Consider the following 57671-nt stretch of genomic DNA (forward strand, 5'->3'; position numbering starts at 1 on the left):
AGGAGATCCCGCCGAGCAGGCCCCTCGGCACCACCTTCACCACGCCCATCAGCACCTTGTACCGCGGGTCCGGGATCGACACGGCCTTGCCGCGCGCCAGGTCCCGCAGCGCCTCCGCGACCAGCTTGTCCGCGTCCAGCCACATCCAGCCCGGGATGTTGTCCGTGCCCATCCCGGCCCGGTCGTGGAACTCCGTCCGCACGAACCCCGGGCACAGCGCCATCAGCCGCACCCCGCTGCCGGCCAGATCCTTCGCGGCCCCCTGCGTGAACTGCACGACCCACGCCTTGGACGCCCCGTACGTCCCGCGCGGCACGAAGGCCGCGACCGACGCCACGTTCACCACACCGCCGCGCCCGCGCTCGCGCATCGCCTCCGTCGCCGCGGACGTCAGCCGCAGCACCGCCTCGCAGTGCACCTTGAGCATCCTCAGCTCGTCGGCCATGGCGACGTCGAGGTAGCGGCCCTTGTTGCCGAAGCCCGCGTTGTTCACCAGCAGGTCGACGGGGTTCCTGCGGTCGCCGAGCCGGGCCGCCACCGCCTCGATGCCCTCGTCCGTGGCGAGGTCGGCGGTCAGCACCTCCGCCTCGATGGCGTGCCGGTCGTGCAACTCGGTCGCCTGCTCCCGCAGTCGCTTGGTGTCCCGGGCGACGAGGACGAGGTCGTGCCCGTCCGCCGCCAGCCGCCGCGCGAACGCGGCACCGATGCCCGCGGTCGAACCCGTAATCAGAGCCGTTGTCATGGCGCAAGGGTAGTGACCCGGACCGACACCGCCCGGCCTCTGCACCGCGCCTCCAGAAGGTGAAGGCGCCGTGCGCGCGCCCGGGGTGACAACGGCTCAGCGGCCCCGGTCAGTCACCCCGTTCGACCGTGTACGCACGCGCTGCCGCCAGGGTCTCCGAGTGCAGCGCCTCGCCCGCCGCCAGCAGGCGGGGCAGCAGCTCCCGGTGCGTGGTGACGGCCTGGAACTGCATCCGCGCCGTCACCTCGTGATCCGGCAGGTGGACGATCTCCACCGGATCGCCCGCGCGGATCTCGCCCGGCACGATCACCCGCAGGTACGCGCCCGTCGCGGCCTTCCGCGTGAACCGCTTGATCCAGCCCCGCTCACCCACATGGCCCTGGAAGGTCATGCAGGGAATCCGCCCCGCGGTCACCTCCAGCACCACCTCGGAACCGATCCGCCAGCGCTCGCCGATCCGCGCGCCGGAGACGTCCAGGCCGGTGGTGGTGAGGTTCTCCCCGAACGCGCCGTTCGGCAGAGCGCGCCCCAGCTCGCCCTCCCAGTCGTCGAGATCCTCCCGCGCGACGGCGTACACCGCCTGGTCGTTCCCGCCGTGGTGGCGCAGGTTGCACACCGCGTCCCCGGCCAGGCCGCTGCCCGCGGTGCCCTTCGGTCCGGGCGCCGCGACCCGCACGGGTCCGTCGACCGGCTGCTTGTCGATCCCCGTGACGCCGTCGGGGTGATTCGAGTACGGCACGCTCTTGGGGCGTCCCACGTTCACAGACAGAAGCCTCATGGACGCACGGTAGGAGACCCGGGTCAAAGTGTCGACGCGTTTTCCGGCGCCGGGCCCAAGCCTCCCTTATACGCCCGGTATCCTCGGAGGATGATCGAGGCCCGTCATCTGCGCGTCCTGCGCGCCGTCGCCGCCAGCGGTTCCTTCTCGGCGGCCGGACGCGAGCTGGGCTGCACCCAGCCGGCCGTCAGCCAGCAGATGAAGGCCCTGGAAGCCTCCGTCGGCACCCCCCTGCTCGTCCGCAGCGGCCGCGAGATGCGCCTGACGCAGGCGGGCGAGGCCCTCGTGCGGCACGCGGCCGGCATCCTCGCCGGACTCACCGCCGCTGAGGAGGAGGTCGCCGCCATCGCCGGACTGCGCGCCGGCCGGGTCCGCCTCGTCTCCTTCCCCAGCGGCAGCTCCACCCTCGTCCCCACCGCCCTGGCCGCCCTGCGCGCCGCTCACCCCGGCACGCGGGTCTCCCTGGAGGAGGCCGAGCCCCCCGAGTCCGTCGACACCCTGCGGGCCGGCGACTGCGACGTGGCGCTCGCCTTCCGCTACGAGGGCGCGCCGGGCGCCGAGGAATGGGCCGACCTGGTCGTCCGCCCCCTGCTGACCGACCGCCTGGTGGCTCTCCTGCCCGAACGGCACCGCCTCGCGCGCGCGGAGTCCCTCGCCATCGGCGAACTCGCCCGGGAACCCTGGATCGCTGGCTGCCCGCGCTGTCGCGGCCAACTGGTGGAGGTGTGCCAGGACGCGGGCTTCACCCCCCGCATCGACTTCGCGACCGACGACTACCCGGCGGTCGCCGGCCTGGTCGGCGCGGGCCTCGGCGTCGCCGTCCTGCCCCAGCTCGCGATCGAGTCCGTACGGCCGCGCGGGGCGCGCGCGGTGACGCTGGAGCCGGCGGTGCGCCGGGAGATCGTCGCGCTCACGCTGCCCGACCTGGCCCAGGTCCCGGCCGTGGCGGCGACGCTGGAACACCTGGAGCGGGCGGCGGCGCGGTAGCGCGGCAGCCTCGCGGCGGAAAAGACGCGGTGGGCGCGCGACGGAGAAGACACGACGGGCGCGCCGACGGAGAAGACGCGACAAGGCGCGCCGGACAGAGAAAACGCGAAAACGCGGCGGGGCGCGCCCACAGAAAAAGAGGGGCACACGCGCGTCCCCCTCCCGCGACGAAGCGCTCTTGGTGACGCTCCGTGCGGCGATCCACTGTGCAGAAACGTTCCTTCAGTCGTTCGAAGCGGTGTCCCCGCCACTCGACGCCGACACCAGGCGGTGGCGCGCTCGCCCCATGAGTTCCTCGCGCTCGTCCTCGGTCAACCCGCCCCACACGCCGTACGGCTCTCTCACCGCCAGCGCGTGCGCCGCGCACTGCGCGCGGACCGGGCACCTCATGCAGACCTCCTTGGCCGAGTTCTCGCGAGCGCTCCGCGCCGCCCCGCGCTCGCCCTCCGGATGGAAGAAGAGCGAACTGTCCACCCCGCGGCAGGCAGCCAGCAGCTGCCAGTCCCACAGGTCCGCGTTCGGTCCGGGAAGGCGGGAGAAATCTGCCATAGCGTGACCCCTTGTAGCCGTTCTGAGCGGATACGGTGCCCACGACCGTACAACTACGATCTAAGGAGATGAAAATATGACCCATTGCGAATCTAGCCTCAGACACCAGTAAATGGGAAGAAATGGGGCTAAACGGGGCACCGGTTGTGATGAAAGCTTGAGGGTCCGCGCGGCTGCCTCCACCGTGTCCGCGCCCTCACGTAGAGTGCCGAAGAGTGCACGCAGCCCCGTAACTCTTTCGAGTGACCGTCGTTGAGAGTGCGGAGGCGGTTGAGAACACAAACGCTCGGGCAGGCGTCCGAGACGGTCGACCGCACAGGTGACGATACGTACCAGCCTGGAGGCACAAGGTGACGCGCATCAGCTGCGGAGGGCGGCCATGACATCCGTCCTCGTCTGCGACGACTCCCCGCTTGCCCGAGAGGCGCTCCGCCGCGCGGTCGCGACCGTACCCGGCGTCGAGCGCGTGACGACGGCGGCCAACGGCGAGGAAGTCCTCCGCCGCTGGGGCGCCGACCGCTCGGACCTCATCCTGATGGACGTGCGCATGCCCGGACTGGGCGGTGTCGAGACCGTCCGGCGGCTGCTGTCCGCCGACCCCGGCGCGCGCATCATCATGCTCACCGTGGCCGAGGACCTCGACGGCGTCGCCCTCGCGGTCGCCGCCGGAGCGCGCGGCTACCTGCACAAGGACGCCTCCCGCGCCGAGCTGCGCGCGACCGTCACCCAGGCCCTCGCCGACCCCACCTGGCGGCTCGCCCCGCGCCGGCTGCGGTCCGCCGAGATGGGCGCCGCCCCGACGCTCACCGCGCGTGAGATCCAGGTCCTGGAGGGCATGAGCCACGGCCGCTCCAACGCCGAGATCGGCCGCGAGCTTTTCCTCTCCGAGGACACCGTCAAGACCCACGCCCGCCGCCTGTTCAAGAAACTCGGCGCATCGGACCGCGCGCACGCGGTGGCGCTCGGGTTCCGGTGGGGGCTCGTCCGCTGAACCCGCCGTCGTACGGGCCGAGGGCGCACCGGACGGACCGGTGGACTCGGCGGCTCGCCGCGGGGGACGCGCCCGTACCGATCGGCGGATCGGCCGGTGCGCACCCCGGCGGGGCAAGCCGTCGGCGCGGACCCGGATCGACGGAGTCGCCGGTACGCGCCCGAGGGATTGCGGGTCCGGACCGACCCGAGCACCCACCGTCACGGGCCGCGGAGCAACGTCCCACGGACCGGCCCTCCACGTGAACGGCGGAGTCCGCCGGGCTCCGGCTCCGAAACCGGCTCGGGCACCGGCCCTGTGATCGTCGGCCGACGAGGTGCTCTCGCGCGTGAGCGATCGGCGTCCGAGCTCGAGTGGCGGCTCACCGGACGAACGGGGGGTTCCCTGTCCGCCCGTGGGCGAGCGGACATGCTCACCGCCGCCCGAGGGCGGGCGAGCGCACGTGCTCGTCCCCACCCGAGGGCGAGCCGGGAATTCTCAGCCCGGCCCGACGACCACGGCCGTCCGGTCCCACCCGGCAGGGCGCGCCGGAAACCCGCGGCCCCCGCGACGCGGCGGGGCGGCGGGCCCGGGCGTCCGCCGGGCACACCCAAGGCGCTCCTGCGGAGCGAGCCGACCTCAGCGAAGGGGAGCGGGGCATGAGTGGACCTCCCTGCTCGCGTGGGGTCGTGCCTGCGGGAAACCCCCGTCCGCCGGCCGGTCGACGGGGGCTGCACAGGGTCACGGCGGATGCGCGCTGCTCGTTTCGCCGCGGATGCCGCATCCTTGAGGTGTGGAGTTCCTCGGGGACGAGTCGGTCGAGCGGGAGGGGAGGGCGCAGGGGATGAGTTCCGGCGCACCTGCTCATAACGCTTCGGTGCACAACGACGGGCACGGTGCCGCGGCTGCTCCGGCCGCAGGGCACCATGGACCGATGCGCGATGACGAGCCGGCCCACGCCCAGGGGGCGATCGGCGGACTCGTGCACCGCGCCGTGGACGGCGACGAACAGGCGACCCACGACCTGCTCGCCCATGTCCACCCCCTGGCGCTGCGCTACTGCCGCACCCGGCTGTCCCGCCTCCCGGGCGACGCGCGCCACTTCGTCGAGGACCTCGCCCAGGAGGTCTGCGTGGCGGTCCTGCTGGCCCTGCCGCGCTACAAGGACACGGGGCGGCCCTTCGAGGCCTTCGTCTTCGCCATCGCCGCCCACAAGGTCGCCGACCTCCAACGTGCGGCGATGCGCCACCCCGGCTCGACGGCGGTCCCGTCCGACGAGATGCCGGAACGCCCCGACGACTCCCTCGGCCCGGAGGAGCGGGCCCTGCTCAGCAGTGACGCCGCATGGGCGAAGAAACTGCTGGCCAACCTGCCCGAGAACCAGCGGGAGCTGCTCCTGCTGCGCATCGCGGTGGGCCTGACGGCGGAGGAGACGGGCCAGATGTTGGGAATGTCACCCGGAGCCGTCCGGGTGGCCCAGCACCGCGCCCTGAGCAGACTGCGGGCTCTCGCCGAGCAGTAGTCCCTTCGGTGAACAGGCCCCCCGTCGTTCCCGTACGAACATACGAAGCCCGGAGCCACGTCGGACCGTGGAATTCGGGCGGTGCGCTTCCCGTTAGCATGGGCATCCGCACCGATCAAGGCCATTTGGGGAAGGTGTCATGACTGCCAACGTCGACGGAGTGCCCGACAAATTCGCGACCCTCGGGCTGACCTACGACGACGTGCTGCTGCTGCCGGGCGCATCCGAGGTGCTCCCCAACGCGGTCGACACCTCGTCCCGCATCTCCCGCAATGTCCGGGTCAACATCCCGCTGCTCTCGGCGGCGATGGACAAGGTGACCGAGTCCCGCATGGCGATCGCGATGGCCCGCCAGGGCGGCGTCGGCGTGCTGCACCGCAACCTCTCCATCGAGGACCAGGTCAACCAGGTCGACCTGGTCAAGCGGTCCGAGTCCGGCATGGTCACCGACCCGATCACGGTGCACCCCGAGGCGACGCTGGCCGAGGCCGACGCCCTGTGCGCCAAGTTCCGCATCAGCGGCGTCCCGGTCACCGACCCGGCCGGCAAGCTGCTCGGCATCGTCACCAACCGCGACATGGCCTTCGAGACGGACCGCACGCGCCAGGTGCGCGAGGTCATGACGCCGATGCCGCTGGTCACCGGCAAGGTCGGCATCTCCGGCACCGACGCCATGGAGCTGCTGCGCCGCCACAAGATCGAGAAGCTTCCGCTGGTCGACGACGCGGGCGTCCTCAAGGGCCTCATCACGGTCAAGGACTTCGTGAAGGCCGAGCAGTACCCGAGGGCCGCCAAGGACGCCGAGGGCCGTCTGCTCGTCGGAGCCGCCGTCGGCGCAAGCCCCGAGGCCCTCGAGCGCGCCCAGGCCCTCACCGAGGCCGGCGTGGACTTCCTGGTCGTCGACACTTCGCACGGCCACAACAGCAACGCCCTGAGCTGGATGTCGAAGATCAAGTCGAGCGTCGGCATCGACGTGATCGGCGGCAACGTCGCCACGCGCGACGGCGCCCAGGCCCTGATCGACGCCGGTGTCGACGGCATCAAGGTCGGTGTCGGCCCCGGCTCGATCTGCACGACCCGCGTCGTCGCCGGCATCGGCGTCCCGCAGGTCACCGCCATCTACGAGGCCTCCCTCGCGGCCCGCCCGGCCGGCATCCCGCTGATCGGCGACGGCGGCCTGCAGTACTCCGGCGACATCGGCAAGGCGCTGGCCGCCGGCGCCGACACGGTCATGCTGGGCAGCCTCCTCGCCGGCTGCGAGGAGTCCCCGGGCGAACTGCAGTTCATCAACGGCAAGCAGTTCAAGTCGTACCGCGGCATGGGCTCGCTGGGCGCCATGCAGTCCCGCGGCCAGGGCAGGTCGTACTCGAAGGACCGCTACTTCCAGGCCGAGGTGGCCGCCGACGACAAGCTCGTGCCCGAGGGCATCGAGGGCCAGGTGCCCTACCGCGGCCCGCTGGCCAACGTGCTGCACCAGCTGGTCGGCGGTCTGCGCCAGACCATGGGCTACGTGGGCGCCGCCACCATCGAGGAGATGGAGTCCAAGGGCCGCTTCGTCCGGATCACCTCGGCGGGCCTGAAGGAGAGCCACCCGCACGACATCCAGATGACCGTCGAAGCGCCGAACTACAGCAGCAAGTAGACGCGCGAGCAGGCGCCGGACCGGCGCCGGGCTCGTCGAGGGCGGCCCCGGACGATCCGGGGCCGCCCTCGTCGTACCCGTCGGCGATACTGGAAGACGCTGCAACGCATCAGGGAAAGGCCACAGACGTGACTGAGATCGAGATCGGGCGCGGCAAGCGCGGCCGCCGGGCGTACGCCTTCGACGACATCGCCGTCGTCCCCAGCCGCCGTACGCGGGACCCGAAGGAGGTCTCGATCGCCTGGCAGATCGACGCCTACCGGTTCGAGCTGCCCTTCCTGGCCGCTCCCATGGACTCGGTCGTCTCCCCGGCCACGGCGATCCGCATCGGCGAGCTGGGCGGCCTCGGCGTGCTCAACCTCGAAGGCCTGTGGACCCGGTACGAGGACCCGCAGTCGCTGCTCGACGAGATCGCCAAGCTCCCCGCGGAGAAGGCCACCCGCCGCCTGCAGGAGATCTACGCGGCGCCCATCAAGGAGGAACTGATCGGCCGGCGCATCAAGGAGGTGCGCGACTCGGGTGTGGTCACCGCGGCGGCGCTCTCCCCGCAGCGCACGGCCCAGTTCTCCAAGGCCGTCGTCGACGCGGGCGTGGACATCTTCGTCATCCGCGGTACGACGGTGTCGGCGGAACACGTGTCGGGCTCGCACGAACCGCTGAACCTGAAGCAGTTCATCTACGAGCTGGACGTCCCGGTGATCGTCGGCGGCTGCGCCACCTACACCGCCGCCCTGCACCTGATGCGCACCGGCGCGGCGGGCGTCCTGGTCGGCTTCGGCGGCGGCGCCGCGCACACCACGCGCAGCGTGCTCGGCATCCAGGTCCCCATGGCCACGGCCGTGGCCGATGTCGCGGCGGCCCGCCGTGACTACATGGACGAGTCCGGCGGCCGGTACGTGCACGTCATCGCGGACGGCGGTGTCGGCTGGTCCGGCGACCTGCCCAAGGCGATCGCCTGCGGCGCCGACGCCGTGATGATGGGTTCCCCGCTCGCCCGCGCGACCGACGCGCCGGGCCGCGGCCACCACTGGGGCATGGAGGCGGTCAACGAGGAGCTGCCGCGCGGCAAGAAGGTCGACCTCGGCACGGTCGGCACGCTCGAGGAGGTCCTCGCCGGCCCCTCGCACACCCCGGACGGCTCGATGAACTTCTTCGGCGCCCTGCGCCGCGCCATGGCCACCACCGGCTACAGCGAGCTGAAGGAGTTCCAGCGCGTCGAGGTGACGGTGGCGGACTCGGTCCACCGGCGCTGACCCCACAGCCCGGCAGGAAACAGGAAGGGGCCGGTCACCTCACGCGCGTGAGGCGACCGGCCCCTTCGGCGTGTCCGGGTGGCCGTACCCACGGCGTTCGGCGGGGGGCGGATGCGGCGGGCAGGCCGTGGTGCGGGGGGCGGATGCCTGGGCAGACCGTGTCCTGCGGGGGCGGGGGCGGGGGCGGGGGCGGGGGCGAGGGGCGGGCCTGGCCTCGTTCACAACCGGTGGGCGGCCCCCGTGGGTGTGGCCCCCCGCGTGTCCAACAGCAGTTGCGCCTTCACCGACAGGCCCTGCAGGTCGTACGTGCGGTGCTGCTGGAGGAGGATCGTCAGGTCGGCGTCGGCGGCGGCCTCGTAGAGGGAGTCGGCGCGGGGGACCGGGCGGTCGAGGACGTTCCAGGACGGGACGTGGGGATCGTGGTAGCTGACGGCGGCGCCGAGTTCCATGAGCCGGATCGCGATCTCGTGCGCGGGGGTGTTCTGCTGGTCGGCGAGATCGGGCTTGTAGGTGACGCCGAGGAGCAGGACGCGCGCGCCGCGGGCGGACTTGCCGTGCTCGTTGAGGAGGGCGGCGGCGCGCTGGACGACATAGCGCGGCATGCGGTTGTTGACCTGCTGGGCGATCTCCACCATGCGCAGGGGGCTGCCGGGGTGGCCGGCCCGGTCGAGGGGGACGGAGTGGCCGCCGACACCAGGACCGGGGCGGAACGCCTGGAACCCGAACGGTTTGGTCTCGGCGCAGCGGATGACGTCCCACAGGTCGACGCCCAGGTCGTGGCAGAAGACGGCCATCTCGTTGACGAGCGCGATGTTGACGTGCCGGAAGTTGGTCTCCAGAAGCTGCACGGTCTCCGCCTCCCGCAGGCCACGCGCGCGTACCACCTTGTCGGTGAGTCGGCCGTAGAAGGCGGCGGCCGACTCGGTGCAGGCGGGGGTGAGGCCGCCGATGACCTTGGGGGTGGTCGTCGGGGTGAAGTCGCGTCGGCCGGGCTCGACGCGGCTGGGCGAGTACGCGAGGTGGAAGTCGCGGCCCGCGCGCAGGCCGGAGACCTCTTCCAGGAGCGGGCGCAGGAACTCCTCGGTCGTCCCGGGGTAGACGGGCGACTCCAAAATCACGGTGGTGTGCGGGCGCAGATGACCGGCGAGGGTGCGGGCGGCCGCCTCCACCTGGCTGAGGTCCAGTCCGCCGTCCGCGTCGCGCGGGGTAGGGGCGCAGATGACGGCGGTGCGCACCCGGCCCAGTGCGGCGGGGTCGGTGGCGGGACGGAAGCCCCCTGCGAGCATCCGACGCAGTTCCGCGGGGCTCAGGGTGCCCGCCTCGGGGCCGGTGCGGTAGCCGAGCGTGACGATGCCGGCGGTCACGGCGGCCTGGGCCAGGGGCACTCCGAGCGGGCCGAGTCCGATGACGGCGAGATCTGCGGGCATGGCGTGGGCCGTCCTTCCCAGTAACCGAAGCGGGACAGGTGCGCAAGCCCGGTGGACAGGATGGGCGAGCGCAATGTCAGACTAGGAGTAAATATGACCGATATGCGGGATTGATCGGCTGTGTTGGGGGGCCTTCTCGTGCCGCCCCGCTCGTCAGCGGGGCGGATCCGGATGTTCCGTGAGAGTTGTCCACAGGCTGGGGGTGAGTGGTGGCTGGAGTCGGGCAACACGGTCAGAATCTGGGCATGGGGGATGCGGAGACGAACCGGGCCTCGCCCTGAAGGGTGCGGCCGGCGCGACCGAACAGCGGGAGGCAGCGGTGAGGACAGCGACACTGGGGCCGGCGCAGCGAGCCGAGTCACTGGCGGCCATGGCCGATCGCGAGCTGGACGTGCTGGTCGTGGGAGGCGGTGTGGTCGGCGCGGGCACGGCCCTCGACGCCGCCACGCGCGGCCTGTCCACGGGACTGGTCGAGGCCCGTGACTGGGCGTCGGGCACGTCGAGCAGGTCCAGCAAGCTGATCCACGGCGGCCTGCGGTACCTGGAGATGCTCGACTTCGCCCTCGTCCGCGAGGCGTTGAAGGAGCGCGGCCTGCTGCTGGAGCGGCTTGCTCCACATCTGGTGAAGCCGGTGCCGTTTCTCTACCCGCTCCAGCGCCAGGGCTGGGAGCGCCTGTACGCCGGATCGGGCGTCGCGCTGTACGACGCGATGTCCATGGCCCGCGGTCACGGCCGGGGCCTGCCCGTCCACCGCCACCTGAGCCGCCGTCACGCCCTGCGCATAGCCCCGGCCCTGAAGAAGGACGCGCTGGTCGGCGCGTTGCAGTACTACGACGCCCAGATGGACGACGCGCGCTTCGTCGCCACGCTGGTGCGCACGGCGGTGGCCTACGGCGCCAGGGCGGCCAACCGCGCGCGCGTGACGGGCTTCCTGCGCGAGGGCGAACGGGTCGTGGGCGCGCGCGTTCAGGACGTCGAGGCGGGCGGCGAGTACGAGATCCGCGCCCGGCAGATCGTCAACGCCACGGGCGTGTGGACCGACGACACGCAGGCGATGGTGGGGGAGCGGGGACAGTTCCACGTCCGCGCCTCCAAGGGCATCCACCTCGTCGTACCGAAGGACCGCATCCACTCCTCGACCGGCCTGATCCTGCGCACGGAGAAGTCCGTGCTGTTCGTCATCCCCTGGGGCCGGCACTGGATCGTCGGCACCACCGACACCGGCTGGGACCTCGACAAGGCCCACCCGGCCGCCTCCAGCGCTGACATCGACTATCTGCTGGACCACGTGAACTCCGTCCTCGCGGTGCCGCTCACCCGGGACGACGTCCAGGGCGTGTACGCCGGTCTGCGGCCGCTGCTGGCGGGCGAGTCGGACGCCACGAGCAAGCTGTCGCGCGAACACACCGTCGCCCACCCCGTGCCGGGGCTCGTCGTGGTGGCGGGCGGCAAGTACACGACCTACCGGGTGATGGCCAAGGACGCGGTCGACGAGGCCGTGCACGGCCTCGACCTGCGGGTGGCCGAGTGCGTCACCGAGGACGTGCCGCTGCTGGGTGCGGAGGGCTACCGGGCGCTGTGGAACGCGCGGGCGCGCACAGCCGCCCGCACCGGGCTGCACGTCGTGCGGGTCGAGCACCTGCTGAACCGGTACGGCTCGCTGGCGGAGGAGGTCCTCGACCTCATCGCCGGCGATCCCTCGCTGGGTGAACCGCTGCACGCAGCCGACGACTACCTGCGCGCCGAGATCGTCTACGCCGCCTCGCACGAGGGCGCGCGCCACCTCGACGACGTCCTGACCCGGCGAACCCGGATCTCCATCGAGACCTTCGACCGGGGCACGCGCAGCGCCCGTGAGGCGGCCGAGCTGATGGCGCCGGTCCTCGGCTGGGACAAGGACCAGATCGAACGCGAGGTCCAGCACTACGAGAAGCGGGTGGAGGCCGAGCGGGAGTCCCAGCGCCAGCCGGACGACCTGACGGCGGACGCGGCGCGGTTGGGAGCACCGGACATCGTCCCGCTGTGAGGACACCGGGCTGACGGCCGGCGAGCGCCCGGGCTGCGGCGGGGGCGGGACCGCCGACAGCGGTCGGGTTACCGGCAGAAGCGTCGGGCTGCCGGCCGAGGCCGGGTCGTCGGCGGTGGTGTCGGGCGGTGGGCAGGGGTCGGGTTGTCGGCAGAAGCGTCGGGCTGCGGACGATGGCTGAGCTGTGGCGGAGGCCGGGCTGCGGACCGAGACGGGGCTGCTGCGGCAAAGGCTCGGTCACGGCAGAGTCCGGACGCCCGGCGGGCGGTCTCGGCGGGCGTCCTGAAGGGCCGTCGGAGGGCGGCCCCGGCGGGCGGTCGGGCGGTCGGGCGGTTCACTCGAACGGGTGTAGGGCGCCGGGATCTCCGTTCGGGGGCGGCTCGTTCCAAGAAGTGCGAGGGCAGAACTCGGCCGCGAGCAGGACCGGTTCCAGGCGGGGGTCTGCGATCGCGGTCGTGTTCACGCGGAAGGTGAGGACATGTCGGCCGTCGACGGTGGCTGCGGTGCGCACGTAGCTGCCGGAGATCCGGCCGTTGTGTCCCCACACGGTCACTCCGCAGGTCAGCCGTACCGGGAACAGCCCCATGCCGTACGAGCCGTGTGCGGTGCGGGTGTCGAGCATCTCGCGCAGCCGGCGCGGGGGCAGCAGCTCTCCGCCCAGGAGCGCCGAAGTGAAGCGGTCCAGGTCGGCGAGCGTGGTCACCAGCTCGCCCGCGGCCCCGGCCACCCGCGGGTCGAGTGAGGTGACGTCGGTTCCGTCGGTGGCGTAGGCACGGCCGTGCGGGGAGGGCAGAGAAGTGCGGGATCCCGGGAAGGAGGTGCCGGTCAGACCCAGCGGAGCGATGATGCGCCGCTCGGCCTCGGCGGCGTAGGAGCGGCCGGTGACCTGTTCGACGACCAGGCCGAGCAGGACGTAGTTGGTGTTGGAGTAGGCGAAGCGGCCGCGGTCGGCCGGAGGGTGGGTGAGTGCGATACGGACCGCCTGAAGCGGTGTCACGGGGACGGACGCCCCGGTGTCCCGGGTGTAGTCGTACAGGCCGCTGGTGTGGGTCAGCAGGGAACGCAGGGTCAGCGCGCGCCCGTCGTTCCCGGCCCCGCGCACCAGGCCGGGCAGGTGTCGCTCCACCGGGTCCGACAGTGACAGCCGCCGCTCGGCCGCCAGTTGCAGCACGACGGTAGCCAGGAAGGTCTTGGTGATGCTGCCGGCCCGGAAGTGGTCGGCCCGGGAGACGTCCCGGCCGGCCTGGGCGTAGCGGTCGTCGCCCGTCCCGTCGCGGGCGAGCAGGGCCGCGGCGGGGGCCTTGCCCCGGGTGAGGAGCAGGGGCAGGAGCGACTCCGCCGAGGGGGACGGGGTCGCCCGGGAGCCCGCCGCGGTCAGGCCGAGCAGGACCAGCGCCACGGGGAGGGCCCACAGGCGCCGAAGCGGTGCCATCGCCGGTCCTCCCTTCCTGTCCCGCCCATCATGCAGGGCACCGGCGCGGGCGGTTCGCCGGGTACCGGCCTGCCGGAAGGGTCCGTTCCGCTCTCTGGTCGGGAGCGTACGGCACCTTTCGGCCGGTGCTTGCTGCGCTTTCTGGCCGAAATGCGCCGGTCCGCGGGTGGCTTGAGGGGCACCCTGGGCGTCGGGCACTTGTCGGGTGAGGGACAATGAAGGCTCTGTCAGGGCGGGTTGCATGAGGGGACGCATGTCGGAGGCGGAGCGGGCGGGGACATCCCGTCAGGACAAGAGCGCACGTCTCCTCGCCGGGCGGTACCGGCTGGGAGACGTACTCGGCCGCGGCGGCATGGGGACGGTGTGGCGCGCGGAGGACGAGACCCTCGGGCGGACGGTCGCCGTCAAGGAGCTGCGGTTCCCGTCGAACATCGACGAGGAGGAGAAGCGCCGGCTGATCACGCGGACGCTGCGCGAGGCCAAAGCCATTGCCCGGATCCGCAACAACAGTGCGGTGACGGTCTTCGACGTGGTCGACGAGGACGACCGGCCGTGGATCGTGATGGAGCTCGTCGAGGGCAAGTCGCTCGCCGAGGTCATCCGTGAGGACGGCGTGCTCGAGCCGCGGCGCGCGGCGGAGGTCGGGCTCGCGATCCTGGACGTGCTGCGTTCGGCCCACCGCGAGGGCATCCTGCACCGTGACGTGAAGCCGTCCAACGTGCTGATCGCCGAGGACGGCCGGGTCGTGCTCACCGACTTCGGCATCGCCCAGGTCGAGGGCGACCCGTCCATCACCTCCACCGGCATGCTCGTCGGCGCGCCCTCCTACATCTCCCCGGAGCGGGCCCGCGGGCACAAGCCGGGACCGGCGGCCGACCTGTGGTCGCTCGGCGGTCTGCTGTACGCGGCGGTCGAGGGCACGCCCCCGTACGACAAGGGCTCCGCGATCGCGACACTCACCGCGGTGATGACCGAACCGCTGGAGGAGCCGAAGAACGCGGGTCCGCTGAAGGACGTCATCTACGGCCTGCTCACCAAGGACCCCGCGCGGCGGCTCGACGACGCCGGTGCGCGGGCCATGCTCAACGCGGTCATCCACGCGCCCGACCCGAAGGACGCCGAGCCGGCGGACGCCACCAAGCTCGTGCCGCTGCCGTTGCAGCCGGACGGCGGCGACGGCAGGGGGAGTTCGTCGGGCGGCGAGGCGGCCGAGAAGCTGCGCGGTGCGCTGCGGTCTGTGCGCAAGGCGGCCGGGGCGGCGACCTCGGCGGCCGCGTCCCGCGCCAGGTCGGCGAACGGCACGGCCGCCTCGGGCGCCGTGGGCACGGACGAGGCCAGGAGGAGCGGCGGGCCGGACAGCGGCGCCGGGGCGACCACCGCCGCGAACCCCGCGCCGCCCGCGGCTCCGGCCCGGGTGAAGCCCTCCGCACCGACGGCGGCTCCGGCGCGGTCCACGACCAAGGCGGCCTCCGCGCCTGTCGCGGTGTCCGGTTCAGCGGCCGCCGCGCACGGCAGCCGGCCCCAGGGAGCCCAGGGAGCCCAGGGAGCCCAGGGAGCGTACGGCGCCGGTGGCGGGACGAGCGGCGGGACCGGGGGCCGGAGTTCCGGGTGGCCCGTGATGACGCCGCCGGACCTGCCGCCGCGGCCCGTGCCCCGGGCGCCGCTCACCGATGTGGTGCCCAAGCGGACGCTGGTGATCATCGCCGTGGTGGTGGTGCTCGCGGTGCTCGGCACCGTGCTCGCCATCGTGCTCAGCGGTGGCGACGGCAAGGCGGACGGCGCCCAGGGGGGCGGTGCCCGGACGGTCGCCGGCGGCAGCGCGAGCTCCGGCACCAAGGAGGACCAGGCCGGCGGCACCCGCACCGACGGGTCGGCGTCCTCCCGGTCCGCCGAGGCCGGCTCGGCCGCCGGCGGCACCCCCGCGGGCGGCACCACCCCGAGCGGCAGCACCGGCTCCGACGTCTCCGCCACCGAGAAGACCCGGGCGGCGATCACCCACTCCGGCAAGCAGGGGTACTCGATCGGGCTGCCCACCGGTTGGAAGTACACGTCCTCGGACTCCGCGGGGGACCGGTTCACCGGGCCCGACGGGCAGAAGCTGCTCGTCGCCTGGACGACCACGCCCAAGGACGACCCGGTCGCGGACTGGGAGAACCAGGAGCGCTCCATGAAGCGCTCGAAGTACGAGAGGATCCGCATTGAGAAGGTGGACTACCGCGGCTGGAACACCGCCGACTGGGAGTTCACCTACGTCGACGGCGGCACCGCGTACCGCACCATCGACCGCGGGTTCGTCGTCGACGACCACCAGGGGTACGCGCTGATGTACACGGCGAAGTCCGCCGCGTGGGACGGCGACCTGCGCGGGAGCACCTGGCGGACGCTGACGGAGACGTTCACGCCGAAGAAGTAGCGCGAGGCGGTCCGCCGACTTCGGCGCGTGAGATCTGGCATCACCCTTTGCAGGTTGCCCACGGCACGTATCGTGAGTGCCTGCGGACCGTACGCATCCAGCAGTCCGGCTGGATTCGGCCGGCCGCGGCTGGGAACGAGCCGCAGGACGAACGGAATTGACCGACCGGGCGGCCGGGGGAGGCAACGTGGACGACTACGCGGGCCGGGTACTCGCCGACCGCTACCGGCTGCCGCTGCCGCCCGCCGACGAGTACGAACTCACCGAGACCCGGGCCTTCGACACCTACAGCGGACAGGAAGTCCTGGTCCGTCAGGTGCCGTTGCCGGAGATCGTCGAGGCCGAGGTGCTCGACGCGGAGGGACTGCCGGAGGGGTTCACCGCGCGGGAGCGCACGACCTGGGACCCGACGGGTCGCGCGGGCGCGGGGACCGGCCCACGGCGGCCGGGAGATCCGGTCGTACGGCGGGCGGTGGAGGCGGCGCAGGCCACCGCGGGCATCCCCGACCATCCACGGCTCGACCAGGTCTTCGACGTGTTCGCCGAGGGCGGCTCCCTGTGGATAGTGAGTGAGTGGGTGGCCGCGCGGCCGCTGGCGGCGCTGCTCGCCGAAAAGCCCCTGACGCCGTACCGGGCGGCGGAGGTCGCCTCCGACGTGCTCATGGCGCTCCGGGTGCTGCACGCCCACGGCTGGGTGCACCGCAACATCACCGCACGCACCGTCCTGGTCTGCGACGACGGCCGGGTCATGCTGACCGGGCTGGCCGTAGGGGCGGCGGAGGAGGCGCTGTGCGGATACGACCCGAGGCCGGTGGACGACGCCGAGGACGGCGCAGGACCCGGGCCGGCGGGCCACGGCACGTTCGGCGGTCCGGGGGGAGCCGGCCTTCCGGCCGCCCCCGGCGGGACCGCCGGGGGCGTCGACCCCGAAGCCGCGCGGCGGGCGGCGATCGAGGCGCGCGCGACGGGCAGGCTGCCCGCGGCCGGTGCCGAGCCGGCGCCCCGCGGCGGCACGGCCTCGGGCGCGGTGCCGCGCAGGGCCGTGGAGACCGGCGACGACATTCGTGCCGCCCGGGCCGGGGCGATCGCCGCCTACCGGGCGGGCGCGCGGGCGGCCGCCCGGGTGCAGGAGACGCAGGGAAGCGGTCGGGCGGCGCTGCCGGGAGCCCGTACCCCGGCCGACGGCGACACCGGGGCCGACGGCGCGTCGTCGCCGTACGCGCTCGGGAGCGGGCGGGACCGGGGGACGGGCGGCGGGGGCCGAGGCGCCCCGGGACAGACCGTTCCGGGACAGGTCGCCGACCCCTACGGCGTGCGGCCCGTGGAGCAGGCTCCCGTGCCCGCGCAGGGCGGTGCGCCGGGTGCCGGTTGGGACGAGCCGGAGGCGGCCGGGTCGGGGGCGCGGCGCGGGCCGGCCACGGCGCTGGCCGCCGAGCGGGCACGACAGGCGCGGATGGCCGTCGTCGGACCCGTCACCGAGCGGTGGGCTCCGGAACAGGCCGGGCCCGTGCACGAGAACTGGCAGCTGGCCGCGCCCATCGGGCCCGCGACCGACCTGTGGGCGCTGGGCGCGCTGCTCTTCCGTGCCGTCCAGGGGCACGCCCCGTACCCGGAGGAGTCGACGGCCGAGCTGGTGCAGCTGGTGTGCGCCGAGCCGCCGGCCTTCGCCGAGGAGTGCGGGCCGCTGCGTCCGGTCGTGGAGTCGCTGCTGCGCCAGGACCCCACCGAGCGTCTGGGCTTCGAGGAACTGCGCGGCTGGCTGCGGTCGCTGGTGCGGTCGGCGCCCGAACCCGAGGCGGGCGCCCATGTCGTCGCCGCGCCACCCGTCGACCCGCGTCGGCTGCCGATCGTGCGCCGCAAGGGCGAGCTGGTGCGCAGACGGCGTGCGGGGCTGCCGGCGACCAGCGGGCGGCACAAGCGGGCCCGGCGGGAACCCGCCCGTTCGCCCCGCAGCCTGGGCCGCGTCCTGCTCGTGTTCGTCCTGCTGGCGATGGCCGCGGCGATCGCCTACGCGGTGCTGTTCATGCCCAAGGCCGACGAGGAGGGCACCGGCGGCGCGGGCGCGTCCGGGCAGACCGGGGCCGTCGGCCAGGTCGAGCAGACACCGCGGGCGAGCAGCGAGCCCCGGCCCGACGACCAGGGCTCGCCGATCCCCGACGCCACCGGCAACAGCGCCTCCACCTCGGCCGGATCCGGGGCGACCGGCCCGCAGTCCGGCTCCGGGGCCGTAGCCGACGGCTTCACCCTGCGCACGGACGCGGAGGGCTTCCAGGTCGCCGTCGCCAACGGATGGGGGCGCACCCCGAAGAACGGACGCGGCCAGGTCGTCTACGCGCACGGCGGCTTCGAACTGGTCCTCGTGCCAGGGCGCGACACCGCGGCGCGGCACGGCAGCGACCCGATGGCCTACCAGCGGGAGAAGGAGAGCGAACTCCAGCCGTACCGCGACTCCAGCTGGGCCACCGCCTCGGGTCTGCGCACGATCCAGGTGGGGGGACGGACCATGGCCGAGGGGCAGTTCACCTGGACGACCGACGACGGACGCGAGCTGTTCGTCCGCAACCTCGCGCTGCTTCTCGACGGGCGCTACCACGTCGTCCAGGTACGCGGGCCGGAGGCCGAGCGGGACGAGGTGACACGACTGTTCGAGCAGGCATCGGCCAGTTACCGGTACACCGGCTGAGGGGGCGCGGCCGTTCGCGTACACCGGCCGAGGGGCGCCCGGCTGAGCCGCGGGGCCGGAGCCGAACGGCCCACCGCACGCCGTGGTCCCGTGTTCGGTTGCTCGTACGCCCCAGAAGCGACAACCGTCACAGTGCGGTTTCCTTGGGACCCCGCTGGTTCCCCGGACGCGCACCGGTCCTTACGCTGACCCTGTCAAGAGCATTGCGGGGCAACGTGAATCAGATGCAGGGCCTGCTCATATCGGGCCGCTACCGGCTCGCCGACGCCATCGGCAGCGGCGGCATGGGCCGTGTGTGGCGTGCGCACGACGAGCTGCTGCACCGAGCCGTGGCCATCAAGGAGCTGACCGCCGCGCTCTACGTGTCGGAGAGCGACCAGGCGATCCTTCTGGCACGCACCCGGGCGGAGGCCCGGGCCGCCGCGCGGATCAACCACTCCGCCGTGGTCACCGTGCACGACGTGTTCGAACACGACGGCCGCCCCTGGATCGTCATGGAACTCGTCGAGGGCCGCTCGCTGGCCGACGCCGTCAAGGAGGAAGGCCGCGTCGAGCCCACCGAGGCGGCCCGGATCGGCCTGTGGGTGCTGCGGGCCCTGCGCGCCGCGCACACGGCGGGCGTGCTGCACCGCGACGTCAAACCCGGCAACGTCCTGCTCGGCCACGACGGCCGGGTCCTGCTCACCGACTTCGGCATCGCCCAGATCGAGGGCGACACGACCATCACCCGCACCGGTGAGGTCGTCGGCTCCGTCGACTACCTCGCCCCCGAGCGGGTCCGCGGCCACGACCCCGGCCCCTCCTGCGACCTGTGGGCGCTCGGCGCCACCCTGTACACGGCGGTGGAGGGCCGCTCGCCGTTCCGCCGCACCTCGCCGCTGTCCACGATGCAGGCGGTCGTCGAGGAGGAGGCCGCCCCAGCGCGCCACGCCGGTCCGCTGGAGCCCGTCATCACCGCACTGCTGCGCAAGGATCCGGCCGCCCGGCCCGGCACCGCCGAGGCCGAACAGATGCTCGCCGAGGCGGCCGAGGGGCGTCGGCCGAGCGAGGCGCAGGTGTACGTGCCGACGCAGTACAAGGGCCCCGGACGCGACACCCCGGGCGGTGCGACGGGCACGGCCCGGACGGTGACCGGCACGCGGAGCAGCGCGACGCACGCCGTGTCCGACACGCGGCGCGCCCACGACCTCGCGCCCGGCACCGCTGCGCCCCCGCGCGGGGACGCGACCGCCGCGACCGCCGTCGGGCCGGCCCGGTCCGGTGAACCCCCGCGCAGCAGACGGTCGCGGCTGCGCCCCCGCCGGCTGCGCACCTTCGCGCTCGCGCTCGCCGTCGCCGCGCTGCTCGGTGGCGGTACGGCGGTGGTGGTGCAGAAGGCCGGTGAGGGTGCCTCCGCCACGCCGGACCCCGTGGCGACCCCCACCGGCAAACACGCCGAGGAGGGCACCGTCCCCGAGTCCTGGACCCCGGTCACGGACCCGCTGGGCTTCTCGCTGTCCCTGCCCGAGGGCTGGACGCGGCAGGTGTACCAGGACGACGGCGACCTGAAGCAGATCGACTACACCCCGGACGGCGGCAAGCACTTCGTCCGCATCGCCGTCGACGCCTCACCGGACTTCGACGATCCGTACGCCCACCAGCTCGACCTGGAGCAGCAGCTCAAGCGGTTGGTCGACTACGAGCGGGTCGCCCTGGAGCGGAACGTCTACCGCGACCGCGCGGGCGCCCAGTGGGAGTACACCTGGACCGCGCTCGCCAAGGACATCGACTTCCCCGGCCCGCGCCGCGCGATCGAGGAGACGTACGTCGCCCGGAGCGGCACCGAGTACGCGATCTACATGTCCGCGCCCGCCGCGGACTGGGCGACCGCCGCCCGGCAGTTCAAGGCCGTACTGCAGAGCTGGCGGGAACCGGACGGCTCGTCCTGAGAGCGCCCTCCCCCCGGTCGGTTACTTGGCCGGTCGGCGCCCCGGAGGCGTCGGGTCCGGTGGGGCATGATGGGCCCCATGGGGACCGAGGGGGACCACGTCCGGGTCATCGCGGACCGCTACCGGCTGGAGGCCAGGCTCGGGCGCGGCGGCATGGGGGTCGTGTGGCGGGCCACCGACCAGCTGCTCGGACGGCGTGTCGCGGTGAAGGAGCTGGCCTGTGACGACTCCCTCTCCGCCGAGGAGGCCCGCGGCCGCCGCGACCGGACCCTGCGCGAGGCCCGCGCGGTCGCCCAGCTCAGCCACCCGCACATCATCGTCGTGCACGACGTCGTCGAGGACGGCGAACGCCCGTGCATCGTCATGGAGCTGATCGACGGCGGCTCGCTCGCCGACCGGATCGCCGAACGCGGCCCGCTCGACGCGCGCGAGGCGGCCCGGATCGGCGCGGACCTGCTCAGCGCCCTGAGCGCCGCGCACGCGGCCGGCGTGCTGCACCGGGACATCAAGCCCGCGAACGTCCTGATCGAGTCCGCCACCGGACGGGTGGTGCTCACGGACTTCGGGATCGCCCAGGTCGCGGGCGCCACCACGCTCACCGAGACCGGCTCGTTCGTCGGCTCGCCCGAGTACACCGCGCCCGAGCGGATGTCGGGGGAGCGCACCGGGCCGGCGTCCGACCTGTGGTCGCTGGGCGCGCTGCTGTGCACGGCGCTGAGCGGCGAGTCGCCGTTCCGGCGCGACTCGCTCGGCGGCATCCTGCACGCCGTCGTCTTCGCCGAGATCCGCACACCCGACCAGGCCGCGCCGCTCCTGCCCGTCGTCCGGGGGCTGTTGGAGCGCGATCCGGACCGACGGCTGGACGCGGTGGAGGCGGAGCGGATGCTGCGGGCCTTCCACGACACCGGACGCACGCTCACGGTGCCGGGGGCGCAGGGCGCGCGCGGCCGGTGGCCGGGCAGGGGCGGGTACACGCCCACGCGGGCGGATCTGCCCCGGCGCCTCCTGTCGCCGTCGCCGTCACCCCTTTCCGCCCCCTCGCCGTCCACGGAGGACCAGCCGGGCCGGGAGCGCCGCGTGCGGGGTGTGCTGGTGGCCGCGGTGCTGGTCGCCGCGATGGCCGGCGCGGGCGTGTCGGCCGCGGCGCTGCTGGCCGACCGGGACGGCGACCGGGTCGGCAAGGGGGGCGACACGGCCGCGAGTTCGGCGCCGGGGGGCACGGCCGGCGCCTCGCCGACGGCCGTGCCCCCCACCTCCCGGGAGCGGCCCACCGCCCCCTCCGGGTACCGCGTCGCCGACGACCCGGCCGGGTTCTCGCTCGCCGTGCCGGACGGCTTCACCCGCCTCCCGCAGGGCGAGCGGATCTTCTACCTGTCGCCGGGCGGGACGTTCCGGCTCGGCGTCAAGGTCTCCGCGCCACCACCGGGCGGCCCGCTCGGCGCGCTGGAACGCGCTGCCGCCGACGGCCCGGCCACCAACCCCGGCTACCGCGACGGACGGGTCACCGAGACCACCCGCGACGGACGCCCCGCCGCGCTCTGGGAGTTCACCTGGGACGGCTTCGACGCGGCCGAGGGTCCCCGGCACACCTACGACCTGTGCTGGGAGGAGGGCGGCCGGATGTACGACGTGTGGGTGTCGGCGCCGGTGGGGAAGGTGCGGGAGGCCCGGGAGTACTTCGACGTCGCGGTCGACACGCTCGTACCGACGTGACGGCGCCGCCGTGAACTCCGCATAAAAGGTAGATAGGGAACGGCCTCGGTCACGGGTCTGTGACCGGTACGCCCCGCCGGTGGATCCCGCTCGGCGTGGCGCGATATGGATGGATCCATGAGCAACAACGGGGGAGCCCGACACGAGGGCGACGAGACGACCAGTTTCGTTCTGCGACCGCCGGACCAGGCCGCGGCCGTGCCGAACCACGCGGCGGCGCCGCACCTGCCCGCGGGGGGCCCGCAGGCTCCACCGGCCGGCCACGCTCCCCATCCGGCCGCACCGGCAGCCGGGGCCGCCCCGCACCCCCACAACCCCTACGTGGTCCCCGCGCAGGCCGCCTCCGCCGCGTCGCCGCACCCGGCCGGACCTGCCGTCTCCGCCGCGTCGCCGCACCCGGCCGGACCTGCCGTCTCCGCCGCGTCGCCGCACCCGGCCGGACCTGCCGTCTCCGCCGGACCGGCCGCGTCGGCGGATCCCGGGGCCGGGCGTCTCGTCGCCGGCCGCTACCGGCTGCTCGCCAAGCTCGGGCACGGCGGGATGGGCACGGTGTGGCGCGCCCAGGACGAGATGGTCGACCGCGAGGTGGCCGTCAAGGAGCCCCGCGTCCCCGACCACCTTCCCGAGCGGGAACGGGCCAACGCCTACGAGCGCATGCGGCGCGAGGCGCGGGCGGCGGCGCGGCTGGACCACCCGGCCGTCGTGAACGTCCACGACGTCGCGATCGTCGACGGCCGGCCGTGGATCGTGATGGAGCTGGTTCACGGGCGTTCGCTCGGCAGCGCCCTCCAGGAGGGCACGCTGAGCGCGCGCGAGGCCGCCCGGATCGGCCTGGAGGTGCTCGGCGCGCTGGAGGCCGCGCACGCGGCGGGCATCCTGCACCGGGACGTGAAGCCGGACAACGTGCTGCTCGGCCGGCACGACCGGGTCGTCCTCACCGACTTCGGCATCGCCCAGATCGAGGGCGAGACGAACCTGACCGACACCGGCGGGTTCGTCGGCTCGCCCGAGTACATCGCCCCCGAGCGGGTGCTGGGCCAGCGCCCCGGCCCGGCCTCCGACCTGTGGTCCCTCGGAGTCGTCCTGTACGCGGCGACGGAGGGCGTGTCGCCGTTCCGCCGCAGCAACACGCCGGCCACCCTCCAGTCCGTCCTCAACGCCGCGCCCGCCCCGCCGGCCGCAGCGCGCGGTCCGCTCGCCGAGGCCGTCAACGGACTGTTGGAGAAGGACCCGGCGCGCCGCCCGCAGGCCGCCCGCGTCCGCGCCCTGCTGGAGCAGGCCGCGAACCCGCCGCAGCCGCAGCCCACCCAGGTGGTGACCGCGGCGGCCGTCGGCCGCGGCGCCACCCCGGCCGCGGACACCGCGCTCGGCGGCTGGGGTCTGCGGATCACGGCGGGACGCGGCGGCTTCGGCCTCAAGGTCGGCAGCAAGGCGTTCTGGACCGCGCTCGGCGCGTCGGTCGCCGCCGCGGCGGTGGCGTCCTGGCTGGTGGTCACTGACCCGTTCGCCGGTGCGCTGCCCGGCGGCTGGGCGACGCACCACGTGAAGGACGTCACGGCGACGCTGGCGGTCCCCCAGGGCTATGTGCCCGGCGGTCCCGACCGCAAGTCGGACGACGACCACTGGGTGAGCTACACCGACCCGAGCGGGGCCCTGTCCATCGTGCTGACGGTGGACCGCAAGGCCGAGGACACCGGCAACGAGATCAAGGGCTCGGCGGCCGCCGAGATGTACGCCGACAACGACGAGTTCAAGGAACGCGGCAACTACGACCTCGACATGCCGGAGGGGCCGCGCACCGCACCCGACGACAACGCGACCTTCCACGGCCGCAAGGCCGCCGGGAACACCGTCGGGTACACCACCGACGACTCCCAGAACCCCCGGCCGCGCGAACTGAGGATCTTCTACTACAAGTCCTCCGCGGGTGACATGTACAAGCTCACCATCGGGTACCCGGCCAAGGGCGACTTCACGGAACGCGGCCGTGAGGTGGCGCGGACGGCCATCGCCCACCTGGAGCTCGACAAGCTCTAGACACGGGGCGTCCGGACCGCGTCGACAAGCGGGTGCCCCGCAGGGTAGTGATGGGGCATGAGCAACGGCGGGGACGCGGGAGGCGACAAGGGCCGCATGGTCGGCGGGCGTTACCGGCTGCTCGAACGGATCGGCTCCGGTGGCATGGGCACGGTGTGGCGGGCCCGGGACGAACTGGTGGGCCGTGAGGTCGCCGTCAAGCAGCCCCGGTTGCCGGGCGACCCGGAGGACGAGATCCACCGGCGGGCCGCCCACCGCCTCTATCGGGAGGCACGGGCCGCCGCCCGGGTGGACCATCCGTCGGCGGTCTCCATCCATGACGTCGTCGTCGAGGAGGATGAGGCCACCGGACCGGACGGACTCCCCTGGATCGTCATGGAGTTGGTCCGCGGCGAGTCCCTCCACGAGGTCCTGCGCCGTGGCCCGCTCGATCCCGCCGAGGCGGCCCGCATCGGCCACGCCGTCCTGGGGGCCCTGCGCGCCGCGCACGCCGTCGGCATCGTCCACCGCGACGTCAAGCCCGCCAACGTCCTGCTCGGTCCGCACGACCGCGTCGTCCTCACCGACTTCGGCATCGCGCACGTCCAGGGCGAGGAGTCCCTCACCGCCAGCGGCGAGTTCGTCGGCTCGCTGGAGTTCATCGCCCCCGAGCGGATGTCCGGCCGCATCGCCGGCCCGCCTTCCGACCTGTGGTCCCTCGGCGTGCTGCTGTACGCCGCCGTCGAGGGCTGGTCCCCCTTCCGCCGGACGACGCTGGAGTCCACGCTCGCCGCGATCCTCGCCGCCGATCCGCCCGAGCCGAAACAGGCCGGCCCCCTCGGGCTGCTCCTCGTACGGCTGTTGGTGCGCGACCCCGACCTGCGGCCCGGCCCGGCGGAGGTGGCCGCCGCACTGGAGACGGTGATGCGGGACCGGCCGGTCCCGACGGGCACCGAGGCGGACGACGAGGACGCGGTCCACCCCCAGGACGTACGCCGGCTGCGGGAGTTCGGGGACGACGTGGGGACGGTCCGCCTGGGCGACGCCGACACCGGGAAGCCCGGCTCGGGCACCCCGGCCGACACGCCGAGGACATCGTCGCCCGACCTCGGGGACGTCCCGATCGCCGACTCCGGGGACGTCCCGATCGCCGGAGCCGGGGACACCCTGGTCTCCGGCTCCGGGGTCACCCCGATCTCCGGCTCCGGGGTCACCCCGATCTCCGGCTCCGGGTCGGCGCCCAGGTCCGGCTCAGGGGACACCCCGGTCGCCCGCTCCGCATCGGCACCGGTCCCGGCCCCCGGGGACGCGTCGATCGCGGCCTCCGGGGACACGTCGATCCCGGCACCCGGGGACACGCCGATCGCGGGCTCCGGGGGCGCGTCGATCCCGGCACCCGGGGACGCGCCGATCGCGGGCTCCGGGGACACGTCGATCCCGGCACCCGGGGACACGCCGATCGCGGCCTCCGGGGACACGTCGATCCCTCGCTCCGGGGCAGCACCCATGCCCGAGTCCGGGCAGGCGGCGACCCCCGGCTCCGTGGACACACCCGTATCCGCCTCCCAGGACACCCCGACCCCCGCCCCCGGGCACACACCCCCCTCCACCTCCGGGGGCGCCCCGCCCTCCACCCCCACCCCAGCGCCGATCCACGCCCCCCGCGCGGTGCCGTCCCCCGCCGGCACATCGTCACCCGGCCCCGAAACCGTCCCCACCCCTCACCCGCCCCGGCCTCCTCGTCGTCGTCCCCTCCACCGCCGTCCGCTCCCCCTGGCGCTCCTCGCCGCCCTGCTCAGCGGTGCCGGCGCCTGGCTGGGGGCGTCCGCATGGCCGGGGACCGACAGCGGAGCGCGAGGGCTGAGCGCCACGTCCGACGAGGCCCCCCGGGCCGGCGCACAGAGCCGGAGCGCCACGCCCCGCCCCACCGCCACGCCCGCCACCTCCTGGGTGTCGCACCCCGAGCCGGAGATGGACGCCGTCCTCGCCCTCCCCGCCAACTACCAGGAGTTCGCCCGGCAGGGCAGCGCGAGCGAGCAGCCCCGGCTGGTGGTCTACTCGGCCGGATCCGTCGACGTACGCCTCACCCAGTGGGACCGGGCGCCCGCCTCCCCGCTGGGCCGGGCGGCACAGGCGCACGACACCTGGGACGGTTACGACGGCGACGCGCGCACCCAGACCACCCGCACCACGTTCGACGGTCACGAGGCCGCCCTCGCCGACACCACCTACGGCGTTGCCGGCTCGCCGACCCGCGTCATGGAACTGTTCGTCCTCACCGACGACAGCCGCATGTACGAACTGCGTGTCGACATGCCCAAGGGGACACCGGACGAGAAACGGGGCACGGCGGTCTTCAAGGCGGCCCGCGACCGCCTGCGGATCGGCACCTCGTCGGACGTCACCGCACACGCCTCGACAAGTCCCTGATCAGCACGTTCTCCGCCAGTGAACACTGGCGGGATGTGCGCGGTCGGCGAATCCCCGTTACCGGCGGGTACCCAAAGCCGTTCCGCACGTCATACCCTGCGCGTCATGACGGACTCGCAGGCCCCGGAGAAGACCGGTACCAACCCCCTCGCCCCCGCCCCGGCCGGTGCGCGCACCGCCGCCGACGTGGTCACCCCCCAGCTCGTCGCCCAGCTCACCAAGGGCGTGGTCGGTTCCGGGCGCACCGCCAACCACACGCCGTTCTCCGGCGAGAAGCTGGCCGACCTCCCCGAGTCCACCCCGGAGGACGTGGAGAAGGCGTTCGTAGCGGCCCGTGCCGCCCAGGCCGTCTGGGCACAGACCCCGGTACGGCAGCGGGCGGCCGTCCTGCTCCGCTTCCACGACCTGATCCTGGAGCGTCAGGCCGAGGTCCTCGACCTGATCCAGCTGGAGACCGGCAAGGCCCGTCTGCACGCCCACGAGGAGGTCCAGGCCGTCGCCGTGGCCGCCCGCCACTACGGCCGCAAGGCCCCCGCCTACCTGCGGCCCAAGCGCCACGCGGGTGCCGTACCGACCCTCACCAAGGTCACCGAACTGCGCCACCCGCGTGGAGTCGTCGGGCAGATCGCCCCCTGGAACTACCCGCTGGAGCTGTCGGTCGGCGACGCGCTCCCCGCCTTCGTCGCGGGCAACGCGGTCGTGATGAAGCCCGACACGGAGACCTGCCTCACCGCCCTGTGGGCGCGCGACCTGCTCGTCGAGGCCGGTCTGCCCGCCGAGGTCTTCCAGGTCGTCATCGGCGAGGGCCCGGTCGTCGGCCCCGAGGTCGTCCGGCACGCCGACTACGTCTCCTTCACCGGCTCCACCCGCACCGGCCGCGAGGTCGCCCAGGGCGCCGCCGCCCGTCTGGTGGGCGTCTCCCTGGAACTCGGCGGCAAGAACGCCATGCTGGTCCTCGACGACGCCGACATCGAGAAGGCGGCCGAGGGCGCGGTCCGCGCCTGCTTCTCCTCCGCCGGCCAGCTCTGCATCTCCATCGAGCGGCTGTACGTCCACGAGTCGATCGCGGACGCCTTCCTGGAGCGCTTCGCCGCCCGCACCCGGGCCATGCGCCTGGGCACCTCCCTGGCCTACGGCGCCGACATGGGCTCCCTCGTCGGCGAACGCCAGCTGGAGACGGTCACCCGGCACGTGGAGGAGGCCGTGGCGAAGGGCGCGACGGTGGTGACCGGCGGGGTGGCCCGCCCGGACATCGGCCCGTACTTCTTCGAACCGACCATCCTGGACGGCGTCACCGAGCCCATGGCGGTGTGCGCCGAGGAGACCTTCGGCCCGGTCGTGTCGATCTACCGCTTCGCGTCCGACGACGAGGCGGTCGAGCAGGCCAACGCCACCCCGTACGGGCTGAACTCGTCGGTCTGGACGAAGGACGGCCGCCGCGGCCGCGAGGTCGCCTCCCGCCTGCGCACCGGCACGGTCAACGTCAACGAGGGCTACGCCCCCGCCTACGGCAGCGTCCAGTCCCCCATGGGCGGCATGAAGGACTCCGGTCTCGGCCGCCGTCACGGCTCCGAGGGCATCCTCAAGTACACCGAGGCCCAGACGATCGCCCAACAGCGCCTGCTCCCGATGGCCCCGTCCCTGGGCATGGACGACGAGAAGTACGCGGCCTTCATGAGCACCAGCCTGAAGCTGATGAAGGCGTTCCGGTTCAAGTAGGCCCCGAGGGGCGCGGGGCCGTGTCGAGGCGCGGCTCCGCCGCGTGAAAGCGACCGACCACAGACGACCCGCACGCGACACTCGACGAGGAGAACCCGTGCCCCAGGACACCTACGACTACGACGTCATCGTCGTCGGATCGGGCTTCGGCGGCTCGGTGACCGCCCTGCGCCTGACCGAGAAGGGCTACTCGGTAGGCGTCCTGGAGGCCGGCCGCCGCTTCACCCGCGCCACCCTCCCCAAGAACTCCTGGGACCTGAAGAACTACCTCTGGGCCCCGACACTGGGCATGTACGGCATCCAGCGCATCCACCTGCTGGGCAACGTGATGGTCCTCGCCGGCGCGGGCGTCGGCGGCGGTTCCCTCAACTACGCCAACACCCTCTACGTCCCGCCGAAGGCCTTCTTCGACGACCCGCAGTGGCGGGACATCACCGACTGGCAGGAGGAGCTGAAGCCGTACTACGACCAGGCACGGCGCATGCTCGGCGTACGGCTCAACCCGACCATGACCCCCTCCGACGTCCATCTGAAGGCGGCGGCGCAACGGATGGGCGTGGGCGACACCTTCCACATGGCGCCGGTCGGGGTCTTCTTCGGCGACGGCCAGGACGCCGACGGCACGACGAAGGCACGGCCGGGGGAGGAGGTGCCCGACCCCTACTTCGGCGGCGCGGGACCGTCCCGCAGGGCCTGCGCCGAGTGCGGCGAGTGCATGACCGGCTGCCGCCACGGCGCGAAGAACACCCTGAACGAGAACTACCTCCACCTCGCCGAGAAGGCGGGCGCGGTCGTCCACCCCCTGACGACGGTCGTGTCGGTCACGGACGACTCCCGTGGCGGGTACGCCGTCGCCACCCTCCCCACCGACCAGCGACGCAAGGGCAGGGGGCGGACCTTCACGGCGTGCCGGGTCGTCCTGGCCGCCGGCACCTACGGCACCCAGACCCTGCTGCACCGCATGAAGGCCAACGGCCAGCTGCCCCATCTCTCCGCGAGGCTGGGCGAGCTGACCCGCACCAACTCGGAGGCGCTGGTCGGCGCGCAGACCGACGACCGCCGCTACCGCAGGGCGACCGGGCAGCCGAAGGTCGACTTCACCCGCGGGGTCGCCATCACCTCCTCCATCCACCCGGACGCGAACACCCACGTCGAACCGGTCCGCTACGGCCGGGGATCCAACTCGATGGGCGGCCTGTCGATCCTCCAGGTGCCGTACGCGAACGGCTCGTCCCGGGTGGGCGCCTGGCTGGCGAACGCCGCCCGCCACCCCCTCCTGGTCCTGCGCTCGCTCTCCAACCGCCGCTGGTCGGAGCGGACCATCATCGGCCTGGTGATGCAGTCACTGGACAACTCGCTGACGACGTACCTGAAGCCGGCGGGTGTCGGCAAGGGACTGCTGACGGCGCGGCAGGGCCACGGCAGTCCCAACCCCAAGCAGATCAGGGCGGCCTCCGAGGCCGCGTCCGCGATCGCGGCGGACATCAACGGCTTCGCCGGCTCCAACGTCGGTGAGCTGATGGGCACCCCGCTCACCGCCCACTTCCTCGGCGGCTGCCCGATCGGGGACTCCCGCGAGACCGGCGTCATCGACCCCTACCACCGGCTGTACGGCCACCCCGGCATCTCGGTCGTGGACGGGGCCGCGGTCTCGGCGAACCTGGGCGTGAACCCGTCCCTGACGATCACCGCCCAGGCCGAGCGCGCGATGTCGTACTGGCCGAACAAGGGCGAGGAGGACCCGCGCCCCGCGCAGGGCACGGCCTACGAGCGGCTGAAGCCGGTGGAACCGAAGGCGCCGGCGGTCCCGGAGGAGGCGTTCGCGGCACTGCGCCTGCCGTTCCTGGGCATGCCGGCGGTGCCGCCGAAGCCGTAGGAATCAAGAGCTGCGAACAGAAAGGGAGCCCGGCTCGCGCCGCCCGGCGCAGATCGGCCTCCCTTTTTTGTTCGGAGCCCCGAGCGGACAGACGAAAGGGACCTGCGCCCCCCTCCGAGCGCAGGTCCCCTCCGGATGTGTCCGAGCCCTTCAAGGCCCGGGCGTCAGGCTTACGCCTCGACGACCTTGCGGCGACGCACCGCGAACACCGCGCCCGCACCGGCGACGACCGCGACACCGCCGACGAGCCCGATCACGGGCAGCGTGGAGCTGGAGCCGGTCTCGGCGAGGCTGCCGGTGACCTGCGGGGTGTTGCCGGGCTTGCCGTCGGCGACCGGAGCCTTGCCGCCTTCCTGCGGCTTGGTGCCGGAGGTGTCGGTGCCGCTGGCGACGATCTTGTACTCGTAGGAGACGAAGCCGAATCCCTGGCACTGCTTGTCGTTGTCGTCGTAGATCGTCGCGCCCAGCGTGAAGCCGGCGCCCACCGGGGCAGACTTCTTCACGTCGAGGCGGAGCGGGATCTCGACCTCGTAGTCGGGCTTCAGCTCGTCGGTGTACCCGACGAAGCCGGTCGCGTAGCCCCACTCGTCCACGTTCTCCCAGACCTTGTCGTCCGGGTTCCAGGCCTGGAGCTGGACCTGCTTGCTCTTGAAGATGTCCTCGCCGAACTCGTCCGAGGAGGCCCCGACCAGGAAGTCCAGGTTCGTGAGCGTGGAGTCGGAGTTGTTGAGCACGCTCAGCGTGAACTTGTGCCATCCGCTGCCGGCCGCGATCTTGCCCGGCAGGCCGTCGATGTTGACCTCGACCGTGGCGTCCGCGCAGAACGACGGCTCAGGCTCCGGCTTGTCCGTCTCGGACTGGGAGGGGCTCGGGCTCGTGGACTGCGAGGGGGAACCGCTGCCCGAGGGGGACGGGCTGGTCGAGTCGGACGCGGAGGCGCTCGGGGACGAGGAGGTGCTCGACGACTGCGACGCGGAGCCCGAGGGGCTCGGGGAGCCCTGGCCCGTCGAGGGCGAGGCGCTCGCGGACGGGGACGCGGAGTCGGACGCGAACGCGGCCGGCGCGGCGACGAGCGCGAGCGGCGCCAGGGCGGCCGTCGCGGCGGCCGCTGCCATGGCACGGCGAAGCTTCATGGAAGACCTCAAGGAGTCCAGTGTGGAGGGCTCCGCGTGTGGGGCGCGGGTGTGGCCCTTGTTTCGAGAGGTTTGATCGTCGAACTCCGTGAAGGGTTGTACGACCACTCACACATTTCTCATGTGGGCTGGATCACGCCCCTGCCGGGGGGTCGCGCCCCTCGGCGGGCATGCCGGCCGAGCCGGGGACCCGCGCCGGGCTGCGGTCGCAGTGCACTCGGGCTGCGCGCAGGCCGTGGTCGCGATGCACTCGGCTGCGCTCGGGCCGGCGTCGGTCTGCGGGCGGTCTGCGGTGGGGCTGCCGTCGGTCTGCGGTCGGTCTGCGGCGGGGCTGCGTCGGTCTGCGGTCGGTCCGACGGTCGGGCTCGCGCCGCGGGGAACGGCGAAGGGCCCCGCGGGACGGAAACCGCGGGGCCCTTCTTTCGTCAGCACCGGCGTCAGGGCAGCGCCGGTGCCTGGGAGCGGCGCCGGGGGGTTGCGCCGCTGGTCTGGTCTGCCGCCGAACTCGGGTGCACTCCGGGTCGGCGCCCTGGCGCACACGGGGCGTGCGACAGGTCTGGACCTTTGGCGGTCGAGCAGGACACCGCACCGTGAAACGGGGCCCGGAAAGCGAGTCGGGGCTGTTCGGGGGCTTTCTAGGCATCGTGCTGGATGAACGCGGTGCTCGCAACCGTTTGACCCAGCCCTTGTGCATTTTTGCCATTTCCGCCGGTCGGCCCCGGGCGTCCCCGGGACCGACCGTTCTCTTGGGTGACCGGACTGCTGTCCCCTGCCGTCCGGTCACTTCCCTGGAGCGAGGTCCCACGACGCACAGCACGATCCGTACGCCTCATCGCTCCAGCGAGCCACGCGTGGTTCTTCCGGGCCCACCCCTGGCTGGAGCGGACACCGGGACCAACGAAGCGGTCCGGGGCCGGTCACGCGCCGTCCGGGTGAGAGGGATCCCGAACTCAGATGCGACCCCGGCACAGTTCGAGCAGCGTCATCGCGAGGGACGTACCGGGCTTGCCGAGCGCCTCGCTGTAGTGGCCGAGGACCTCCATCTCCCGGGAGAGGCTGACGCGTCGCCCCCCGGAGGCGATCCGGGCGTCCTGGATCACGGCGGAGACGGCCATGCGTTCCTGGATCAGGCCGATGATCCGGTCGTCCAGCGCGTCGATGCGGTCGCGGGCGCCGGTGATCACGTCGGCGGCCTCGGCAGTCCGGGCGCCGGTCACGTCGAGTGAGGTGGAGGTGGCGGTGGTGGTCATGGGGGCTCCTGTGAGGCGGGAGCGCCCCGGAACGGCGGGACCCGGGAAGAACGACAGGCGCCCCGGGCCTTGTCGGCCCGGGGCGCCTGGGAAGTCGCTTGGCGGTCAGCTCAAGCAGCACGACCATGGCAGCCGGCGGGCCGGGTGCCATAGGTAAAGACGAAGGTCGTGTGCGCGAGCATGGGGTGAGTATAACCACGGACCGTTTCGGCCCCGGGCCCGTCTCCACGCCCACCTCGGTAGAATTGGCCAGCACAGAGACCCCGCCCGAACCGCCGGAAGGCCCCCGTGTCATCAGCGACTCCCGCTGCCGCCGCCCCCGACACCGTCCTGGTCGTCGACTTCGGCGCGCAGTACGCCCAGCTCATCGCCCGTCGAGTCCGCGAGGCCCGGGTCTACAGCGAGATCGTCCCGAGCACCATGCCGGTCGCGGAGATGCTCGCCAGGAACCCGGCGGCGATCATCCTCTCCGGCGGCCCCTCGTCCGTCTACGAGGAGGGCGCCCCCCGCCTCGACCGCGCGATCTTCGAATCCGGCGTTCCCGTCTTCGGCATGTGCTACGGCTTCCAGCTGATGGCGCAGACCCTCGGCGGCACCGTCGACAACACCGGCGCCCGTGAGTACGGCCGTACCGACCTGCACGTCTCGCGTTCGTCCTCCACCCTCTTCGAGGGCACCCCGGCCGAGCAGGCGGTGTGGATGTCGCACGGCGACGCCTGTTCCGCCGCCCCCGAGGGCTTCACCGTCTCGGCGTCCACCGACGTCGTCCCGGTCGCCGCCTTCGAGAACGACGAGAAGAAGCTCTACGGCGTCCAGTACCACCCCGAGGTCATGCACTCCACGCACGGCCAGCAGGTGCTGGAGCACTTCCTGTACCGCGGCGCCGGCCTGAAGCCGAACTGGACGACGGGCAACGTCATCGAGGAGCAGGTCGCCGCCATCCGCGAGCGGGTCGGCGACAAGCGCGCCATCTGCGGTCTGTCCGGCGGTGTCGACTCCGCCGTGGCCGCCGCGCTGGTCCAGAAGGCCATCGGATCGCAGCTGACCTGCGTCTACGTCGACCACGGCCTGATGCGCAAGGGCGAGACCGAGCAGGTCGAGAAGGACTTCGTCGCCGCGACCGGCGTCCAGCTGAAGGTCGTCGACGCGGAGGAGCGCTTCCTCACCGCCCTCAAGGGGGTCTCCGACCCCGAGGAGAAGCGGAAGATCATCGGCCGCGAGTTCATCCGGGTCTTCGAGCAGGCCCAGGCGGAGATCATCGCCGACGAGGGCCCGGAGGTCGCCTTCCTGGTCCAGGGCACCCTCTACCCGGACGTCGTCGAGTCCGGTGGCGGCACCGGCACCGCGAACATCAAGTCGCACCACAACGTCGGCGGCCTCCCCGAGGACCTGGAGTTCCAGCTCGTCGAGCCGCTGCGCAAGCTGTTCAAGGACGAGGTCCGCATGGTCGGCCAGGAGCTCGGCCTGCCGGAGGAGATCGTCCAGCGCCAGCCGTTCCCCGGCCCCGGCCTGGGCATCCGGATCGTCGGCGAGGTCACCAGGGAGCGCCTGGACCTGCTGCGCGAGGCCGACGCCATCGCCCGCGAGGAGCTGACGGCGGCCGGTCTCGACCGCGACATCTGGCAGTGCCCGGTGGTCCTGCTCGCGGACGTCCGCAGCGTCGGCGTCCAGGGCGACGGCCGCACCTACGGCCACCCGGTCGTCCTGCGCCCGGTCTCCTCCGAGGACGCCATGACCGCCGACTGGTCGCGCCTGCCGTACGACGTCCTCGCGAGGATCTCGACGCGCATCACGAACGAGGTGCGGGACGTCAACCGCGTCGTCCTCGACGTGACCTCGAAGCCGCCGGGCACCATCGAATGGGAGTGAGCCCCGCGTAGGGCTCAGGTCCGCCGGAGGGTCCGCACCGGCTCTCCGGGCTTCCAGACCTGGACGACCAGATTGTCGTCCTCGACGGAGGTCCGCACGACCTCCGTCAACGCGGTGCGGAAGAGGTGGAACGGCTGCGGCGGTTCCACCTCTTTCACATACCCGGCCTTCGCCGCCTCCTCGTCCGTCACCTCGACCGCCCGGCCGCTGATCCGGACGTCCCCGCCGCCCATCCCGGTTCCCTCGCCGAGGTTGGCCTGGAGCGAGAAACGCGGGTCGCGCAGCAGGTCGAGGGCCTTGAGCGAGCCCGGCATCATGCCGAGCCACAGCTCACCGTCGAGGAAACGGACCTCGATCCCGCTGGTGCGGGGCGAACCGTCCCTGCGCAGGGTCGCCAGGACGTGATGGGTGTAGGCGCCGAAACGGTCCTCGACCGTCCGCGCCAGCTCCGGCTCCGCCGCGACGAAGGCCGCCCAGCCGACGGTTCCCGTGGTCGCAGCCGCCCGGCTCGCCGGCTCGCCGACGGTCTCCGTGGCCGCAGCCGCCCGGGTCGCCGGCTCGCCCGCCGTCTGATGCGCTGTCGTGTCACGTGCTGTCATAAGGCGAGTGTCCCGCCGATACCCGACACCTTCTGTCGGATATTCGAGGCTGTCTCACACGCCGTACGGCACCGGCCGGACGAACCGCTCCCGGCCCGTCGTCTCGTCCCGCAGGGGCGTGCAGCCCGCCGCCGTGAGCCACGCCGCGAGCTTCGCGCGCCGGGCCGCATTGGCACGCAGCGCACCGAGCATGCCCAGCGGCATCAGCACCGCGAGCGGAAGCAGGACGGCGTACTCGCCGGTCAGCACGGCCAACAGCAGGAACAGCCCCGCCGCGCCCCAGCCGACGGTGAGGAGCTGCCCGCGGTCGGCGGCCGCGCCGAGGGCGTCGTGCCGGATGAGCGTCGTGACCAGGTCGACGTCCGCCCGCGCCTCGGGGACCGGGGTGAGCGAACCCAGGTACATGCCGGGCACCGGACGGCCGGGGCCCGGGTCGGGGAAGGCCGCCGAGTTCGCCGCCGCCCGCTGCCGGGCCGCCGGGCTCGGGTCGCGCACCAGGTGGACATGGACGATCCGCTGCTTCCCGACCAGGCGCACGCTCTCATAACGGAAGCCGTAACACTCCGCGACGTACGCCAGCGCGCCGAAGGTCTCCCACTCCGCGAAAGGATGGATCAGCTCGATCGCATTGCGTGTCGCGACCTGGCGCATGAGGGAGTCGAGGTGGCGATCGGCGAGGCTCAAGACGTGCTCCACAGGTGACGGAAATCGTCATCTTTGCATAACGGCTCTGCCCTTTTTCCCTGGCCGACGGTAACTTCCGCCCAGTGAAGCAACCCAGTGCTGGAGGACCGATGCACGGGCCCACGCCGCCCGCCCCGCTGCCCACCGACCGGTTGCGGTTCGCCATGCCGCCGATGCACGAGTCCGTCGAGGACGAGCGCCGGCACCGCAAGGAACGCCTGGCGGCCGCGGTGCGGATCTTCGGACGGCTCGGCTTCGAGGACGGCGTCTCGGGGCACATCACCGCGCGCGACCCCGAGTACACCGACTGCTTCTGGGTCAACCCGTTCGGGATGCCCTTCAAGCACGTCACGGTGAGCGACCTCGTGCTGGCCAACTCCGACGGACAGGTCGTCGAGGGCCGCTACCACGTCAACCAGGCCGCCTTCACCGTGCACGCCCAGGTCCATGCCGCCCGGCCCGACGTCGTCGCCGTCGCCCACTGCCACTCGGTGCACGGCCGCGCCCTCGCCGCCCTCGGCGAACTGCTCGACCCGATCACCCAGGAGAGCTGCGCCTTCTACGAGGACCACGCCCTCTACGACGCCTACACAGGGGTCGCCGTCGACGCCGAGGAGGGCCGGCGCATCGCGTCCGCGCTCGGCTCCCGCAAGGCGCTGGTCCTGCGCAACCACGGACTGCTGACCGTCGGGGACTCGGTGGACGCGGCTGCCTGGTGGTTCCTCTCGATGGAACGCTCCAGCCAGGTCCAGCTCACCGCACGCGCCGCCGGCCGCCCGGTGCTGATCGACCACCGGGCGGCGGTCGCGACCCGCGAGCAGCTCGGCGGCGACCTGGTGGCCTGGATCAACTACCAGCCGCTGTGGCAGGACATCAGCCGCAGCGAGCCGGATCTGCTGACCTAGGGCCGCTCCCTCGAGAGGGATTCCCGTGGCCGGGTCAACGCGGTGGTCTTCGATTCACCCGCGCTGACCACACCTGCCGACGACCGGGGGTGTGCCGTAGGGCACAATTCGTCCACGTCGCAGGGGAGTTGTTCGCAGGGCGGTGGCCTGGTTCCCGAAGGTCCGCCGCCCGTTCGGAATGTGGAGAAGGCGGGCGTCGGACGTGGCGGTGCAGGAAGCCAGACAGGGAGCGGAACCCGGTGCGCACGAGGGCGGCTGCACCTGTGGGGACTGTCCGCACGGAGCGCGGGAGGGACATCGGCGCGCGGTCGCCGCGTTCCTGACCCTGCGCGACGGGTTCGCCGCCGGTCAGGGCCTGCCGGCCGCCGTCGCCCACTCGGCCTCCGCCTCCCGTCAGTGGGTCTCGGAAGAACTCACCCAGTCCGCGGAACTCGTCGCCGACCGCGGTCGCGCCGAGGGCGAGGCCTGGCTCGCCCGCCTCTGGCTGCGGACCGCGTGCACCGTGTGGGCGGCGGTCGTCGTCCTGCTCGTCGTGCAGTCCCTGACCGCGATCGGCGCCGGCTGGAGCAACGCCCGCAGCGCCGGACTGCTCGCCGCACTCGTCGTCGCCGGCGCGCTGACGGCCGCCTCCTGGTTCCACCGGGCCCGCGGTGGCGCGCTGGCCCCGGTCGTCGGCGAGGACAACCGCCTTTCCACCTCGCGGGCGGTCGCCGCCGCCTGGGTGCTGTTCGTGGCGTACGCGGTGCTGGTCCTCGTCGGACGGCTGGCCGCCGCCTCCGGCCCCGCCGAACGCGACGCCCTGATCGCCGGGCTCGACCTGGTCCGCGGGGCCGGTGTGGTGACCGTCCTCGCCGTGGTCTGCGCGATCGCCGTCCTCGTGCGCCGGGTCGTCGGCCTGCGGGTGCTGTCCCAGCGGCTCCAGAAGGTCCGCGCCCACCGGCCCCGCGCCGCCGACCTGCTCACCGACGATGCCGGCCGCGGCGCCTTCGCCGACATCCAGTACGTCGTGATCAGCGCCGTCGCCCTGGCCTTCGCCGCCGTACGCCTCGCCCGCCGCCCCGACCAACTGCCCGACCTGCCCTGGGGGCTGGCCGTGGTGGTGCTGGTGTCGGCCGCGACCTACCTCGCCGGCAAGTACGCCGAGGGCGGCCGCCCCGTGATCCTCTCCGTCGTCCGCTCCCGGGAGGCCGGTGACCTTGACGCACCGATCCGCACCGGCGACGACATCGAGATCCGCGGCGCCGGATTCGTCCCGCCCGGCGCGCAGGGCGCCGACCGCCTCTCCCGCATGGTCGTCCGCATCGGCACCGTCCACGTCCACGTGCCGCTCGTCCCGGTCACCGGTGGCTTCAGCAACCCCACCGACGCGGTCCTGACGGTCCCGGTCCCGGCCGAGGTGGAGCCCGGGCGCGTCGAGGTACAGGTCGTCACGGCGGCAGGAGTGGAGACCAACCGCTGCACGATCGACGTCACCGACTGAGCCCCCACCCACCCGGAGCGGGGGAGAGGGTGAGGGAGTCAGTCGGGGACCCGGTCCGGGATGGGAATCGGAACCTGGGGCGCGGGCGAGGTCGAGGTCGGATTCGGGGCCGGAGCCGGGGAGGGCGTGAGGGCGAGGGTGGGGGTGAGGGTGGGGAAAACGTCGGACGAACCATTGAGCGCACCTGCCCTTTCCTACGTATGGTCTTGTGAGGGGTCCACCACGTCGGCGAGAGGCGGCTACGGGCGATGGCTCACGGCATGCGAACGGACACGCACCCCCCTTATCTCGACGGCGGCCACGACTGGCGGGACAGCGCCACCCGGTACGCCCTCCTTCCCCTCCGCCTCTTCCTCGGCGTCACCTTCGTCTACGCCGGCCTCGACAAGCTGACCGACGGCTCCTTCCTCCAGAACAGCGGCGCCGGTTCGATCGGCGACACCATGCGTGCCGTCCGGGACACCTCCGCGATCCCCGCCCTGGTCGACCTGGCCCTGAAGAACCCGACCGGCTTCGGCTACGCGATGGCCTTCGGGGAACTCGCCGTCGGCATCGGCGCCCTCCTCGGTCTCCTCACCCGCGTCGCCGCGCTCGGAGGCGCGCTGATCTCGCTCAGCCTGTGGCTGACGGTCAGCTGGGCCTCGGACCCCTACTACTACGGCAACGACCTCCCGTACCTCATGGCCTGGCTCCCCCTCGTCCTCGCCGGCGCCCCCGCCTTCTCCCTGGACGCGGCCTGGCGTACCAGGAGGCGGCGGCGAGTCGGAGCCTTCCGGTAGGCCGGTTCCGCGTCCTGGCGGACGGGGCTGGATCCTGACGGACGCGGCTGCGTCCTGGAGCAGGCGCTCGTGCGCCCAGGCCCCGAACGCCGGTGAGCGTGCCAGCCGCTCTCGGAGCCACGGGCCACCCGCGCCCGGAGCTGCCCGAAGCCCTGGTGGGATGGGCCTTGTCCGGTGGGTGGGGCCGCAGGTTTCGGGGAGTGTGCCAGGTGCTCGTGCAGTCCGGGCCCTGTGGCCGGAGCTGCCCTCAGCCCTGGTGGGATGGGCCCTGTCCGGTGGGTGGGGCCGCAGGCTCTGGGAAGCGTGCCCGGCGCTCCTGTAGTCCGGGCCTCGCGGTCGGCAACCGCCCGAGTCCAAGGGGATGTACCGCCCGCCCGGCGGGGTGGGCGGGCGGTACATCCCCCCGCTCGGCGGGCGGGCGCGCCGCCGGGCGGGCCCCGTCTACGAGCCTGCCCCCGTCCCCGGTTCCGCCGGAGTGCCCCGGCGGAAGCCCTGGCGTCTGCGGACGGCGTGGGTCGCGACTCCGGTGGCGCCGGCCAGGGACAGGCCGCCCACCACGAGCGGGATGATCACGAACCACGGCGTGTCCCAGAGGCCGCCCGCGTCACCCGCGTAGAGGACGCCCGCCAGCGTGAAGACCATGCCGGCAACCAGCCGTCCCGGCCGGAACTCATGACGCAGCACGGGCCACCTCCGCCTGTCCGGCGCCGACCTGGAGGTGGAGGTTTATCGTCCCGGCGTCCTTGCCGCCCGACACCGGCGACAGGGTCAGCTCCTTGTGCTTGCCCGGTTCCACGTCCACGTCCTTCTGGTCATCGCCCGGCAACTGGATGTCACCGAGGCCCACGTCGATCTGTACTTTCACGGTCACGTCCGGCGGCACGACCACCCGTAGCCGGCCGACCCCCACCTCGGCGTCGGTGCGCACCGTCTGCCCCTTGGCCAGCTCCAGCCGGGACAGGTCCAATGTGGCCTCCCCTGTGCCGAGGTCGTAGGCCGACCGGACGTCCGCCACCGCCGTGGGCTGCCAGGTCGTGTCCGTCCATCTCGTGCCGATGTCCTTCGGCAGGGTGGCCGATCCGGCCAGCAGCCCCGCCGTGACGACGGCCAGGAAGATCGACCCCGCCCCGGTACGGCCCAGGAACGAGCTGACCGCGATGCCGAGGCCCAGCACGGCGAGTGCGATGGCCAGGCCGATCTGGAGGCTCGTGCCCAGCGGCTCCCGCTCCCAGGTGAGCCGGGTGGCGAGGCCGCCCGCGACCATCGCGAACAGGAAGAACCAGCCGCCGATCCAGCGGGGGCCGCGCGGGCCGGAGGACCGGCCGCGCGCCGCCCGTATGTCCAGGCGAGGACCGAGGTGACCGGTGAGTCTGACGTCGAAGACGGAAGAGGCGTCCGGAGTGCGGGGATCGCTCGGACCCCACAGGTAGCCGGTGCCTCCGTCGTGCGTGCCGTCCTTCACGATCGGCTCCCGCCACCAGGACGGGTAGGCGGTGGCGACGGGCGGTGCCTTCGCCTCCGGCGGGGCGTCGGCCACCGCCTGGGCGGCGAGCGGATCGGTGTCGGCGGCGCCCACCCGGTGCCTCGACCAGTAGCCGGCGCCGGCGAGGAGGAGGGAGAGGACGACCGCGAAGGCCAGCACCCCGCCGTTGTTCAGCATCGACAGGAACACTCCGCAGCCGACCAGCGCGAACAGCACGGCCGTGAGGGCCTGCCCGTCCACTCTCCCGGTGAGCAGCTTGCGCACCTCGTTCTCGCCGTCCTCGGCGTAGGGGACGAAGAGCCAGGCGAAGCCGTAGAAGATGAGGCCGATGCCCCCGGTCGCGGAGAGCACCGCGAGCGTGATCCGGAAGATCACCGGATCCATGTCGCACTGCCGCCCGAGACCCGCGCACACCCCCGCGAGCATTTTGTGCTCCCGGTCGCGGCGGAACCGGTGCAGGAGGCCGGCGGCGTCGGCTCCCGCACCCCTTTCCCCGTGCGCGCCCGCCTGCCCGTGCGCGCGCGGGTTCTCACCTGCGGCGCCCGGGGCGCCCGGGGACGGAGCGGCCGCGTCGGGCGCGGCGCCCCGGTCGGGCGCGGCGTCCGCGGCGTGCTGGTGATTCGTCATGAGTCAATGGTGGCGGGCGAGACGCCCCGGCGGCAGTCGGAACGACCCTGGTCGGACCCTGATATCGGCCCTGAGCCCGGGCCGGGGAGGCGTTCGACCTGCGAGACCGTCGAAGATCAGGGGCGTCTCGGGGGCGAACCCTGATGCTCGGGTCGAGCCGCCGTGTGACCATCAATGGCATGCCGGAAGCCGCAGCAGCGCCACTCGTCGAACCGCGGCCTCCGCGCAAGCTCTACCGCAGCAGCGACGGACGTTGGCTGGGTGGCGTGGCGCGGGGGCTCGCCGGGCATCTCGGGCTGCCCGTCATCTGGGTGCGGCTCGTCTTCGTCGGCCTGTTCCTGGCGGACGGCCTCGGCGCCCTGCTCTACGCGGCCTTCTGGTTCTTCGTGCCGCTGGGCATCGGCGGTGTGGGCGGGCAGAAGCCCCCGTCCCTCGTCGTCACCGAGACCGCGCCCGACGGCCGCCGCAAACTCGTCGCCCGCAGACCGGACAAGGGCCAGATCGTCGCCCTGCTCCTCATGGTCGTCGTCGCCATGGTCTTCGTGGGCAATGTGAACCTGGGCGGCGGCGCCAAGGCGTACCTCCTGCCCGCCGTCCTCGTCGGTGCGGGCGTCGCCCTCGTCTGGCGCCAGGCGGACAACGCCCGTCGCGCCCGCTGGGTCGAGGCCGGCCGCCGGCGCCGTACGCTCACGCTGCTGCGGGCGGGCGGCGGTGTCCTGCTGGTCACCGCCGGCGTCTCCGGCATCTTCGTCCTGCAGGGCTCGGCCGCACATCTCGGTTCGGTGCTCCAGGCGGCCCTCGCCGTCCTGGTCGGCATCACGCTGCTCGCCGGGCCGTATCTGGTCCGGATGACGCAGGACCTCTCCGAGGAGCGCCTCATGCGCATCCGCGCCCAGGAGCGCGCGGAGGTCGCGGCGCACGTCCACGACTCGGTGTTGCACACCCTCACCCTGATCCAGCGCAACGCGGAGAACGCCGGCGAGGTGCGCCGCCTCGCCCGCGCTCAGGAGCGCGACCTGCGCACCTGGCTGTACAAGCCGGAGGGCACCGGCAAGGACGAGGCCGACGAGCCGACCACCCTGGCCGACGCGGTCCGGCGCAACGCGGCCGAGGTCGAGGACAAGCACGGCGTCCCCATCGAAGTGGTGGTGGTCGGTGACTGCCCGCTCGACGAGCGGGTGGTGGCGCAGATGCAGGCCGCGCGCGAGGCGATGGTGAACGCCGCCAAGTACGGTGGCGAGGGCGGTGCCGTACAGGTCTACGCCGAGGTCGAGGGAAGGACGGTCTTCGTGTCGGTCCGGGACCGCGGTCCCGGTTTCGACCTCGACTCGATACCCGCCGACCGCATGGGCGTCAGAGAATCGATCATCGGCCGCATGGAGCGCAACGGCGGCACGGCGCGCCTGCGGGCGGTGCCGGGCGGCGGCACGGAGGTCGAGCTGGAGATGGAGAGGGCGGAGAAGACGTCATGAGTGACCCGACCGAGACGAACGCGGCGGCGGGAGCGGCGGAGGCCGCCGAGCCGGCGCGGACCACCGGCGAGAGCACGGGCGGGCGCCACGTGCGCGTGGTCCTCGTCGACGACCACCGCATGTTCCGTACGGGGGTCCAGGCCGAGATCGGCCGGACCGAGGAGACCGGCGTCGAGGTCGTGGGCGAGGCGGCGGACGTCGACCAGGCGGTCACCGTCATCACCGCGACCCGGCCCGAGGTGGTACTCCTCGACGTCCACCTCCCGGGCGGAGGCGGGGTCGAAGTGCTGCGCCGCTGTGCTCCGTTGATGGGCGACCCCGAGCGGCCTGTGCGGTTCCTCGCGCTGTCCGTCTCGGACGCGGCGGAGGACGTGATCGGAGTGATCCGCGGCGGTGCCCGCGGATACGTCACCAAGACGATCACCGGCACCGACCTGGTCGACTCCGTCTTCCGTGTGCAGGAGGGCGACGCCGTCTTCTCGCCGCGGCTCGCCGGGTTCGTCCTCGACGCCTTCGCCTCCACCGACGCCCCGCCGGTCGACGAGGACCTCGACCGTCTCACGCAGCGCGAGCGGGAGGTTCTGCGCCTCATCGCCCGTGGCTACGCCTACAAGGAGATAGCCAAGCAGTTGTTCATCTCGGTGAAGACGGTCGAGTCCCACGTCTCGGCGGTCCTCAGGAAGCTCCAGCTGTCCAACCGGCACGAGCTGACGCGGTGGGCGACGGCGCGACGGCTGGTGTGACGATCGGGGCGGCGCGGTCACTCCCCGCCGGCCCTCACACCACCCGGGTGGCGCCCGCGTAGGGCATCTCGTCCAGCGGCGCCACGCGGACCGGGGCCGAGGGGTTGGGGGCGTGGATCATGCGGCCGCCACCGACGTAGATGCCCACGTGGGTGATGCCGGAGTAGAAGAACACCAGGTCACCGGGGAGGAGTTCGGAGCGGGAGATGCGGCGGCCGGCGTCGATCTGGGAGTAGGTCGTGCGCGGCAGCGAGATGCCGGCGGAGCGGTACGCCGCCAGGACCAGGCCCGAGCAGTCGAAGGCGTTCGGTCCGGTCGCCCCCCACACATAGGGGCTGCCGAGCTTGGAGTAGGCGTAGGAGACGGCCGCCGCGGCGCGCGAGCTGGGCGCCTGTGCGGAGGTGCTGCCGGGTGCGGTGAGGTGGCTGCGGGGGCCGGTCGCGGCGCGGGAGGCGCGGGTGGCCGTCCCGGTGCCCGTGTCCGCGGTGAGCCGGGCCCGTTCCCCGGCCGTCAGCCGGGACAGCAGACGGCGGGCCGCGTCGAGCTTGCCGGTGATCGTCGTCTTGTGCCGCTTCAGCTCCGCCTGTCGGGCTCTGAGCGAGGTCACCTCGATGCGGGCGGCGCCGCGCAGTTGCTCGACCTCCCGCAGTTGCTTGCGCACGCGGGCGACGGTGCCCGACTGACGGTGGCCCGCGCGTTCGGCGAAGGCGGCGTTGTCGAGGTACTGGTCGGGGTCGTCGGAGAGCGCGAGCTGCATCGCGGAGTCGAGGCCTCCGCTGCGGTACTGTGCGGCGGCCATGGACCCCAGCTCCTCGCGTGCCGTGGTGAGCCGGGCCTCCTTGCGAGCGGCCTCGTCCTGGAGGGCCTTCAGCCGTTGCTCGGCCGCCGTCGCCTTCTCCTTCGCGCCGTTGTACTTCTCGGTGGCGGCCTCGGCCTCCTGGTACAGCTTGTCCACCTTGGCCTTCACCTGCGCCGGTGTGGGTTTCGGCTCGGCGTGTCCGATCCCGTCGAACGCCGTCGCGCCCGCCGCGCCGGCGAGGGCGATGGTCAGCGCCGTCCGGGCCGGGTGACTTCCGAGCGAGCGCTGTCGGGGCTTGCGGTGCGCTGCCACGTGGGACTGCACGTCCTTTCGTACGACCGCCTCGTCGGTTCGGCCGTCCGGGGCAGGGCGGGACCCGTGCCCGCCGTGGGGAGCGGACGGACGTACGGCCGCGGGGAGCGGCTGACGGGGCCGGCGGCGGTCCCGCACAGGGAGTGGGCCCGCCGCCGGACCTCGGCGGTGGTGTCCGACTGCCGCCCCTGGTCCGGGCGGCGGTGGGGAGCCGGTCACCTGGGGGAGGACGCTAAGCCCGTCCGTGACACATCGGTAACGGGATGTGCGGAAGTGACAGGGGCGGATTGTCCGGTGACCGTAAGTGGTCAGCGGGAGCGTCCGAGGTCGACGACTTCGCGTGGCGCCCTGACCGATGCGGCCGATCCGGAGCGCGATGAAGCGCGACAGTGCTACGGCACGCACAACTGCACGTGCGTCGCAGAGGCCGGGCCGGTGTCGGGGCGATTCGGGGCGGCTGAATAGCATCCGGACTCATGGGCGTACTCATCCATCTTTTCGTCGGCCTGCACATCATCGGCATCGCCGCCCTGTTGGGCGGCTTCCTCACGCAGATGAAGGCGATGGGCCAGGGCACGGCCCGCTTCGTCCCCGCGATGCTGCACGGCGCGGCGACGATGCTGGTCACCGGCGTCATCCTGGTCGGCCTCAACCAGGCCGACGACCAGGAGGTCAACAACATCAAGATCGGGGTGAAGCTGGCCCTGCTGGTCGTGATCCTCGGCCTCGTCTATGTGAAGCGGGACGACGAGGCGGTGGAGAAACCCCTGTTCGGCCTGGTCGGGCTGCTGACCGCGGCGAACGTCTTCATCGCGGTGCTCTGGACCTGATCGCCGCGCGCGCGGAGCGCGCCGCCCCCGCGGCGACGGCCAGCCGTGCCGCGACCGAGATCCACAGCAGCGCCTGCCCGGGGCCCTTCAGCCACGGGACATCGACGGCGGCGGCGACGGACAGCGTCGCCGCCGCCGTCATGCCCATGGGGAACAACGCGCGGGCGCAGGACAGGGGGCAGGGTTCGGCGGGATGCGCACACCGCCGCCTCGCCCCGTCTGCTCCGCCCCCGCTGCCTCCGCCGACCTCTGCCTCCTCCGCCCCTCCGCTCCGTCCGCCCATGACTTCCGTCCCCGCGGACGGGTCTGCCGGTCGGCGGCCACCGGCCTCACCCCGGCCAGGGGAACCGGCACACGGGCGCGGACGGCGGAGGGGCGGAGGGACGGCCTGTCGGACAGGACAGGCGGACGGCCTGCGGACACGACGGGCGGACGGCCTTCGGTCGCAGCAGAGGGACGGCCTTCGGGCACGGCGGGCGGACCTGGCTCCCGGACCGACCGGCGGCCAACCGGCGGATCCGACCCGGGGACAACCGGCAGAACACTTGCGAACAACCGGCCAACCCAACCGGCGGATCCGACCCGGGGACAACCGGCAGACACCTGCGAGCAACCGGCCAACCCAACCGGCGGACAACCGGCGGACAGAACCGGCGGCACCGGCCGGAGGTTTCCTCAGGCCGGGCGCACCACGCTGTGGATCGCCGACTCGCCGTCGTAGTAGATCGACTCCTCGCGGACGTACGTGCCGGGCTTCGGGGCGTGGATCATCATCCCGTTGCCGATGTAGATGCCGACGTGGGTGACGTCGTCGTAGAAGAAGACCAGGTCACCGGGCTGGGCGTTGGCCAGGGAGACCGTCGTGCCGGCGTTCACCTGGTCGTAGGTGGTGCGCGGGAGGGTGACGCCGGCGGCCTTCCAGGCGGCCTGGGTGAGGCCGGAGCAGTCGTAGGACTCGGGGCCGGTGGCACCCCAGACGTACGGCTTGCCGATCTGCGCGCGGGCGAAGGCGAGCGCCTTCTCGGCCTTGGTGGCGTAGGAGGCGTCCGTGGCCGGGGCGGACGGCGAGGACGACGACGGAACCGAAGGCGACGACGTGTCCGTGCCCGAGGACCCGGCGCTCCCCTGTTGCGCGGCCGCCTGTGCCGCCGCCTGCTGCCGGGCCAGCTCCGCCGCCTTGCGGGCCGCCTCCTCCTGCCGCTGCTTCTCGATCGCCGCCAGCCGAGCCTTCTCCTCGGCGGTCAGCTGCGACAGCAGCTCGCGCGCGGAGCTGAGCTTCTTCTGGACGGTCGCCTTGGCGGTCTTCAGCTCGCTCTGCGACTCGGTGAGCGTCTCGAGGCTCCGGGATGCCTCCTGACGCTTCTTCATCGTCTCCGACTGCTCGGTGACGTAGTCGTCGACCGCGCCCTTCTGGCGTTCGGTCAGCCGCCCCATCAGCTGGGTCTGGTCGAAGTAGTCCTGCGGGGAGTCCGCGAGCAGGAAGGTGGCCGTGTCCGGTGCGGTGGCGCCGGTGCGGTACTGGGCGGCGGCGAAGGAACCGAGCCGCTCCCGTGCGTCGTTGAGCTTCTCGGTGCGCTGCGCGACGTCCTGGAGGAGGGTGTCGACCTGCTTGCGCTGCTTGGTCGTCTTCTCCTTGGCGGCGTTGTACTTCTCGGTCGCCGACTCGGCCTGGCGGTAGAGGTCGCCGACCTTCTTCTCGACCTCCTCCAGGCTCGGCTTGCCGTCGGCGGCGGGCGCGGCGTCGGCCGTCTGGGAGAGCAGGGCCACCGAGGTGAGAGCGGCGGTGGCGAGAGCGGGGGTGCGTATGCCTGCTACGCGCCCCCCGGCGGGGCGCGGCTTGCGGTGCTGCGACGCCAAGGGAGGCGACTCCTTCCGTGCTCCGCCTACCGGGTTAGCTGTCGGGTTCGGGCGGGAAGGGTTGCCCTACGGCCTGCTCCGTCGGGGGAGTGGGCCGATTCACCCCAAGGTCTCGGTGGGTCCCCGGCTCCGGCTCCGCGAGGGGCACCGGACTCGGCGGTGGCCGCGCGGCCCGGCGAGGCTCGCCGGTGGGGGTCGTACGGCCTGCCCGGCACGGTAGCCAACTCGTGTGGCACCTGTGAAGGTTGATGGGTGATATGCCCGATACATTTTCGTGACCTGCGGTAACCGTGTCGCCCAAGGTGTTTTCGGTGTAGCGGACCGTGACGCCCTGGACGGAGGGGGATGTTTTCCGGGACGGCGGCGGGTTGTCAGTGGCGCCCCCTAGACTCGGAGAGCGATGAGCAGCCTCTTTGACGACAGCTTCCTGGCGGACCTCCAGGCCCCTCGCGGGCACGAGGACGAACCCCCGCCGCCGCCCGAGGACGATCACGCTCCGGAGCCGGTTCCGGACGATCTGTTCGGCGGGAAGTTCGACGTGCCCCCGGACCGGGACACCCACTACCGCGACGGCGCCCCGCGCCCGGCGGTCGACGCGGCGGCCCTCCTGGAAGGGCTCAACGACAACCAGCGCGCCGCCGTCGTCCACTCCGACACCCCGCTGCTCATCGTCGCGGGTGCCGGCTCCGGCAAGACGCGGGTGCTCACCCACCGCATCGCCCACCTCCTCGCCGAGCGCCAGGTGCACCCGGGGCAGATCCTCGCGATCACCTTCACCAACAAGGCCGCGGGCGAGATGAGGGAGCGCGTCGAGCAGCTCGTGGGGCCGCGCGCGAACGCGATGTGGGTGATGACCTTCCACAGCGCGTGCGTGCGCATCCTGCGACGCGAGTCGAAGAGGCTCGGCTTCACGTCGTCGTTCTCGATCTACGACGCCGCCGACTCCAAGCGTCTGATGGCCCTGGTCTGCCGCGACCTGGACCTCGACCCCAAGCGCTACCCGCCCAAGTCCTTCAGCGCCAAGATCAGCAACCTGAAGAACGAGCTGATCGACGAGGAGGACTTCGCCGCCCAGGCCACCGACGGCTTCGAGAAGACCCTCGCCCAGGCCTACGCCCTCTACCAGTCGCGGCTGCGCGAGGCCAACGCCCTCGACTTCGACGACCTGATCATGACGACGGTCAACCTGCTGCGCGCGTTCCCCGACGTCGCCGAGCACTACCGCCGCCGCTTCCGGCACGTCCTGGTCGACGAGTACCAGGACACCAACCACGCCCAGTACGCGCTCGTGCGTGAACTCGTCGGCACCGGTGAGCACCCCGTCGACGTACCGCCCAGCGAGGACGACGTCCCGCCGGCCGAGCTGTGCGTCGTCGGTGACGCCGACCAGTCGATCTACGCCTTCCGCGGCGCGACCATCCGCAACATCCTCCAGTTCGAGGAGGACTACCCGGACGCGACGACGATCCTGCTGGAGCAGAACTACCGCTCCACCCAGACGATCCTGTCCGCCGCCAACGCGGTCATCGAGCGCAACGAGTCCCGCCGTCCGAAGAACCTGTGGACCAACGCGGGCTCCGGCGCGCGCATCACCGGATACGTCGCCGACACCGAGCACGACGAGGCGCAGTTCGTCGCCGACGAGATAGACCGCCTGACCGACGCGGGCGACGCGAGGGCCGGCGACGTCGCCGTCTTCTACCGCACCAACGCCCAGTCCCGTGTGTTCGAAGAGGTCTTCATCCGCGTCGGCCTGCCCTACAAGGTCGTCGGCGGCGTCCGCTTCTACGAGCGCAAGGAGGTCAGGGACGTCCTGGCCTACCTGCGGGTCCTCGCCAACCCCGAGGACTCGGTGCCCCTGCGCCGGATCCTCAACGTCCCCAAGCGCGGCATCGGCGAGCGCGCCGAGGCGATGATCGACGCCCTGTCCCAGCGCGAGAAGATCAGCTTCCCGCAGGCGCTGAAGCGCGTCGACGAGGCCTACGGCATGGCCGCACGGTCGACGAACGCCGTGAAGCGGTTCAACACACTCATGGAGGAGCTCCGTACGATCGTCGAGTCCGGGGCCGGACCCGCGACCGTCCTGGAAGCCGTTCTCGAACGCACCGGGTATCTCGCCGAGTTGCAGGCTTCCACCGACCCGCAGGACGAGACCCGGATCGAGAACCTCCAGGAACTGGCCGCCGTGGCCCTGGAGTTCGAGCAGGAGCGCGGCGAGGGCGAGTCGGTGGGGCTGGCCGAGTTCCTGGAGCAGGTCGCCCTGGTCGCCGACTCCGACCAGATCCCCGACGAGGACGAGGACGGCTCCGGGGTCATCACCCTGATGACCCTGCACACCGCCAAGGGCCTCGAGTTCCCCGTCGTGTTCCTCACCGGCATGGAGGACGGCGTCTTCCCGCACATGCGGGCCCTCGGCCAGACCAAGGAACTGGAGGAGGAACGCCGCCTGGCCTACGTCGGCATCACGCGCGCCCGGGAGCGGCTGTATCTGACGCGGTCCGCGATGCGCAGCGCCTGGGGGCAGCCGTCGTACAACCCGCCCTCGCGGTTCCTGGAGGAGATCCCGGCCACGCACGTGGACTGGAAGCGGACGGGGGCGAGCGGACCCGTGTCCTCCGGGCCGGTGTCGGCGGTGGCGGCCTCGCTGTCGTCGTCGCGTTCGCGTTCCTCGGCGGCCGGCGCCTCCGGGTTCGCCACGCGGCGTACGGCGGAGAAGCCGGTGGTCGCCCTGGCGGTCGGCGACCGCGTCACGCACGACCAGTTCGGGCTCGGCACGGTCGTCGCGGTGAAGGGCACGGGCGCCAACGCCGAGGCGACGATCGACTTCGGCGACACCAAGCCCAAGCGGCTGCTGCTGCGGTACGCGCCGGTGGAGAAGCTCTGACGTGAAAGGAGCCCCCGCTTCGGCGGCGGGGGCTCACAGGGCGTTCGTCGGACGGCCGCTCAGGTCGGGTCCAGCCCGTGGCTGCGCAGCCACGACAGCGGGTCGATCGACGAGCCGCCGCCCGGCCGGACCTCGAAGTGCAGGTGCGGACCGGTGGAGTTGCCGGAGTTTCCCGAGTACGCGATCGGTTCGCCGGCCTTCACCGTCGAACCGGAGCTGACGCGGTAGCTGGAGAGGTGGCAGTACCAGGTCTCCGTGCCGTCCTTCGCCGTCACGATCATCATGTTGCCGTAGGCGCTGTTCCACTGCGTGCGGACGGTGCCGTCGGTCGCGGCCATCACCGTGGTGCCGTAGGCGACGGGGAAGTCGATGCCGGTGTGCATGGACATCCAGTTGATGCCGGACTGGCCGTAGTAGGCACTGAGCCCGTGCTGGCCGACCGGCAGCGCGTACTTCGGACGCAGCCGCTCCTTGCGGGCCGCCTCCGCCGCCGCCTTCTTCTTCTCGGCCTCCTGCTGCGCCTTGAGGTCGATACGTTCCTGCGTACGGCTGGCCCGGTCGGCGAAGGCGTCGGCCTCGGCGGTGAGCGTCTTGAGCTGGGTGTCCAGCTTGTTGTTGGCGGCGGATGGTTTCACCGCCTGCGCCTCCGACGCCGTCGCGGTGGTGTCCTTCTCGTCGCCGCCGGTCAGCGTGCCGACGGAGGCTGCGGCGATGCCGGCCACGCCCATGACGCACGCGGAGGGCACGGCCACGGTCAGCAGGGCCGAGCGTCGCGCGGGCGCACGGCGCCGGGAGCGGTTCGCGGCGCGGCCCGCGGTACGCGGGACGGGAGCCGGAGTGGCCTCCTCCTGGTCGTCGAGGAGGGGCACCGCCGGAAGCTCGCCGGTGGCCGTCGACTCGTCCTCGTGGGAGGGGAGTTCGTGGTGGACGCCGGACTCGTGGTGGCCGGCGTGCTCGTCGTACGAGGTGTGCTCGTCGTAGCCGACCTGCTCGAAGGCGGCGGTGTGCTGCTGGTCGAACGGCAGCTCCGCGTGCTGTTCGTACGCGTCCGCGCCGGGGGCGTCGCCGTCGCCGGTGGAGTTCCACTGGGTGGCGTCGTAGGCGCCGGTGTCGAAGGCCTGCGTGCCCCATTCCCACTGCTGGGTCCGGTCGGCCGGGCCGCCGGTCTGTTCGGGCTGGAGCCAGGTGCCGGCGTCCCACTGCCCGCTGCTGTCGGCCGGCGCGGCCTGCGCGGGGATGGCGGACAACTGCTGGTCCGGGGCCCAGGCGGCCGTGTCGTACGCGCCCGTGTCGTAGGCGGCGTGGTGCTGGGCCGCGTACGGGTCGTAGTTGAGGGTCTGCTGACTGCCCGTGGCCCACTGCGTGGCGTCGTATCCGCCGGTGGAGGCGCCGTCGCCCGGAAGCTCGCCGAAGAGGGGGTCGGCCGCGAAGTGCCCGGTGGAACGGGCCTCGTGGTCGTAGCCGTCGTGGGTGGTGCCGTGACCGGCGGTGAAGTCGCCGTAAGTGGCTTCCTGGGTGCCGTACGACGCGTAGGGCGGGGAGTCGGCGTCAGAAGCCGGAGCCGGGGTGGTCATGCTCCCCGACGGGTGACGGTCGTTCACCAACTTCTCTCTCGCCTCGACAACAGGGGCTGCCAGAGCAGTGCGGCGACTGTACCCGGCGGTACGCGGGCACGACAATCTTCCGCAGGTTTCGTGCCCGGGGGAAAGGGGCATTCGGCCCTGTTTCGGGGGAGGGCGGGCGCGGGTTTTGGCCCTACGTTCGACATGCGTTCGATTGTGAGGGATGTGCGCGGGGGTGCGGCGGGGCTCCGGAGGGGCGGCCGGGAGGGGTGCGCCGGGTGTCAGGCCACGGTGGCGCCGTGCGTGGGCGCGGTCGCGGTGGCGCGTTCGGCGTCCAGGGCCTGGCGGATCCCGGCGGCGACGGCCGGGTGCACTGGCAGGGCGAGGTGGCCGATGCCGGTGACCTGCACATTCTCCGCGAGCAGGTCGGGGTGGTCGACGCGGGCGGACTCCAGCGGGTCCATCAGGTGGTCGAGGTCGCTCCAGAAGCTCACGAAGCGCGTGCGGCAGCCGGGCGCCGGCCGCGACAGCTCCTCGATCACCTCCGAGCCGGGGCGCATCTGGCGCACTATGGGGTGCGCGTTCGCCAGGGGCGCCACCCGGGTGCCCGAGTGCGGCGTGCCCAGCGTGACCAGCGTCCGCACGCGGGAATCTCCACCCAGGCGCTGCACGTAGTAGCGGGCGATGAGACCGCCGAGGCTGTGGCCGACGATGTCGACCCGGCCGCTGCCCGTGCGCGCGCAGATCTCCTCGATGTGCCGGCCGAGCAGCTCGGCCGCGATGCGGATGTCGCAGGTCAGCGGCGAGTAGTTGAGCGACTCGACGCGATGCCTGCCGTGCTGGGCGAGGTTGCGCCGCAGCAGGACGAAGACGGAGCGGTTGTCGATGAAGCCGTGCAGCAGGACGACGGGGAGCGCGGCGCGGGCCTGGGCCGGCAGCCGTGCCGGCTCGGCGGCGCCGGTCGGGTCGGACCCGCCGGGCACGTCGTCCGCGCCGGGCAGGGCGGGGGTCACCGGGTCACGCCGCTCCTGGGCGATGCCGGAGGGGTAGAGAAGCAGGTGCCCCGCGAGGATCACGATCTCCAGGGCCGTCGCCTTCAGCAGGGTGGCCGACAGAGTGGCCAGCCTGATCGGCAGCAGACGCCGACACAACGGGAGCAGGGGCTGAACCGCCCGCGTGACCTGCATGGCCGACCTCCTGTCGGCACGCGGACGACGCCTCCGTCCCCCGTGTGCCCTCGTGCGGAAGTCTCATGGAGGTGGTCACGACGGGGCGCGATGGGGGCGGTGGAGTGCGGCTCGGGTTCCCCGGCGCTCCTCACTGACGCCGATCGGTCGGCGGGTCCCCTGCCGGTGTGGCGAGGCTCCCCGCTGCGTGCCGTACCTGCCCTGCGTGTCCATCGTGCCTGCGCCGATGCGCCGCACCGTCACGGCGCCGGCCTGCGACGCGGCGTTGCGGCGACCTCGTTGCGGCTCCCGCTGTGCGGGTTCCCCCTCGAGTTCCCCGGTGGAGGAGAAGGAACCCCGCGTGGTGAACGTGTCCCATTGTGTGATTTCCCCCTCGCTGCGCGCCATGAAACTGCCGGTTGCGGGATGCTGGCGATAACGTTCGTTCACTTCCCCCGGCCGGTGTGGTGGTACCTCTCGGTACGCAGGGAATCGGTACGGATGGATGTAGTCGCTTCATGGAGGCAGTGATGGGTGTGGCAGCCGGTCCGATCCGCGTGGTGGTGGCCAAGCCGGGGCTCGACGGCCACGATCGCGGGGCCAAGGTGATCGCGCGGGCGCTGCGCGACGCCGGTATGGAGGTCATCTACACCGGCCTTCACCAGACCCCCGAGCAGATCGTCGACACCGCGATCCAGGAGGACGCCGACGCGATCGGTCTGTCCATCCTCTCCGGGGCGCACAACACGCTCTTCGCGGCCGTGATCGAACTTCTCAGGGAGCGGGACGCGGAGGACATCCTCGTCTTCGGCGGGGGCATCATCCCGGAGGCGGACATCGCGCCGCTGAAGGAGAAGGGCGTCGCGGAGATCTTCACGCCCGGGGCGACGACGGCCTCCATCGTGGACTGGGTGCGCGCGAACGCACGGCAGCCCGCCGGCGCGTAGGACGCATCGGCGGCGGTCTGGCGGCGCGGGCACGGGCCGGCGGCGCGGGCCCGACGCGGTCGTGGGCGGCCTCCGTGTGCTGGTGTGCGGTGGTGCGCGGTGGCGCCTCCTGGCCCGTGCTGCACCTCCGCTGTTCTGGGCCTTCTGGGTGCCTGCGTTCTCGGCTGAGTGGTCGGGCCTTCCGGTGTCCTGTGTCTGTACCTGTGTCGTCGGGCCTTCCGGTGCCCGTCTGCGCCTGAGCGGTCGGGCCCTCCGGCGTCGGACGGGTGGTGGGCGCGCGCCGACTGCTTCCCAGTCGCGTCGGCCGAACGCGCGCCCGTTGCAACCACGGGGACCTCCAGCAGCGGGCTCCCCTCCAGCAGTGGGCTCCCCTCAGGCAGGGGGCTCCCCTCAGGCAGTGGGCTCCCCCTAAACACGGGGCTCCCCCGCGAGCTCCTCGTTCATCACCGCCCGCAGCCGCAACGTCGTCCCCAGACGCTGGAACGCCTCCGCCCAGTAGCCCCCGGCCCCGGGTGACGCGTCCTCCGATTCGTCGGGGACCGCCAGCAGACCGTCGAGGCGGTCCGCCTCCGCGGGGTCGAGACAGCGTTCGGCCAGACCCATGACGCCGCTGAAGCTCCACGGGTAGCTCCCGGCGTCACGCGCGATGTTGAGCGCGTCGACCACCGACCGGCCGAGCGGCGCCGCCCACGGCACCGCGCACACGCCGAGCAGTTGGAAGGCCTCCGACAGTCCGTGCGCCGCGATGAACCCGGCCACCCATTCGGCCCGCTCCTGCGTCGGCAGCGTCCCGAGCAGCTTCGCCCGCTCGGCGAGGGACACCGCGCCCGGCCCGCCCGCCTCGGGTGCCGACGGCACCCCCAGCAACGCCCGCGCCCAGTCGGCGTCCCGCTGTCGCACGGCGGCCCGGCACCAGGCGGCGTGCAGCTCGCCCGTCCAGTCGTCGGCCACCGGCAGCGCCACGATCTGCTCCGGCGTACGGCCCCCCAGCCGGGCCGGCCAGGTGGCGAGCGGGGTGGCCTCCACCAACTGCCCCAGCCACCAGGACCGTTCGCCCCGGCCGGACGGCGCCTTGGGCACCACTCCGTCACGCTCCATCGCCGCGTCGCACTCGTGCGGCGCCTCCACGACGATCGTCGGCGTGTCCCGGGTCGGGTCGAGGGCCACGCAGGCGGAGGCCCGCACCGCCATCCGCGCGGCGAGCGCTGAACCGGGCAGCGCCGACAGCAGCTCCGCGGCCGTGGCCCGGACGTTGCGGCTGCGGTCGGCGAGGGCCTGTTCCAGGAACGGCTCGTCCCGCGGGCCCAGGCCGGTGCGCAGCGAGTCGAGGAACATCAGCCGGTCCTCGGCACGCTCCGTCGGCCAGCCGGAGGCGAGCAGCTCACGGGCGGCGTCGGCGTCGCGGGCGCGGATCGAGGACAGCAGGGCGACCCGCTCGGCGAACAGGCCCTCCCGCCAGAGCCGCTCCACCCGGTCGCCTTCCCCCGGGCCGGGCAGGGACGCCCCCGCGCCCGGGGCGGAACGCAGGGCGAACCGCCAGTCCGGGTTGAGCCGGGCCAGCCACAGGGCGCGCGGGCCCGCGAACTCCAGCGCCGCCGGACGCAGGTCCGTCCGGCCCCGGGCCGCGTCGAGCAGCGCGGGCAGGGCCGTGGCGGGGGCGGCGAATCCGCGCGCGTTGGCCGCCGCCAGCCACTGGGGCAGCAACTCCGTCAGGTCCGGCGCCGTGCCCCTGCGGCCGCCTCCGCCGGTGCCGGGACGGTCGGCCAGCAGCAGGCCCAGCCGGCGGGCCGCGGCGGCGGGCAGCGACGCGCGCGGGTCCTCCGGCGCCGGTTCCGGCAGGGGCGCGGCCCGCCCCGGGCGCAGCCCGGCCCGACGCCGTACGGTCTCGGCCGCCGCCGCGTCCAGCAGGGCCGTCGGCGCGTCCCGGCCCGGGGCCGTTCCGGGGGGTGTGCGCCGGTCCGTGCCGAGGAGCGCGCAGGTGACAAGGTCCTCCCAGACCGGTGGTGGGGGGAGGGGGGACCGCGCGTCGGCCGGTGGCGGGGCGGCGGGGCCCGGGGTGCCGTTCATGAGGTTCCCTTCCGTCCCGTGAGGTGGTCCTGCGTCGGATGGGGTGCGGGGTCGCAGGTCAGCACAGCCGCACCGCCTCTCCCCGGTCCGTCGGCCAGGCCGTCAGGGGAGTGAAGCCGCGGTGGCCGCACTCGCCGAAGACCTTGACGGGGGCGCCGCCCGAGAGGGCGACCAGACGCCACAGGCCGGGGCGGGCGGCCGCGGCCGGGGTGAGGGGCAGGGCGGTGTCTCCCGCGGCGTCCGCCAGCTGCCAGGCGTCGCCGTCCCTGGTCGGTACGACGTCGTCCAGGGTGACGGGGACCGAGTCCAGCCAGGGGTCGTCGCGCAGCGCCTCGCCGTACCGGGCGGCGGCCTCGGCCGTCGTCGTCCCCGGCGGGCGGGCGCCGGTCGGGGCGGGCGGGCCGAACTGCTCACCCAGGGCGGCCCGCCGCTGCCCGGCACCCGGGAAGGCGGTGACCTCCGCGTCCAGGGCCAGACCGACCGGCAGCGCCAGGTCGGGTGCGCGGCCGGCGGCGCCGTAGGAGAGGAGGAGCGCCGTGCGGCGCGAGTGGGCGCCGTGGAGCCAGATGCGGCGGGTCGTCAGCCTGGCGTCCGCCGTGTCGTACTGCGCGAGGACCAGCCAGTCGTCGCGCAGGGGCGGGCCCGACGGGGTAACGGGCAGGCCCACGCGGGTGCGGACCGTCGCCGCCAGCGCCTCCGGCAGGTGCTCCCGGTGCAGCCAGCCCCGGTCGAGCAGGTGGAGCAGCGCGCACTCCTCCAGCAGCCGCACCGGCCAGCCGGGGCCGGACGACGGGATCGCCCCCAGCTCCCGGACGCGCGCCGCCAGACCGGGCGCCTGGGCGTCGACCATGCGGGCCGCCGTCTCCTCCCACAGGCCGTGACCCGCCTGATCGGCCGTGGCCAGACCGGAGCGCACCAGGTCGGCGAGGCGCTGCTCCAGCTCCGTCACTCCCGCCGTGACCCGCTCGGCGCGGCGCTCCGCTCTCCGGCGCGCCGCCTCGCGATCAGAGGCGGTGGAACCGCGGGCGTCCCTCTCCCGTTCCCCCTGTGCACGCCCGCGCCGGCCCGCGATCCACTGCTCGGCCCAGTCCGGTGCCTCCCCCGCCGGCACCGCATCCGGCCCGCCCGACCAGAGAAGCAGCAGCCCGAGCGCGTGCTTGCACGGGAACTTGCGGCTCGGGCAACTGCACTTGTAGGCCGGTCCCGACGCGTCCGCGACGTCGACGACCGTCCGGTACGGCGTGCTGCCGCTGCCCTTGCACAGCCCCCACACCGCCCCCTCGTCCGAACTCCCCGTGCCGGACCAGGGCCCGGCCGTGCCGAGCCTGCCGCCCGCCGTGCGTGACGCGGCGTCAGGCGCCAGTGCCAGCACCTGGTCCGTGGTCCAGCGCACCCCCTGCTCAGTCATGCCGTCGAAGGTAGATCCACCCACTGACAATCGGCCCGGAAAGCCCGCCCGCCAGTACGTTTCCGCAGGTCAGATCGCATTGTCAGTGCCGTGGTGCACGGTGGACACCAGATCCGAACCGGATCCGAAACCGGCCGAGCTGGAGGGGGCCTCAGCATGTCCGTGTCCGCCGACCCGACGTTCGCGGGACCGAGCGAGCAGCAGCCGTCCGAGGCGCTGCGCCCGCACGCCGAGGACGCCTTCGCCCATGAACTCGCCGCGCTGGCCGCGCAGGACGACCGCCCCCGCCCGGCCCGCTGGAGGCTGTCGCCGTGGGCGGTGGCGACGTACCTCCTCGGCGGCACCCTGCCGGACGGCACGGTGATCACACCGAAGTACGTGGGCCCGCGCCGCCTCGTCGAGGTCGCCGTCACCACCCTGGCCACCGACCGCGCCCTGCTCCTGCTCGGCGTGCCCGGCACCGCCAAGACCTGGGTCTCCGAGCACCTGGCCGCGGCCGTCAGCGGCGACTCCACCCTGCTCGTGCAGGGCACGGCGGGCACCCCCGAGGAGGCGATCCGCTACGGCTGGAACTACGCGCAGCTGCTCGCGCACGGGCCGAGCCGGGACGCGCTGGTGCCCAGCCCCGTCATGCGGGCCATGGCCGAGGGCATGACGGCCCGCATCGAGGAGCTGACCCGCATCCCGGCCGATGTGCAGGACACGCTCA

At 73.1% G+C, this 57671-nt stretch carries 42 protein-coding genes and 1 riboswitch (2 of these 43 only partly in view); of the genes, 24 read left to right on the forward strand and 18 right to left on the reverse strand.

Annotated elements, in window-relative coordinates:
- Together ACZ4YY_RS19280 and ACZ4YY_RS19285 are read right to left on the reverse strand one after the other, a co-directional pair.
- Window positions 1–742, reverse strand: partial view of an SDR family NAD(P)-dependent oxidoreductase gene (locus ACZ4YY_RS19280; RefSeq protein WP_468291198.1) — the 5' portion only. 32 nt of this gene lie to the left of the window's left edge; 742 of the gene's 774 nt are visible here — the first part of the coding sequence; it begins with the start codon at window positions 740–742; its stop codon lies off the left edge, out of view.
- A 109-nt stretch (window positions 743–851) separates the two neighbouring features.
- Window positions 852–1520, reverse strand: coding sequence for an MOSC domain-containing protein (locus ACZ4YY_RS19285; protein WP_468291201.1), 669 nt, complete (start codon window positions 1518–1520; stop codon window positions 852–854).
- A gap of 90 nt (window positions 1521–1610) precedes the next feature.
- On the opposite strand from ACZ4YY_RS19285, the gene ACZ4YY_RS19290 reads away from it, so the two are divergent.
- Window positions 1611–2507, forward strand: a complete 897-nt coding sequence (locus ACZ4YY_RS19290) for a LysR family transcriptional regulator (RefSeq protein ID WP_468291204.1) — start codon at window positions 1611–1613, stop codon at window positions 2505–2507.
- Between the two features lie 222 nt (window positions 2508–2729).
- Here ACZ4YY_RS19290 and ACZ4YY_RS19295 read toward each other — a convergent pair whose 3' ends face one another.
- Window positions 2730–3056, reverse strand: coding sequence for a WhiB family transcriptional regulator (locus ACZ4YY_RS19295; RefSeq protein ID WP_468291207.1), 327 nt, complete (start codon window positions 3054–3056; stop codon window positions 2730–2732).
- A 379-nt stretch (window positions 3057–3435) separates the two neighbouring features.
- Between ACZ4YY_RS19295 and ACZ4YY_RS19300 the strand changes: the two genes are divergently transcribed.
- The 4 genes from ACZ4YY_RS19300 to ACZ4YY_RS19315 all read left to right on the forward strand — a co-directional run bounded on the left by ACZ4YY_RS19300 (window position 3436) and on the right by ACZ4YY_RS19315 (window position 8443).
- A complete protein-coding gene (locus tag ACZ4YY_RS19300; RefSeq protein WP_003948568.1) occupies window positions 3436–4047 on the forward strand; it encodes a response regulator transcription factor in 612 nt (203 codons plus the stop codon).
- Between the two features lie 913 nt (window positions 4048–4960).
- Window positions 4961–5548, forward strand: a complete 588-nt coding sequence (locus ACZ4YY_RS19305; protein WP_468291210.1) for a sigma-70 family RNA polymerase sigma factor — start codon at window positions 4961–4963, stop codon at window positions 5546–5548.
- A gap of 139 nt (window positions 5549–5687) precedes the next feature.
- Entirely contained in the window at window positions 5688–7190 is a 1503-nt protein-coding gene (guaB, locus tag ACZ4YY_RS19310; RefSeq protein ID WP_468291213.1) for an IMP dehydrogenase, read from the forward strand.
- A 128-nt stretch (window positions 7191–7318) separates the two neighbouring features.
- On the forward strand, window positions 7319–8443 hold the full coding sequence (locus ACZ4YY_RS19315) for a GuaB3 family IMP dehydrogenase-related protein (RefSeq protein WP_468291216.1): 1125 nt from the start codon (window positions 7319–7321) through the stop codon (window positions 8441–8443).
- Between the two features lie 218 nt (window positions 8444–8661).
- Here ACZ4YY_RS19315 and ACZ4YY_RS19320 read toward each other — a convergent pair whose 3' ends face one another.
- On the reverse strand, window positions 8662–9870 hold the full coding sequence (locus ACZ4YY_RS19320) for a nucleotide sugar dehydrogenase (protein WP_468291219.1): 1209 nt from the start codon (window positions 9868–9870) through the stop codon (window positions 8662–8664).
- A gap of 319 nt (window positions 9871–10189) precedes the next feature.
- Between ACZ4YY_RS19320 and ACZ4YY_RS19325 the strand changes: the two genes are divergently transcribed.
- Window positions 10190–11896 (forward strand): glycerol-3-phosphate dehydrogenase/oxidase, encoded by a 1707-nt coding sequence (locus tag ACZ4YY_RS19325; RefSeq protein WP_468291222.1) that lies wholly within the window; start codon window positions 10190–10192, stop codon window positions 11894–11896.
- A 334-nt stretch (window positions 11897–12230) separates the two neighbouring features.
- Here the strand turns inward: ACZ4YY_RS19325 and ACZ4YY_RS19330 are convergent, their stop codons facing one another.
- Window positions 12231–13328, reverse strand: a complete 1098-nt coding sequence (locus ACZ4YY_RS19330) for a serine hydrolase domain-containing protein (protein ID WP_468291224.1) — start codon at window positions 13326–13328, stop codon at window positions 12231–12233.
- 253 nt (window positions 13329–13581) lie between these two features.
- On the opposite strand from ACZ4YY_RS19330, the gene ACZ4YY_RS19335 reads away from it, so the two are divergent.
- The 8 genes from ACZ4YY_RS19335 to ACZ4YY_RS19370 all read left to right on the forward strand — a co-directional run bounded on the left by ACZ4YY_RS19335 (window position 13582) and on the right by ACZ4YY_RS19370 (window position 30106).
- On the forward strand, window positions 13582–15741 hold the full coding sequence (locus tag ACZ4YY_RS19335; RefSeq protein WP_468291227.1) for a serine/threonine-protein kinase: 2160 nt from the start codon (window positions 13582–13584) through the stop codon (window positions 15739–15741).
- A 187-nt stretch (window positions 15742–15928) separates the two neighbouring features.
- Window positions 15929–18424, forward strand: coding sequence for a protein kinase (locus tag ACZ4YY_RS19340; RefSeq protein WP_468291229.1), 2496 nt, complete (start codon window positions 15929–15931; stop codon window positions 18422–18424).
- A gap of 224 nt (window positions 18425–18648) precedes the next feature.
- The gene (locus ACZ4YY_RS19345; protein WP_468291232.1) at window positions 18649–20352 is read left to right on the forward strand and encodes a serine/threonine-protein kinase; all 1704 of its coding nucleotides are present in this window, start codon (window positions 18649–18651) and stop codon (window positions 20350–20352) included.
- A 78-nt stretch (window positions 20353–20430) separates the two neighbouring features.
- A complete protein-coding gene (locus tag ACZ4YY_RS19350; protein ID WP_468291234.1) occupies window positions 20431–22065 on the forward strand; it encodes a serine/threonine-protein kinase in 1635 nt (544 codons plus the stop codon).
- Between the two features lie 117 nt (window positions 22066–22182).
- Window positions 22183–24102, forward strand: a complete 1920-nt coding sequence (locus ACZ4YY_RS19355; protein WP_468291237.1) for a serine/threonine-protein kinase — start codon at window positions 22183–22185, stop codon at window positions 24100–24102.
- Window positions 24103–24159: 57 nt separating this feature from the next.
- Window positions 24160–26511 carry a serine/threonine-protein kinase gene (locus ACZ4YY_RS19360; protein ID WP_468291240.1) on the forward strand — a complete coding sequence of 784 codons (2352 nt, stop codon included), beginning with the start codon at window positions 24160–24162 and terminating at the stop codon, window positions 26509–26511.
- Window positions 26512–26616: 105 nt separating this feature from the next.
- Complete coding sequence (locus ACZ4YY_RS19365) at window positions 26617–28230, forward strand: succinic semialdehyde dehydrogenase (protein WP_468291243.1); 1614 nt, start codon at window positions 26617–26619, stop codon at window positions 28228–28230.
- 97 nt (window positions 28231–28327) lie between these two features.
- Window positions 28328–30106, forward strand: a complete 1779-nt coding sequence (locus ACZ4YY_RS19370) for a GMC family oxidoreductase N-terminal domain-containing protein (protein ID WP_468291246.1) — start codon at window positions 28328–28330, stop codon at window positions 30104–30106.
- 170 nt (window positions 30107–30276) lie between these two features.
- On the opposite strand, the gene ACZ4YY_RS19375 is transcribed toward ACZ4YY_RS19370, so the two are convergent.
- Window positions 30277–31239 (reverse strand): LAETG motif-containing sortase-dependent surface protein, encoded by a 963-nt coding sequence (locus tag ACZ4YY_RS19375; protein ID WP_468291247.1) that lies wholly within the window; start codon window positions 31237–31239, stop codon window positions 30277–30279.
- 950 nt (window positions 31240–32189) lie between these two features.
- Window positions 32190–32489 (reverse strand): chorismate mutase, encoded by a 300-nt coding sequence (locus ACZ4YY_RS19380; RefSeq protein ID WP_468291249.1) that lies wholly within the window; start codon window positions 32487–32489, stop codon window positions 32190–32192.
- Between the two features lie 288 nt (window positions 32490–32777).
- Between ACZ4YY_RS19380 and guaA the strand changes: the two genes are divergently transcribed.
- Window positions 32778–34358 (forward strand): glutamine-hydrolyzing GMP synthase, encoded by a 1581-nt coding sequence (gene guaA / locus ACZ4YY_RS19385; protein WP_468291251.1) that lies wholly within the window; start codon window positions 32778–32780, stop codon window positions 34356–34358.
- 14 nt (window positions 34359–34372) lie between these two features.
- Here the strand turns inward: guaA and ACZ4YY_RS19390 are convergent, their stop codons facing one another.
- Both ACZ4YY_RS19390 and ACZ4YY_RS19395 read right to left on the reverse strand, forming a co-directional pair.
- On the reverse strand, window positions 34373–34957 hold the full coding sequence (locus tag ACZ4YY_RS19390; protein ID WP_468291252.1) for a pyridoxamine 5'-phosphate oxidase family protein: 585 nt from the start codon (window positions 34955–34957) through the stop codon (window positions 34373–34375).
- Between the two features lie 54 nt (window positions 34958–35011).
- Complete coding sequence (locus ACZ4YY_RS19395; RefSeq protein WP_468291254.1) at window positions 35012–35641, reverse strand: hypothetical protein; 630 nt, start codon at window positions 35639–35641, stop codon at window positions 35012–35014.
- A gap of 110 nt (window positions 35642–35751) precedes the next feature.
- On the opposite strand from ACZ4YY_RS19395, the gene ACZ4YY_RS19400 reads away from it, so the two are divergent.
- The 3 genes from ACZ4YY_RS19400 to ACZ4YY_RS19410 all read left to right on the forward strand — a co-directional run bounded on the left by ACZ4YY_RS19400 (window position 35752) and on the right by ACZ4YY_RS19410 (window position 38805).
- Entirely contained in the window at window positions 35752–36546 is a 795-nt protein-coding gene (locus ACZ4YY_RS19400) for a class II aldolase/adducin family protein (protein ID WP_468291257.1), read from the forward strand.
- 202 nt (window positions 36547–36748) lie between these two features.
- Complete coding sequence (locus ACZ4YY_RS19405; protein ID WP_468291260.1) at window positions 36749–38026, forward strand: hypothetical protein; 1278 nt, start codon at window positions 36749–36751, stop codon at window positions 38024–38026.
- Window positions 38027–38274: 248 nt separating this feature from the next.
- Window positions 38275–38805 carry a DoxX family protein gene (locus ACZ4YY_RS19410; RefSeq protein WP_468291262.1) on the forward strand — a complete coding sequence of 177 codons (531 nt, stop codon included), beginning with the start codon at window positions 38275–38277 and terminating at the stop codon, window positions 38803–38805.
- A 441-nt stretch (window positions 38806–39246) separates the two neighbouring features.
- On the opposite strand, the gene ACZ4YY_RS19415 is transcribed toward ACZ4YY_RS19410, so the two are convergent.
- Both ACZ4YY_RS19415 and ACZ4YY_RS19420 read right to left on the reverse strand, forming a co-directional pair.
- Window positions 39247–39489 carry a hypothetical protein gene (locus ACZ4YY_RS19415; RefSeq protein WP_468291264.1) on the reverse strand — a complete coding sequence of 81 codons (243 nt, stop codon included), beginning with the start codon at window positions 39487–39489 and terminating at the stop codon, window positions 39247–39249.
- Window positions 39476–40915, reverse strand: coding sequence for a PspC domain-containing protein (locus tag ACZ4YY_RS19420; RefSeq protein ID WP_468291265.1), 1440 nt, complete (start codon window positions 40913–40915; stop codon window positions 39476–39478). Before ACZ4YY_RS19420 ends, ACZ4YY_RS19415 begins: the two co-directional genes overlap by 14 nt.
- 179 nt (window positions 40916–41094) lie before the next feature.
- Between ACZ4YY_RS19420 and ACZ4YY_RS19425 the strand changes: the two genes are divergently transcribed.
- Window positions 41095–42387: an ATP-binding protein gene (locus ACZ4YY_RS19425; protein ID WP_468291267.1), complete on the forward strand. Its 1293-nt coding sequence runs from the start codon at window positions 41095–41097 to the stop codon at window positions 42385–42387.
- Entirely contained in the window at window positions 42384–43130 is a 747-nt protein-coding gene (locus ACZ4YY_RS19430; RefSeq protein ID WP_468291270.1) for a LuxR C-terminal-related transcriptional regulator, read from the forward strand. The genes ACZ4YY_RS19425 and ACZ4YY_RS19430 overlap by 4 nt, the downstream gene beginning before the upstream one ends.
- Window positions 43131–43164: 34 nt before the next feature.
- On the opposite strand, the gene ACZ4YY_RS19435 is transcribed toward ACZ4YY_RS19430, so the two are convergent.
- A complete protein-coding gene (locus ACZ4YY_RS19435; protein WP_468291272.1) occupies window positions 43165–44241 on the reverse strand; it encodes a C40 family peptidase in 1077 nt (358 codons plus the stop codon).
- Window positions 44242–44717: 476 nt separating this feature from the next.
- Here ACZ4YY_RS19435 and ACZ4YY_RS19440 point away from each other — a divergent pair, with 476 nt between their 5' ends.
- Entirely contained in the window at window positions 44718–45071 is a 354-nt protein-coding gene (locus ACZ4YY_RS19440; protein ID WP_468291275.1) for a hypothetical protein, read from the forward strand.
- Here the strand turns inward: ACZ4YY_RS19440 and ACZ4YY_RS19445 are convergent.
- Window positions 45049–45219 carry a hypothetical protein gene (locus ACZ4YY_RS19445; protein ID WP_468291278.1) on the reverse strand — a complete coding sequence of 57 codons (171 nt, stop codon included), beginning with the start codon at window positions 45217–45219 and terminating at the stop codon, window positions 45049–45051. The two genes, ACZ4YY_RS19440 and ACZ4YY_RS19445, sit on opposite strands and share 23 nt — an antisense overlap.
- 527 nt (window positions 45220–45746) lie before the next feature.
- Window positions 45747–46928: a C40 family peptidase gene (locus ACZ4YY_RS19450; protein WP_468291280.1), complete on the reverse strand. Its 1182-nt coding sequence runs from the start codon at window positions 46926–46928 to the stop codon at window positions 45747–45749.
- 8 nt (window positions 46929–46936) lie between these two features.
- Window positions 46937–47097, reverse strand: a riboswitch (cyclic di-AMP (ydaO/yuaA leader).
- 231 nt (window positions 47098–47328) lie between these two features.
- Here ACZ4YY_RS19450 and pcrA point away from each other — a divergent pair.
- Window positions 47329–49812, forward strand: coding sequence for a DNA helicase PcrA (pcrA, locus tag ACZ4YY_RS19455; protein WP_468291283.1), 2484 nt, complete (start codon window positions 47329–47331; stop codon window positions 49810–49812).
- Between the two features lie 59 nt (window positions 49813–49871).
- Here pcrA and ACZ4YY_RS19460 read toward each other — a convergent pair whose 3' ends face one another.
- Window positions 49872–51386 carry a M23 family metallopeptidase gene (locus tag ACZ4YY_RS19460; protein WP_468291286.1) on the reverse strand — a complete coding sequence of 505 codons (1515 nt, stop codon included), beginning with the start codon at window positions 51384–51386 and terminating at the stop codon, window positions 49872–49874.
- A gap of 269 nt (window positions 51387–51655) precedes the next feature.
- On the reverse strand, window positions 51656–52561 hold the full coding sequence (locus ACZ4YY_RS19465; protein ID WP_468291289.1) for an esterase/lipase family protein: 906 nt from the start codon (window positions 52559–52561) through the stop codon (window positions 51656–51658).
- A 509-nt stretch (window positions 52562–53070) separates the two neighbouring features.
- Between ACZ4YY_RS19465 and ACZ4YY_RS19470 the strand changes: the two genes are divergently transcribed.
- Window positions 53071–53487, forward strand: a complete 417-nt coding sequence (locus ACZ4YY_RS19470; protein WP_468291292.1) for a cobalamin B12-binding domain-containing protein — start codon at window positions 53071–53073, stop codon at window positions 53485–53487.
- A gap of 408 nt (window positions 53488–53895) precedes the next feature.
- Here the strand turns inward: ACZ4YY_RS19470 and ACZ4YY_RS19475 are convergent, their stop codons facing one another.
- Window positions 53896–55554, reverse strand: coding sequence for a DUF5691 domain-containing protein (locus ACZ4YY_RS19475; RefSeq protein WP_468291294.1), 1659 nt, complete (start codon window positions 55552–55554; stop codon window positions 53896–53898).
- Between the two features lie 58 nt (window positions 55555–55612).
- Complete coding sequence (locus ACZ4YY_RS19480; protein ID WP_468291296.1) at window positions 55613–56962, reverse strand: SWIM zinc finger family protein; 1350 nt, start codon at window positions 56960–56962, stop codon at window positions 55613–55615.
- A 156-nt stretch (window positions 56963–57118) separates the two neighbouring features.
- On the opposite strand from ACZ4YY_RS19480, the gene ACZ4YY_RS19485 reads away from it, so the two are divergent.
- Window positions 57119–57671, forward strand: the start of a protein-coding gene (locus tag ACZ4YY_RS19485; protein WP_468291299.1) for an ATP-binding protein. Its footprint extends 578 nt past the window's final position; only the first 553 of its 1131 coding nucleotides appear in the window; the start codon lies at window positions 57119–57121; its stop codon lies beyond the right edge, outside the window.

The sequence above is a fragment of the Streptomyces sp. NPDC030143 genome (genome assembly GCF_055573695.1).

Bases quoted from the DNA above. Each gene is read 5' to 3' on its own strand.
- ACZ4YY_RS19285 (WP_468291201.1), bottom strand. From the start codon at position 1,520: ATGAGGCTTCTGTCTGTGAACGTGGGACGCCCCAAGAGCGTGCCGTAC.
- ACZ4YY_RS19290 (WP_468291204.1), top strand. From the start codon at position 1,611: ATGATCGAGGCCCGTCATCTGCGCGTCCTGCGCGCCGTCGCCGCCAGC.
- ACZ4YY_RS19295 (WP_468291207.1), bottom strand. From the start codon at position 3,056: ATGGCAGATTTCTCCCGCCTTCCCGGACCGAACGCGGACCTGTGGGAC.
- ACZ4YY_RS19300 (WP_003948568.1), top strand. From the start codon at position 3,436: ATGACATCCGTCCTCGTCTGCGACGACTCCCCGCTTGCCCGAGAGGCG.
- ACZ4YY_RS19305 (WP_468291210.1), top strand. From the start codon at position 4,961: ATGCGCGATGACGAGCCGGCCCACGCCCAGGGGGCGATCGGCGGACTC.
- guaB (WP_468291213.1), top strand. From the start codon at position 5,688: ATGACTGCCAACGTCGACGGAGTGCCCGACAAATTCGCGACCCTCGGG.
- ACZ4YY_RS19320 (WP_468291219.1), bottom strand. From the start codon at position 9,870: ATGCCCGCAGATCTCGCCGTCATCGGACTCGGCCCGCTCGGAGTGCCC.
- ACZ4YY_RS19330 (WP_468291224.1), bottom strand. From the start codon at position 13,328: ATGGCACCGCTTCGGCGCCTGTGGGCCCTCCCCGTGGCGCTGGTCCTG.
- ACZ4YY_RS19335 (WP_468291227.1), top strand. From the start codon at position 13,582: ATGTCGGAGGCGGAGCGGGCGGGGACATCCCGTCAGGACAAGAGCGCA.
- ACZ4YY_RS19345 (WP_468291232.1), top strand. From the start codon at position 18,649: ATGCAGGGCCTGCTCATATCGGGCCGCTACCGGCTCGCCGACGCCATC.
- ACZ4YY_RS19350 (WP_468291234.1), top strand. From the start codon at position 20,431: ATGGGGACCGAGGGGGACCACGTCCGGGTCATCGCGGACCGCTACCGG.
- ACZ4YY_RS19355 (WP_468291237.1), top strand. From the start codon at position 22,183: ATGAGCAACAACGGGGGAGCCCGACACGAGGGCGACGAGACGACCAGT.
- ACZ4YY_RS19360 (WP_468291240.1), top strand. From the start codon at position 24,160: ATGAGCAACGGCGGGGACGCGGGAGGCGACAAGGGCCGCATGGTCGGC.
- ACZ4YY_RS19365 (WP_468291243.1), top strand. From the start codon at position 26,617: ATGACGGACTCGCAGGCCCCGGAGAAGACCGGTACCAACCCCCTCGCC.
- ACZ4YY_RS19375 (WP_468291247.1), bottom strand. From the start codon at position 31,239: ATGAAGCTTCGCCGTGCCATGGCAGCGGCCGCCGCGACGGCCGCCCTG.
- ACZ4YY_RS19380 (WP_468291249.1), bottom strand. From the start codon at position 32,489: ATGACCACCACCGCCACCTCCACCTCACTCGACGTGACCGGCGCCCGG.
- ACZ4YY_RS19390 (WP_468291252.1), bottom strand. From the start codon at position 34,957: ATGACAGCACGTGACACGACAGCGCATCAGACGGCGGGCGAGCCGGCG.
- ACZ4YY_RS19400 (WP_468291257.1), top strand. From the start codon at position 35,752: ATGCACGGGCCCACGCCGCCCGCCCCGCTGCCCACCGACCGGTTGCGG.
- ACZ4YY_RS19410 (WP_468291262.1), top strand. From the start codon at position 38,275: ATGGCTCACGGCATGCGAACGGACACGCACCCCCCTTATCTCGACGGC.
- ACZ4YY_RS19420 (WP_468291265.1), bottom strand. From the start codon at position 40,915: ATGACGAATCACCAGCACGCCGCGGACGCCGCGCCCGACCGGGGCGCC.
- ACZ4YY_RS19425 (WP_468291267.1), top strand. From the start codon at position 41,095: ATGCCGGAAGCCGCAGCAGCGCCACTCGTCGAACCGCGGCCTCCGCGC.
- ACZ4YY_RS19430 (WP_468291270.1), top strand. From the start codon at position 42,384: ATGAGTGACCCGACCGAGACGAACGCGGCGGCGGGAGCGGCGGAGGCC.
- ACZ4YY_RS19440 (WP_468291275.1), top strand. From the start codon at position 44,718: ATGGGCGTACTCATCCATCTTTTCGTCGGCCTGCACATCATCGGCATC.
- ACZ4YY_RS19445 (WP_468291278.1), bottom strand. From the start codon at position 45,219: ATGGGCATGACGGCGGCGGCGACGCTGTCCGTCGCCGCCGCCGTCGAT.
- pcrA (WP_468291283.1), top strand. From the start codon at position 47,329: ATGAGCAGCCTCTTTGACGACAGCTTCCTGGCGGACCTCCAGGCCCCT.
- ACZ4YY_RS19460 (WP_468291286.1), bottom strand. From the start codon at position 51,386: ATGACCACCCCGGCTCCGGCTTCTGACGCCGACTCCCCGCCCTACGCG.
- ACZ4YY_RS19465 (WP_468291289.1), bottom strand. From the start codon at position 52,561: ATGCAGGTCACGCGGGCGGTTCAGCCCCTGCTCCCGTTGTGTCGGCGT.
- ACZ4YY_RS19470 (WP_468291292.1), top strand. From the start codon at position 53,071: ATGGGTGTGGCAGCCGGTCCGATCCGCGTGGTGGTGGCCAAGCCGGGG.
- ACZ4YY_RS19475 (WP_468291294.1), bottom strand. From the start codon at position 55,554: ATGAACGGCACCCCGGGCCCCGCCGCCCCGCCACCGGCCGACGCGCGG.
- ACZ4YY_RS19480 (WP_468291296.1), bottom strand. From the start codon at position 56,962: ATGACTGAGCAGGGGGTGCGCTGGACCACGGACCAGGTGCTGGCACTG.